Origin of the sequence: Geobacillus thermopakistaniensis, from assembly GCF_000498995.1 — a bacterium.
Classification (GTDB): Bacteria; Bacillota; Bacilli; order Bacillales; family Anoxybacillaceae; genus Geobacillus; species Geobacillus thermoleovorans.
Genome location: NZ_AYSF01000044.1, coordinates 12,746 through 59,367 on the forward strand (window position 1 = coordinate 12,746; position 46,622 = coordinate 59,367).

Below are 46,622 nucleotides of genomic sequence, written 5' to 3' on the forward strand. Positions count from 1 at the left end.
GTAGTCCAAAGCGGCGAGGGCCTCTTGATACGAGGCCCCTTGATAAGCCTCTGGTGGATTCGTCTCCTTCGAAAACGGCTCTCGGGAAAGGGAATAAAACGTTTTATACATCGTTTTCGCCTCCCTCTACCGGAACCGTCGCAAACGGTGACCGATGGCGTTTCACATAGGCATTGTCCTCGAAGCGAACAAGGACCGCTTCGGCGACCCGTTGACCGTCTTCGTACACATACACGCCTTGTTCATCATAACGGAGTTCGATCGATTGTCCGATGAACCGGGGCGGAACTTCATACAGCTGCTTGTTCAACGTGACCGTACCATCGGCCTTCACTTTACGGTATTCGCGTTTCAAAAAGATCGAGTCGAGCCAATCCGAATCGTCGACGAACGACACCAAATGGACTTGCGATTGAAACACTTCATGTGGCGTCTTCCCGTTCAACGAGGCATGCGGTTTTCGATGGTAATCTTCCTCCAACCACTTCCAAAATCGCTCGTTTAGCTCTTCGAGCGACTTCGGTGAATTCATNTCGACGAACGACACCAAATGGACTTGCGATTGAAACACTTCATGTGGCGTCTTCCCGTTCAACGAGGCATGCGGTTTTCGATGGTAATCTTCCTCCAACCACTTCCAAAATCGCTCGTTTAGCTCTTCGAGCGACTTCGGTGAATTCATTTCGAGCAACGGGTAAAACCGCGTCTGTACGGTGCGGAAAAATCGTTCGATTTTCCCTTTGCTTTGCGGATCGTACGGCTGGGTATGGATCAAGGTGATCCCTAACTCCGCGCAGGCGTACTGCAAGGGTTCCGCCCGATAAATCTTGCCGTTATCCGAGTAAATTCGCTTCGGCTTTCCGTATCGAAGCAGCGCTTCCTTGGTTACGATCCGCAACCCGTCAAATTTCTCGGAAGAGAAAAACTGAGCGTACGGCACGACCCGCGAGCAGTCATCGATATAGGCAATCAAAAACGTTTTTTGCGTTTTGCCATTCACGCGAATCAACGGGCCATGGGACAAATCACCTTGCCAGAGCTCATTGACCTGATCGTACGCGAATCGTTTTCGTTCAGGAATCGGTAAAATTTCTTTCCCCACGAGGTTGTATTTTTTTAAAAGTCGGTATATAGTGAAATAAGAGATGGATTGGATTTCCCCCTGCTCGATAAGGTGTTGGTAAAACACCGTCACGGGCATGTGGGGGTGTTTTTTTCTCAGGGCTAAAATGTGATCCTCTTCTTCAGGTGACAGCCTCCGGGAATGGCCACGGTCCGACCGTCGTTTCGGCTTCAGCGCCTCAAAGCCCCCTTTTTTGTACTGCGTGCACCAGTCGAGGATCGTTTTGGCGGCGATGCGTTTCTCTCCATGGTGGGGAACTTGATGGATCCGTTCCGCTACTTCCTTCAAGTACGTTTTTGGATCGACTTGTCCATTCACCAATGGAGCGATCAATCCATACCGAAATAAAGCGATCTCCTGTCTCATCGACTCATTCATTTCGATCTCCTCCTTCGTTCATCCCATTCTAGGACCTTATCGGTCCATCCTGTCTCTATCCTATCGGATCATTCCCCCGACCGTCGAGAGGAAAGGTTTGTGGAATCTATAAATGATTCCATATAAGGGGATATAAGTAAAATCAGGAACTGAATGTACGTGCAAAAAGATGCGTCGATCGGTGCTCCCATATCTCTTGGATGACGAAAAAGAGGCCGATCTCCTCCATCGTCTGGATCCACCATAGGGCTCGTTCTCTCGCTTGGGCGATGGCAGGACCAATTTTTCTCCAGCGCTCCGCAAAAAACCAATGAAGGTGGTTCAAATTTCGGAATAAACGTCGGACATAAAATAAAACCCCTTCATCCGTAGGAAGGAGTGGAGCCTCCTCCATCCCCCGTTTCGGAGTCAGGCCCAACCGTTCTTTCACCACTCTCCATATGGTGGGCAACGTATACTGAAAATAAGGGAGAAGAAATGAAGGCAACACGGCCACCGTCCTCCTGCACTCCGGGCAGCGATACCGAGCGATCCAAATGCGATAAGACTGATGCGACGTCACGGCATTTCGTTCGTAGTACCCATGGCGATAAAGAGGGCGTTTTGCCTGGCAATGAGGGCACCGCTTAAGAAGGGGAAAGTCGTTTTGTTTTCCCCGCTGGGCATATGTCTGGACATCGACCTGAAAGTCATGAAACCGAATCACGTCCTCGTCCCCCCTCTGGAAATCACCCATGTCCCATTCCGAAATAATTCACAAAAAATTTAGCACATTCTTTCGGAAAGGGGGAGAGGGATATTCCGAAGGAATGTGCAAAAAAGAGTCTTTTTTGTGCGGAAATAAAGTGATAATTTACANCTCGTCCCCCCTCTGGAAATCACCCATGTCCCATTCCGAAATAATTCACAAAAAATTTAGCACATTCTTTCGGAAAGGGGGAGAGGGATATTCCGAAGGAATGTGCAAAAAAGAGTCTTTTTTGTGCGGAAATAAAGTGATAATTTACATTGGACAAGTAATGTTAATTGGTACTGTTGCTGTTGTCGGGGCCTATGGAGCGTGGTATTTAGGAAAGAAAGTAAAAAGTTTGACTAGTAAAGGTTCTTTACCTCTAACAGGTCCTAGAAAAGGAAGTTTAACTTTAAGGGATGAGAAAGGAAAGGTTATACAACGAAGATATTATGATAGTGCAGGAAGAGCGAAAAAAGACATGGACTATAGCGATCACGGAAATCCAAAACATCATCCTTGGGGACCACATCGACATAAATGGAAATGGGATGAAAAAAAACTAAAAGAGGGAAAGCAGAACCAATGAATAAAGGTAGAAGAAAGTAGGAAGATAAAATATGAGTTTAGAAAAATTAATAGAGCTTATAGAGATTGGACATGATATAGAATTTATCTATAAAGGTGAACGTTATTCCATAACGAATACTCAAGCAGGCATTTGCCTTACAAAGTACTATAATTCAAATCATCAAGAATATACCAATGCAAATGATTTTATCAATAATGCGTTGATCGGTAAAGAAAAATTAAAAGACATTGTATCTCAAATTCAAATTACCGGTATTTTTTAACATATTCCCGAAAGAAAACTCCGCCGAAAAAATCCCTTCATGGGCGGCGACATGGGCAAGCTGCAGGCCGCCGATGACATCGCCGATCGCGTAAATGTGCGATTCTTTCGTTTGGCCGAACTCGTTCGTTTGAATATACCCCTTCTCCACGACAATCTCGGTGTTTTCCAAGCCGATCCCCTCAATGTTCGCCTGCCGCCCGACGGAAACAAGCATCTTGTCGGCCGTAAACGTTTTCCGCTCGCCTTGATGCTCCGCTTGGATCGTGACGCCGTTTCCTTTCTCGAGCGTTTCCGGCAGCACTTTCGCTCCCGTGACGATGTTGACACCGCGGCGGCGGAGCAGTTTTTCCATTTCTTTTGACACGTCTTCATCTTCTGTCGGCAAAATGCGATCGGCATATTCCAGCACCGTCACGTCAACGCCGAAATCATTAAGCATGGACGCCCATTCCATGCCGATCACACCGCCGCCGACGATCAAGATGGACGAGGGGAGCGTCTCCATTTGCAACGCCTCATCGGACGTCATCACGAATTCGCCGTCCGGCTCGAGCCCCGGCAGCGTGCGCGGGCGCGAACCGGTGGCGATGACGACGAATTTCGGGACGAGCATTTCGTTTTCGCTGCCGTCGTTCATTTCGACCGACACCGTCCCCGGCAGCGGGGAAAAGATCGACGGGCCGAGCAGGCGGCCGGTGCCGGCGTACACATCGATTTTCCCTTTTTTCATCAAATGCTGCACGCCTTTGTGGAGCTGCTCAACAATCGCCGCTTTGCGCGCCTGCACTTTGGCAAAATCAAGGCGCACGCCGTCGGCGATGACGCCAAACGCCTCGCCGTTTTTCGTTTGTGCGTACACTTCGGCACTGCGAAGCAGCGCTTTGGACGGAATGCAGCCAGCGTGCAGGCACGTGCCGCCGAGCTTCCCTTTTTCCACAACGGCCGTTTTCAACCCGAGCTGCGAGGCGCGAATGGCGGCCACATAGCCACCCGTTCCTCCGCCGAGAATGACGACATCGTATTCTTTTGCCATCTTGCCTTCTCCTTTCTGTCCGTTGCCGCATCAGCGCCGGGCTGGAACCGGCGAAACGGCCTTGCCTGGATACACTTTTTCCTCTTCTTCGCCGCGCAGGACGCGAAGCGCGCCTTCAGCGAGCGCCTGCAGTTCGTTTTCGCCCGGATGGACGATGACATCGGCGATCCATTGCACGCGGCGAGTGATCTGTTCGACAAACGATTTGCCATACGCCAGTCCGCCGGTCAAAATGATGGCGTCGACTTTGCCGGAAAGCACGGCGCTTGCCGCACCGATTTCTTTCGCCACTTGGTACGCCATCGCCTCATACACGAGCTTGGCCTTTTCATCGCCGGCTTCGATCATTTTCTCGACTTTCACCGCATCATTCGTGCCAAGATAACCGACAAGGCCGCCGCCGCCGACGAGCATGTTCATGATCTCTTCGCGGTAATATTCACCAGAGAAGCATAAAGCAACCAAATCGCCCGCTGGCACCGTCCCGGCGCGCTCCGGGCTGAACGGGCCTTCGCCGTCAAGGCCGTTGTTGACATCGACGACCCTTCCTTGCTTGTGGGCGCCGACCGTGATGCCGCCGCCCATATGGGCGACGATCAAGTTCAGTTCGTCATACCGTTTCCCAAGCTGCTTGGCGACGCGGCGCGCGACCGCCTTTTGGTTTAAAGCATGGAAAATGCTGCGCCGCTCAATGAGCGGAAATCCGCTGATCCGGGCAATTGGATCGAGTTCGTCGACAACGACCGGATCGACGATAAACGCCGGGATGTTTAAGGCCGAGGCGATCTCATGCGCCAAAATGCCGCCGAGGTTGGACGCGTGCTGGCCGGAATATCCGCGCCGCAAATCTTCAAGCATCGCCTCATTGACGCGATACGTTCCGCCTTCGATCGGACGGAGAAGCCCTCCGCGGCCGCAGACGGCGCTCAACTTCGATAAATTGATTCCTTCTTCATCCAGTGCTTGCAAAATCGTTTGCTTGCGGAACTCATACTGGTCCGCGATCGTTTTATATTGCCGAAGCACGTCCGCCTCATGGCGGATCGTTTTTTCGAGCAATGGCCGTTCGTTTTCAAAGACGCCGATCTTCGTTGAAGTCGAGCCTGGATTGATCGTTAAAATGCGAAACTTCTGCTCTTCCATCGTTGCTGTCCCTCCATCATCCGCCGGCGGGGCGGAAGGCCGCCCCTCGCCACTATTAGCGGGCGCGGCGGCGGCTTAAAATATGATGGCCGTTTTGCAAAAATTGGCTGCGCGCTTTGCGCATCGTTTCAATTCGTTCTTCGGCCATCCGGTCAGCGGCCACATACGTTGGAATGTTGTCACGCTTGGCGATGGCAAACACTTTTTCGATGTTGTCATAAATTTGCTCGATTTTTTTCATCGCCCGTTCACGGTTGTAGCCGTACAGCTCATCGGCGACGTTGATGACGCCGCCGGCGTTGATCACATAATCTGGTGCATAGACGATGCCCATTTCATGGATCATGTCGCCATGGCGCGGCTCTTTCAGCTGGTTGTTCGCCGAGCCGGCGATCACTTTCGCTTTCAGCTGCGGAATCGTTTGGTCGTTGATGATGCCGCCGAGCGCGCATGGAGCAAAAATGTCGCACTCCACGCCGTAAATGTCGTTCGGGTCGACCGCTTTCGCCCCAAATTCCTCGACCGCGCGCGCCACCGCTTCCTTGTTGATGTCGGTAACGATGAGTTTCGCTCCTTCTTCGTGCAAATGGCGGCATAAATGGTAGGCGACATTGCCAACCCCTTGGACGGCGACAACTTTTCCTTCAAGCGAATCGCTGCCAAACGCTTCCTTCGCCGCCGCTTTCATCCCGCGATATACGCCGTAAGCCGTGGCCGGCGACGGGTTGCCGGATGAGCCGAATTCCGGCGAAATCCCGGTGACATAGTCCGTTTCCTGATAGATGATGTCCATATCGGCAACGGTCGTGCCGACGTCTTCCGCCGTGATGTAGCGGCCGTTCAGCCCTTGAATGAACCGGCCGAACGCGCGGAACATCGCCTCGTTTTTATCTTTGCGCGGATCGCCGATGATGACCGTCTTGCCCCCGCCTAAATTAAGGCCGGCGGCCGCGTTTTTGTACGTCATGCCGCGGGCGAGGCGCAGGGCGTCTTCAAGCGCCTCTTCTTCCGAATTGTACATCCACATGCGCGTCCCGCCGAGCGCCGGGCCGAGCGTCGTGTCATGAATGACAATGATCGCCTTCAATCCGGATTCTTTGTCTTGGCAAAACAACACTTGCTCATAATCATATTTTTCCATATATTGAAACAGTTCCATCACTGATGGCCTCCTTCATCTATTTCATTTTGCTGCCGAACAAATAGCAAGCGCCAACGAATACAGTTTGCTTTCCGCCGAGTCGGCGCGCGACGTCAACACGATCGGCGCCTTCGCCCCAGCGATGACTGCGCCGACGCGTGCGTTCGCAAAATAGACGAGCGACTTATACAGCATGTTGCCGGATTCAATGTCCGGCACAAGCAAAATATCAGCCTGTCCAGCCACTTCGCTTTCAATCCGCTTATGCTTCGCCGCCGCCAGCGACACCGCGTTGTCCAACGCAAGCGGTCCGTCAACGAGGCAATGTTCGATTTGCCCCCGCTTTTGCATCATTGCGAGCGCCGCTGCATCAAGTGTTGCCGGCATGGCCGGATTGACCGTCTCCACCGCCGCCAGCGCCGCGACTTTCGGGCGCTCGATGCCGATGGAGCGCGCGATGCTGACGGCGTTGTTGACAATTTGCACCTTTTGCTCCAAATCCGGAGCGATGTTCATCGCCGCGTCGGTGACGATGACAAATCGTTCAAACTCCGGCACCTCAAAAACAGCGACATGGGACAACACCTTCCCAGCGCGCAACCCATACTCCTTGTTCAAGACCGCTTTCAGCAGCGTTGCCGTCGGCACATGCCCTTTCATCAACGCATCCGCCTCGTTCAAATGGACGGCGCGCACGGCAAGCTCTGCGGCTTGCCCGATCGAATTCGCATGAACGACATCGACGTCGGAAAAGCGGGCGCATCCTTTTTCCTTCAACAGCCGTCCGAGCCGCTCCCGATCGCCATAAAGCACAAAGCGTCCGAGACGGTGTTCGAGCGCCATCGCCACCGCTTCAATCACTTCTTCATCTTCCGCCGCCGCCACGGCCACCGTCCGGTCCTGGCATTGTCTTGCTTCTTGCACTAACGATTCAAGCTTCATCATCTGCACCAACCTTTTCTGCAAATCGTGCGGCACAGTCTTTTTATGCAAAAACTGTGCCAACCAAAAATGACTGAAAGCGCTTTAAAACACACTACCTTCGCAAACAGATATGTGCAATATTCTTCACTCCGCGCAAATTATTGCATGATATTTTTGTCAAGCCCGTATTTCTCCAGCTTGTAATATAAATTGCGCACCGAAATGCCAAGCGCCCGGGCCGCCGCTGTTTTATTGCCGCGATGGCGGCGAAGCGCCTGCTCAATCAAGCTCGCTTCGTATCGGCTCACCATTTCCTCAAGCGGCCGAATCTCCTCTTCCGTTTCCACTCGATGAGCCGGCACTGACGAAGGCGAAGCGAGCGGCGGCAAATGCGTCGCATCGATCATCACTTCATGAAATTTCATGAAAATCATCGCCCGCCCGAGCACATTTTCGAGCTCGCGGACATTTCCCGGCCAATCATAGGCAAGAAGCTTCGCCATCGCTTCATCCGTGACACCTTCGACGTTGCGCCCGTAATCTTGGTTCAGTTTCTGGATCAAACGCCGGCAAAGAGCTGGAATGTCTTCCTTGCGGGCACGCAGCGGCGGAATATAAATCGGCATCCGATTGAGCCGATAGTATAAGTCTTCGCGAAAGGCGCCTTCGGCAATCGCTTTTTCAAGGTTGACGTTCGTGGCGGCGATGACGCGGACGTTGATCGGGATCGGCTTCGTCCCGCCGACGCGGACGATCTCCCGCTCCTGCAAGACGCGGAGCAGCTTCGCCTGCGTGCTGGCCGACAGTTCGCCGATTTCGTCAAGGAAAATGCTTCCGTTGTTTGCTTCTTCAAACAGCCCTCGCTTGCCTCCGCGCCGCGCGCCGGAAAACGCTCCTTCCTCATAGCCAAACAGTTCGCTTTCCAATAATGTTTCCGGAATGGCCGCGCAGTTGACGCGGATAAACTTGTTATACTTTCGGTCGCTCGCGTTGTGAATGGCGTGGGCGAACAGCTCCTTGCCCGTCCCTGATTCCCCCCGCAGCAAAATCGTCGCCGGTGTTTTCGCCGCCAGCTTCGCCTGCTCGATGGCAACCTTCATCTCTTCCGACTCGCCGACGATGTCGGCAAACGAATATTTCGCCTCGAGCGTGCGGATGATTTGCCGCGCCCGATTGAGTTCAGCCGTCAGCCGCTGAATTTCTGACACATCATGAATGACGCCGACGCTCCCTTTCAATACGCCATCAACAATAATCGGCGCAACATTGACGATGACATCCCGGTTTTTCGGGCCGACTTTCATGCGCGCTCCGCGCACCGGGCGGCGCGTTTTCAATACTTGCATATGCATGCTTTCCCCTTCGGCGATGTCGGCGGTCGCCGGTTTGCCGATGACGTCTTCCTCTGTCAAACCGGTGAGCCGTGTATACGCCGGGTTGATCAAAATACCGTTCCCATTTTCATCGACGACGGAAATCGCCTCTTCCGACGANGTGCCACGCTCCAAAATACAGCCGAAAATATGCATGCTTTCCCCTTCGGCGATGTCGGCGGTCGCCGGTTTGCCGATGACGTCTTCCTCTGTCAAACCGGTGAGCCGTGTATACGCCGGGTTGATCAAAATACCGTTCCCATTTTCATCGACGACGGAAATCGCCTCTTCCGACGAATAGATGATCGCTTCGAGCATCATGCGGACTTCTTTTAAGTCGGTGATTTCTTCCGCCAAAGCGACAAGCTCGGTGATGTCCTTGAATACCGCGAGCGCCCCAAACAGTTTGCCATTGTCATCGATGATCGGGATGCGGGTGGTGATCAATTTTTTTCCATTGGCCAGCTCCACTTCTTGATGAAACTCCGTCTGCCTCGTTTCGAGCACGCGCGGCAAGCCGCTTGACGGCAGAACGGTCAAAATATGCTTGCCGATCACTTTGTCTTTATCGACTTCAAGCAGCTCCGCCGCGCTTTGATTCATATCGGTAATGTAACCATATTCATCAACGACAATCATGCCATCGTGGGACGAATGAAAGATGAGCGCGCGCCGAGCCGCTTCGCTTTTCAATTTGGCGATGAGCGCTCCTTTTTCTTCAACGAGCTCGGCCATCATCTGCGCGACTGCACTTGGGACAATATTGGCTCCCTCTGGCGCCAATCGACGGATTTCCTCAAGGACATCCGCCCTGCCCGTCGTTTCAATGATCAAATCAAGCGGCTCGGCCATCCATGGACGCCAGTCGCTCGCAGCAGCGATGCCCCATTTTTGCGCCAGTTGCACCCCCGGAGCTTGTTCATCGACGTCAACAACCGCCACAACGTCAAATCCCGACGCCCCGTGAAGCAGCTTCAAAAGCGACATTCCGCGCGAGTCAGCCCCAATGATCATCACTTTTTTCATGTCCATTCACCACACTTTATAGTATGCCAATTTTTGCAGACACTTTTATCATACTTGATTTGCTCTTTCCTTGACAAACGCCCAATAACCGCTATGATAGTCGATAAGGCTACTCTTTTCGGAAAGGAACGCGATCGCGATGGGGCGAATGATTGCGCTGTTGATTTTAGTCATTCCCGGGCTTGGAGCGGCGCTTGGCATCAAATGGATGCGCGATGCGTTGTTTGGCATCAACGGGCCGCTGTTTTCTGCCTTATGGCTGCAATTTCTCGCCGGGCTCGCGCTGTTTGCCGCTGGGCTGGCGTTTCTCGGCGGTTTTTTGCTGCACCGCGACCGGAAACGCAACAAAGTGCAGGCGCGTTTTCAACGAAAACGAAAAACGCCTTGACCCGGAACGTTGATGCCTATTACACTGGGAAAACATCCATTTCAAGGCAAACAAAAAATGCCTTAACGTCTCTCGTTAAGGCGTTTTCTCTTTCCATTGCTTCGCTTGGCGCGGGTAGTCGGTGAAGACGGCGTCAACGCCATAAGCAAACATCGTTTTCATCACATTTCGCTTATTTACCGTAAACGGGCGGACCGCCACCCCGCGCCGCCGCGCTTCGGCGGCAAATTCCGCCGTCACCGTCCGATAGTGCGGATGCACCCCGTCGGCGTTCATGGCACGCACATACGTCCATGGGGCATACAGCGGCTCAATGTACAAGAGCGCCGTCTCGATTTCCGGTGCAAGCGTTCGGCAAAGGCGCATGCTATGATGATTGAACGATGACAAAATCGTCCGCTTCTCAAGCCCATAGCGGCGCACGAGGGAGATCGTTTTTTGCTCAAGCGTTTCGTAGGCGATGAGGCTATTTTTCAGCTCGATGTTGACCGCCATCCGTGTTGATGACAGCCAAGCAAGCACTTCCTCAAGATGCGGAATCGGACAATGGCCGTGTTTGCCGTCCCACATGGCCGCCGCGTTCAATCGGCGCAGTTCGCGGTACGTGATGTCTTTCACCCAGCCGCTGCCGTCCGTCGTCCGGTCGACCGTTTCGTCATGAATGACGACCACTTCGCCGTCTTTTGTGAGCTGCACATCCAATTCAATGCCGTCCGCTCCCGCTTTTTCCGCCTCGATAAACGCCGCCATCGTATTTTCCGGGTGCGTCCCCGCCGCCCCGCGGTGGGCAAAAATCAATGTCATTCTGCCTTCTTCCTTTCGCATTTATTCGCCGTTCAGCCAACGAGCTGGCCGAAACCGGCGGTCGTTCGTTATACTAAAAATAATACTATGAACAAACGAGGTGGAGATGATGCAGCCGTTGAAAATTTCGCTGGAAACAGCGCAAAAGCTGGCCAAAGCGCTCGGCGTGCCGATCGAGCAGATCATGCATATGCCGCCGCACATTTTGGTGAACAAGCTGCTGGAATTGGAGAAAAAAGAAAAAGAAAACGACCCATCTTAACCGTCTGGCCCTTGGCGGTAAAGCCGCCTCTGTGCACCACACCGGCGCAAGCCACGTTCCCCCTTTTTTCGTTCCAGCAAGCCGCCAAACGGCAAAAAAGACGCCCCCGATTGCGGAGCGTCTTGCCGCTTTGGCTATCATTCGTTTTCCGTTACGATGCTTTATGCTCAAGCCGGAGCTTATCGGCCACCATGGCGATGAATTCCGAGTTTGTCGGCTTTGCCTTCGAGACGCTCACCGTATAGCCGAACAGCGAGGAAATCGATTCGAGGTTGCCGCGGCTCCAAGCGACTTCGATCGCATGGCGAATGGCGCGCTCGACGCGGCTGGCCGTCGTGTTGTATTTTTTCGCGATGTCCGGATAGAGCACTTTCGTGATGGAGCCGAGCAGTTCGATGTCGTGGTACACCATCGCGATCGCTTCGCGCAAGTACAGATAGCCTTTAATATGCGCCGGGACGCCGATTTCATGGATGATGCTCGTAATGCTCGCATCCAAATTTTTCGGTTTGTTGTCGCGCGCCTGGTAGGCAGAGCCGGTTTTTCTGACCATCGGCGCCGTTTTGCCATGAATCTGCCGAATGTGATGGACCAAATTCTCCATGTCGAACGGTTTTAAAATGAAGTAGGAAGCGCCGAGTTCCACTGCCTTTTTCGTGACATCCTCCTGGCCGAACGCCGTCAGCATAATGACGCTCGGCTGATGCTCACAACCTGCGCGGACTTTCTCAAGCACAGCCAACCCATCCAAGTGCGGCATAATGATGTCCAGAAGCAAAATATCCGGCCGCTTTTCCTCGAGCATATGAAGGCAATCTTGGCCGTTATACGCCGTGCCAATCACTTCCATGTCCGGCTGACTCGAGATATATTCGTCAAGCAATGTCACCAATTCGCGGTTATCATCGGCAATGCACACCTTAATGCTCAAAACGATCGTCCTCCCCCACTTTTTCTTGCTATGTAACATTCCATTAACGTACATTCGACAACAGCGGCAAAAAATCCTTTTATTTTTCAAAAAATAAAAATTATAACAAAAAACGAGCTCATTAGACAATATTCGTTTTCACCAGCGATGCGTTTGTCGAAAAATCTTTACACATTTCATTTTAACGGATGTTTCACCAAATATCTATGCCAAACCGGCAAAATTTTTGCCGCCTTTTTTGAAAAATTTTTAGTGGCAGCCTAACCAATATGGCGGAATCAATGAAGCCGCTCACAGCATTTCGAAACATTGACCTTGGGATGATCAGGAAGAGATGAATGGTGACCAAATCATCACTCGTCATTTCACCAAATATACGCAAGAATCGAATGTTGGCTGCCGGGAAAAAGCGAGCCGACTTTGTCAGCTCGCTTTCTTTTGTTTGCCGTATAGATCGATGCCTGCCTCTTGCAGCATCCACTCAATGTGGACGCCATAGCCGGATGTCGGATCGTTCACGAAAACGTGCGTCACTGCGCCGACAAGTTTTCCATCCTGAATGATCGGACTGCCGCTCATCCCTTGGACGATGCCCCCTGTTTTCTTTAACAAGCGCGGGTCCGTGACGCGAATCACGAGGCCTTTGGTCGCCGGAAATTTCTGCGGAATGGTGCTGACAATTTCCACGTCAAACTGCTCGACTTTGTCGTTTTCCACCACTGTCAATATTTTTGCCGGTCCTTCTTTCACTTGGTTCGCCAAGGCAACCGGGATCGGTTTTGTGAACGGACCGTTCGGCAGTGGTTTGATCAGCTTGCCGAAAATGCCAAACGGGCTGTTGGTGGTGATCGTGCCGATCACTTCTTCGCCGTCGGAAAAGCGGGCTAATTTTTCACCTGGATTGCCGCTCGTCCCTTTTTCGATCGATGTGACGGTCGAGCGCATAATTTGCCCGTTTTGCACGACAATCGGCTTTTTCGTATCCATGTCAGAGATGACATGGCCAAGTGCGCCATATGTTTTTGATTTGGGGTCGTAAAATGTCATCGTCCCGATGCCGGCGGCCGAATCGCGAATGTACAGGCCGATGCGGTACACATCGTCATGCTTGTCTCTCAGCGGAACGAGCTTCACCGTCATGGAGTGCTGATCGCGCAGAATTTTTAGATGAAGCGGTTTTCCCGTTTTGCCGGCCTCCTCGATGAAAGGGGAAAGGTCGCTCATGTTTTCGATTTTTTGGCCGTTAATGCCGATAATGATGTCGCCGACTTGAATGCCGGCTGCCTCTCCCGGCGATTTTTTCCCGTTTTCGGTTTCGACAAGGTGGTAACCGACGACAAGAACGCCGACGGTATTGAGCTTGACGCCGATCGATTGTCCGCCGGGAATGACTTTGAGCGTCGGCAGCACGTTGACATCCACTTGCTTGATCGGCATTCCGGCAACCTGCAACATCATCGTTTCATGTCCGCGGCGTTTCGCCTTTACAGACAGAGAACCGTTTTTTCGCTCAATATTGAGCGTTTCGGGAGCGTTTCGGTCATTGACGGCCGCTTGCACGGGAAGGGAAGCGGCAGGAAATTCAACCGCATCGCCTTCAAACAGGACAAGCTGCTTCGGAATTTGCCAATATTCCTTCATCGGTTTGGAAAAGGCGATGGCCGTCAATATACCAAGGAGAAGCACTCCTGCGATTTTTCGCGCCGTTTCTTTATTCAATGTCGTCCACTCTCCTCGCTCCCGCCTACACCATGCAAAAACGGTTACAGTTTTAATTTTGCCTGAACCGGGGAAAATATAATCGCCCTGCCGATAAAAAAGCTGCCCGGAATTGGATGGACTTGCATCCGGACAGCCGCGCGGCTTTTTTGCTTATCTTTATGAAACACCGTAGTTCTCTTAAGGAAAGCGGGCGCCAAGGCAGAACAGGCAGGCGGAATCGGCCCGCTTTGAGAGGGATGCTCCTCCCCTCGACGAACAGGGGAAACAGGAATCAATGTTTCATTTTCGCCGCCAGTTCCAACAGCTCTTTGGCATGCCGTTTCGTCAATTCCGTCATCTCGACGCCGGAAATCATCCGCCCGATTTCTTTCACTTTCTCCTCCTCATTGAGCTTCCTCACGACTGTTTTCGTCCGTTCCCCATCCGTCTCTTTGGCGATCAACAAGTGCGTGTCCGCCATCGCAGCGACTTGCGGCAGATGGGAAATGCAAAGCACTTGCGACTGGCTGGCGATGCGGTAAATTTTTTCCGCCATTGCCTGGGCGACGCGTCCGCTGACACCGGTGTCGACCTCATCAAAAACAATCGACGTCACTCCTTGATGTTTGGAAAAAATCGTTTTCAACGCCAGCATAATGCGCGACAGCTCGCCGCCGGAAGCGACTTTGACGAGCGGTTTTAACGGCTCGCCGACGTTCGTCGAAATGTAAAACTCGACGACATCGATGCCGTCTTCTTGGAACCTAACCGGCACGCCGTCGACCAAGGGGGCGTCAAGCGATCCTTCGCGCTTGGCAAATACGATGTCAAATTTCGTTTTGTCCATGTACAAGTCTTTCAGTTCTTGATGAATGCGCTCAATCAGGCGCCGGGCATATGTTTGCCGAACAGCGGTGACGTTTTTCGCCTCCGTGAGCAACTCGTCCGTCACCAGAGCGAGCTGCTGCTTAAGCTCATGCACATGCGTTTCGCGATTTTCGATTGTCTCGATTTCCTCGGCGATCATCTCGGCATAGTGCAAAATATCGGCGATTGTCGCCCCGTATTTTCGTTTGAGCTGCCCGATTTCCGCGAGACGGCTTTCAATGGCATCGAGCCGCTCTGGGTCGTATTCCATCTCCTCAATTTGATCGCGCAGCTTGTACATGACTTCCTCGAGCAAATAGTAGCAGTTCGCCGTCGTTTCATGCGCATCTTTGAGCGCTGCATCCATGCCTGCGACGTCATCGAGATGGCGCATCGCCTCCCCGATGGAATCAAGCCCGCGTCCCTCTCCGGAGAGGGCCTCATAGCTTTTCTGCAGCGCGGTATAAATTTTTTGAAAATTGACGATGCGAACTTTTTCCTCCATCAGCCGCTCGTCCTCGCCCGGCTCAAGCGCCGCCTGCTCGATTTCACGCAGCTGAAACGTCAGCAAATCAAGCCGGTGCGCCATTTGCTGTTCATTTTCGCTCAGCTTTTTCAATTTGTTTCCGAGCTCCTCATACCGCTCGTAGACGGCGCGGTAGCGAGCAAGCGCCTCTGCCGCCTCTAGGCCGCCGAACTCGTCTAAAAGCGGCAGATGGCGGGACGGATCCATCAGTTCTTGATGTTCATGCTGGCCGTGAATATCAACAAGCGTCGCCCCGATGTCGCGCAGCACCGCCGTCGTGACGAGCTTGCCGTTAATGCGGCAGACGCTTTTGCCGTTGGCGAAAATATCGCGGCGCAACACGATCATGCCGTCGCTGGCGTCGATGCCAACGTCTGCGCATTTTTGCCAGCACGGATGGCGGTCATCATCAAGCAAAAACAGCCCTTCGATTTCCGCCTTTTCCGCTCCAAAGCGGACAAATTCAGCGGAGCCGCGTCCGCCGATCAACAAATGAATCGCGTCGATGATGATCGATTTGCCGGCTCCCGTTTCGCCGGTTAACACCGTCAGCCCTTTGTCAAACGACAACGAGAGCGACTCGATAATGGCGAAATTTTTAATCGACAGCTCGGCGAGCATTTCACCACTCCTTGCCTGTCCGATTAATTCCACTTTTGATTATAGCACGTATGTTCGGATTTGCAAACGAGGACCGCCCTGTCGTTCCGTCCTTGAACGTGGAACGGGAGCTGGGCCGGTCCTCGCCTAGAGCATGGACAACAGCTGGTCGGACACTTTTTCCGCATCTTTCGGAGTACGGCAGATGATCAGGCACGTATCGTCGCCGCAAATCGTACCGACGATTTCGTTCCAATCCAAATTGTCGAGCAAGACGCCGACGGCATGGGCGTTGCCCGGCAGCGTCCGCAACACAAGCAAGTTGCCCGTTCCGTCAAGCTTCACAAACACATCAACAAGCGCCCGCTTCAGCTTTTGCAGCGGATTGAAGCGCTGGTCGGACGGAAGGCTGTACTTGTAGCGGCCGTTGGCCATCGGCACTTTGACGAGCTGCATTTCTTTAATGTCGCGCGAGACGGTCGCTTGGGTGACGTTAAAGCCAGCTTCTCTCAGCCGGTCGACAAGCTCGTCTTGCGTTTCAATGTCATGGTTCATAATGATTTCGCGAATTTTAATATGCCTTTGCCCTTTGTTCACATTGCGCCACCTCCCCGCTTTTCAAAGTGCAGAGCAGATTGTCCGTCCCGCCGACGCTATTTGCCGCTTGGCTCCACGCTCCCCGCCCGCAATCGGGCATGCGCCTCGCTCACCACGTCGGCGACGGATGCTGGCAGTCGGTTTTCTCCCTCCCGGTTTCCTCCAGGATAGGCAGCATGAAGCAAAAATTCAATATTGCCGTCGCCGCCGGTAATCGGTGAATACGTTAAATGAAGAACATCGAACCCTTCCGCACAGGCGAATTGAATGATCGATTCGAGCACTTCCTCGTGAATGTTCGGGTCGCGAACAATCCCCTTTTTGCCGACCTTTTCCCTGCCGGCTTCAAACTGCGGCTTGACGAGCGCAATCACATCGCCGCCCGGCACCATGACCGTCTTGACGACCGGCAAAATGAGCCGCAGCGAAATAAACGAGACATCGATGACAGCTACTTCCGGCAGCCCTTTCGTAAACTGATCCGGCGTCACGTAGCGGAAGTTCGTCCGCTCCATTACAACGACGCGCTCGTCTTGACGCAGCTTCCAGGCAAGCTGGTTGTAGCCGACATCGACGGCATACGTCAGCTTCGCCCCATGCTGCAAGGCGCAGTCAGTGAAACCGCCGGTCGACGCGCCGATGTCAAGAACAATTTTATTTTCCACGCGAATATGAAACTCGCGCAACGCTTTTTCCAGTTTCAACCCACCGCGGCTGACGTACGGAAGCGGGTTGCCTTTCACCTCAAGCGGAATGTCAACCGGCACTTTTTCCCCGGGCTTATCGAGTCGAACGTCGTTTGAATAGACAAGCCCGGCCATGATCGCTCGCTTCGCCTTTTCCCGCGTTTCCGCCAGCCCTCGTTCGACAAGCAGCACATCGAGCCGTTCTTTTTTTCCTTTCATGTCTCAAGCCCTTTTCTGTTTTCTTGGCACCATCGTTTTGATGCGGTCGATGATATGGGTCGACGTCAGCCCGATTTCATTGAGCAGCTCGCTGACGCTTCCATGTTCGATAAAGCGGTCCGGGATGCCCATCCGTTCGATGACCGCTCCGTGATAACCATGATCATGAGCAAACTCCAACACAGCACTGCCAAAGCCGCCTTGCAGCACCGCCTCTTCGACCGTTAAGATCGGCAGGCGGCTCTCAAGCAGTTCGTGAAGCATCACCACGTCCATCGGCTTCAAAAAGCGAGCGTTGACGACTTTCACCGATATGCCGTCTTTCGCCAGCTCGTCGGCCGCCTTAAGCGCCATCGAAATCGTCGTGCCAAACGTCAAAATCGCCGCATCGCAGCCGTCGCGCAACACTTCCCACGTGCCGATTGGGATTTCTTTCAGCTCCTCATCAAGCGGTACGCCAAGCCCGTTGCCGCGCGGGAAACGCATGGCGATTGGCCCGTCGTCGTAGCGGATGGCGGTGTACACCATGTGCTGTCCTTCGTTTTCGTCTTTTGGCATCATCAACACCAAATTCGGCACATGGCGCAAAAAGGCGATGTCAAACACCCCTTGGTGCGTTTCGCCGTCCGCCCCGACCAACCCAGCACGGTCAATGGCGAAAAAGACATTTAAGTTTTGCCGGCATACATCATGGACGACTTGGTCATAGGCGCGTTGCAAAAATGTCGAATAAATGGCCAAAAACGGTTTCATCCCTTGCGTCGCCAATCCAGCCGCGAGCGTTGTCGCGTGCTGCTCGGCGATGCCAACATCAAACATCCGATCTGGGAACTCGCTTGCGAACCCTTCCAGCTTCGAGCCGACCGGCATCGCCGGCGTAATCGCGACGATGCGCGGGTCGGTGCGGGCGAGCCGGCGCACGGTTTCGCTGACAAGCGCGCTCCATGACGGACCGGCCTCTTTCGTTTTGACAAAAGCGCCGGTTTCGATTTTGTACGGCCCTGTGCCGTGCCATGTGCCGACTTTGTCGTTTTCCGCCGGACTGTATCCTTTCCCTTTCTTCGTGATGACATGCACAAGCACGGGGCCTTTCATCTTCTTCGCATAGCGCAAGTTCTCAAGCAAATCCTCAAAATCGTGGCCGTCGACCGGGCCTAAATACGTAAACCCGAGCTCTTCGAAAAACACGCCGGAGACAAGCAAATATTTCAAGCTGTCTTTCAGCCGCTCGGCGGTCGCCGCCAGCTTGCCGCCGACCGCTGGGATGCGCTTGAGCAGCAGCTCCAGTTCATCTTTCACCCACTGGTATTTGCCGGCGGTGCGCAACCGACCGAGGATGTTGTGCAACGCGCCGACGTTCGGAGCGATCGACATTTCATTGTCGTTTAAGATGACAATCATATCCGTTTTCTCATGCCCGATATGGTTGAGCGCCTCAAGCGCCATGCCGCCGGTGAGCGCCCCGTCGCCGATGATCGGCACGATGTATTCATCCGTCCCTTTCAAATCACGGGCGATCGCCATTCCCATCGCCGCCGACAGCGACGTCGAGCTATGGCCCGTTTCCCACACGTCATGCTCGCTTTCGCTCCGTTTCGGGAACCCGGACAGCCCCTTGTATTGGCGGAGCGTGTCGAACGCGGCGGCGCGTCCGGTCAAAATTTTATGCACGTATGACTGGTGTCCGACATCCCAAATGAGCTTGTCTTTTGGGCTGTCGAATTCGCGGTGGAGGGCGATCGTCAGCTCGACGACCCCTAAGTTCGGGCCGATATGTCCGCCCGTTTTCGACAACTTCTCAATTAAAAACCGCCGAATCTCGGCGCTTAACCGTTTCAGCTCAGGAATGGACATGTTTTTGACAACGCGCGGATGGTCAATTTTTGTCAAGTCCAACAAAGATCACTCGCTTTCATTCTGTCGTTCTCCGAGCCGTTTCTCCTCGTACAGGTAGTATTATTATACATGATCCGGCGCGAAAAATCGACTTTTCCCGCCAACGCAGCCCGTCATCACTAGGACGCGTTTTGTGGTGTATCTATAGAACTTGCGGCGGCCGCCCGGCGGAAAACAACCAAAAAAACAAGGCCGCCTCCGCCCCGAAGGAAAGCGAACAACGGGAACAAGAGGCCGCCGCCCCGCATCAGTGGTCGCGGACCGCGACAAGCTCGCAAATGTAGACCAGCACCGCGTCATCGATTTTGGCTTGTTGCAAATGGCGCTTCGCGGCGTCGATGTGAAACGCCAGTTTCTCTTTGGCACCGCCTAGCGAAAGAAGCGCCGGATATGTCGCCTTCTTGTTGTCGCGGTCGCTGCCGACTCGCTTGCCGATTTTTTCTTCCATTCCTTCAATGTCCAAAATATCGTCGCGAATTTGAAAGGCGAGGCCTAAATGTGCGGCGAACTCGTTGAGTTCGCGCGTCTGCCGACCATCGGCGCCGCCAAGCAGGGCGCCGGCGTGCACGCTGTATTGCAGCATTTTCCCCGTCTTATGGCGGTGGATGTATTCCAGTTCCGCAAGCGCCAGCGTTTTTCCTTCCGCCTCCATATCAGCCGCCTGTCCAGCGACCATGCCTTCCGGGCCGGCCGCCTTCGCGAGCTGCTCGATGAGCTGCAGCCGGACGGAAGGCGGAACGCGGTCGTCATCAACCTCGGCGATCAATTGAAACGCATACGTAAGCAAGGCGTCCCCGGCCAAAATGGCCATCGCCTCGCCGAACACTTTATGGTTCGTCGGTTTGCCGCGCCGCAAATCATCGTTGTCCATGCTTGGCAAATCATCATGAATGAGCGAGTACGTATGGATCATTTCAATGGCGCAAGCGACTGGCAGACCGATCGCCGGGTCTTTGCCAAGCGCTTGGATGGTCGCCAGCAACAAAAGCGGGCGGATTCGTTTGCCGCCGGCCTCAAGCGAGTAGGCCATCGCCTTTTTCAGCGTCTCCGGCCCACGAAGCCGCGCCATATAGGAGGAAAGCGCCGCCTCGACGGCCCGTTTTTGTTCGTTGAGAAACTGTTCAACCGAAAGCTGCGCCACCCGTCACTCCTCCTCCGGCGAAAAAGGGACAAGCTCGCCGTCTTCACGCAGCATGTACTCCAACTGTTTCTCCACATGCTGCAATTTATCATGGCAAAGCTTGGACAGTTTCATGCCTTCTTGAAAAAAGGCGATCGCCTCCTCAAGCGGCACGTTCCCTTCCTCGAGCTTTTCGACGATTTCCTCCAGTTTTTTCATCGCTTCTTCAAACGTCATCTCTTTTTCTTCGCTCATACGTGTTTTTCCTCCACTCCCGTCACTTGACAATCGACTCGTCCGTCTTGAACTTGAATGGAAAGATGCTCGCCGATTCGAAGCTGGTTCGTTCGTTTCACGAGCTCGCCCTGCTCATTGTACACCAAGCTGTAGCCGCGCTCCATGATGCGAAGCGGACTGAGCGCCTCAAGCCGGGCGAGGTTGGAGCGAAAGCGGAACCGATGGCGCTCCACCGCGGTGCGCATCGCTTTTTCCAGCGCATTGGCGGCCGCCTTTTGCCGTTCTTTCATCCGCTCAAGCTCTGCAGCTGGATGGTGCCGCCATAGTCTCATGTCAAGCTCATGCAACCGCTGACGATGTTTGTCGACGAGCCGTTCGCGTTGGCGGCTAAGCCGCTCAAGCAACGCATCAAGCTGCTGTTCTTTTTGTTCATAGAGCCGCTTGGGATAGCGGAATGCGTAGGATCCTTGCAGCCGGCGAAGCTGCTCTTTATCAGCGGCAAGCTGCTCTTTCATGGCGCGGATGAGCCGCCATTTCCGCTCGGCGAGCCGCTCAGCGAGCTCCCCAACATGCGGCGCCGCCATCTCAGCTGCTGCCGTCGGCGTCGGCGCCCGCAAATCGGCGACAAAGTCGGCGATCGTAAAATCTGTTTCATGGCCGACAGCGGAAATAATCGGTATTTTTGAGGCGAAGATGGCGCGAGCGACGATTTCTTCATTGAACGCCCACAATTCTTCGATCGAGCCGCCGCCGCGGCCGACAATCAGCACATCAACCCCGCCGAACGAATTCGCCCGCTCGATGGCGCGCACGATGGAGGGCGCCGCCCCGTCCCCTTGAACGAGCGCTGGAAACAAAATGACTTTAGCGAGCGGATAGCGGCGGCGAATCGTCGTCATAATATCGCGCACCGCCGCTCCAGTCGGCGATGTAACGACGCCGATGCAGCGAGGGAAGGCTGGAAGCGGCTTTTTATGGACCGGCGAAAACAACCCTTCCGCCTCGAGCCGCTGCTTCAGCTGTTCGTAGGCTAGATAGAGGCTTCCGACACCTTCCGGCTGCATTTCTTTGACATAAAGCTGATAGTTGCCGTTCGGTTCATAGACGGAAATTTCCCCGCGCGCGAGCACGTTCATCCCATCTTCAGGGCGGAACGGCAAATGCTGGTTGTAGCCGGCGAACATGACGGCGGCAATGCGTCCTTGGCTGTCTTTCAACGTAAAATACATATGGCCGCGCGAATGCTGCTTAAAATTCGAAATCTCGCCCTTCACCCATAGATCGCGCAAATGCGGGTCGACATCGAACTTGCGTTTGATGTACTTCGTCAACGCCCCGACCGTCACATATTTCACTTCCACTGATCCTGCCCTCACTTTGCGGCCAGCTGCCGTGCCGCTTCAATCGTGTTGTGCAAGAGCATTGTAATCGTCATCGGCCCGACTCCACCCGGCACCGGCGTAATATAGCCAGCCACTTCTTTCACAGCGTCAAAATCGACATCGCCGCACAATTTGCCGTTCTCAAGCCGGTTGACGCCGACGTCGATGACGACCGCCCCGGGCTTGATGTGTTCCGGGCCGATGAGGCGCGCCTTGCCGACAGCGACGATCAAAATGTCCGCCTGCCGAGTGATGGCGGCCAAATCCGGCGTTTTCGAGTGAGTGTAGGTGACGGTGGCATGTTCGCGCAAAAACAGCTGGCCAACCGGTTTGCCGACGATGTTGCTTCGGCCGACGACGACGACGTGCTTGCCGGCGATGTCAATGCCGGCCGATTGCACCATCACTAAAATGCCATGCGGAGTGCAAGGGAGAAACGCCCGTTGGCCGATCATCATTTTTCCGACATTGATCGGGTGAAACCCATCGACATCTTTTTCCGGTGCGATCGTTTCAATGACCGACCATTCGCAAATGTGATCCGGCAGCGGCAGCTGCACTAAAATGCCGTGCACCGCCGGATCGACGTTTAACTCGCGGATTTTCGCAAGCAGCGTCTCTTCGTCGATCGCCGCCGGAAACGTGTAAAGGAACGAGCGAATGCCGACCTCGGCGCACGCTTTTTGTTTTCCTTTTACATACGAATGCGATGCCGGATCGTCGCCGACTAGAATGACGGCCAGCCCCGGCTCAACGCCGTCCGCTTTCAACTGTGCGGCTTCATCCGCCAATGCGGTGCGAATCGTCCTCGCCATCTCCGTTCCGCTAATGATTTGTGCTGTCATCGTGTTTCGTTCCCCTCTCCTCGTTCATCGTTCGATATCTGCCCGCGATGCAGCCGGTTTTATTTTTGCAGCGCCGCCTTCACTTTCGAAAGCACGCCGTTGACAAAACTTCCGGATTTCCAATCGCCGAATTTTTTCGCCAGCTCGACCGCCTCATCGAGGCTGACGCTTACCGGCACATCATCGGCGTATTTCATCTCGTACGTCGCCATGCGCAAAATGGCGCGGTCAACGTTGGCGACGCGTTCAAGCGTCCATTTTTCCAAATTGGCGCGCAACAGCTCGTCAATCTCCTCCTGGTGCTCGACGACGCCAAAGACGAGCTGGCGCAAAAACGGGTCGATGTCGCCGCCGCCCGTGACATTGTGGAGCGCCTCGTCTGGTGGAATGCGTCCGACATCGATTTGAAACAGCGCCTGCAACGCCTTTTCCCGTGCTTCATGCCGCTTCATGGCGGTCCCCCTTTCCAAAAAAACGAACATTCACAATGAAATCATATCATATTTTTCGGAAAAAGCCAGCCTTTTCCCACAAATCATTCGCGCTGCCGTTGGTTGCGCCACAACGGCCTCGTTCATTACAATAACAAACTTTGGCCAAAAAAACAAAAAGGCAGCCGCCGAAAAAGCAACTGCCTTGCGAGATCACTGTTCGACCACGCCTTGTTCCTGCTTGCCGCCCTCAAACTGGATGCCGACGATATGAACGTTCACTTCGCTCGCCTCGAGGCCGGTCATGTTCCAAAGCGCCTGGCGCACATTTTCCTGCACCTTTTTCGCCACGTTCGGAATCGATGCGCCAAACTGGACGAGGCAATAAAGATCGATGACGACGCCGTCGTCGCGCAAATCAACCTTGACGCCTTTGCCATGGTGTTTCTTTCCAAACCGCTCGGCGACGCCGGCGGCAAAATTGCCGCGCATTTGCGCGATGCCGTCGACTTCTGACGCCGCGATGCCAGCGATCACCTCAATCACTTCCGGTGCAATTTCCACCTTGCCGAGCGCCGGGTACACTTGCTCTGTTTCAAAGACATGCTCAGACATAAGGCACCTCCTATTCCGCCTTCATAATATCATATAACTCCAAAAACTTCGTATTAAACTCACCGCTTTGAAAATTCTCATGCTCCATTAATTTTATGTGGAACGGAATCGTTGTATGAATGCCTTCGATGATAAACTCCGAAAGCGCCCGTCTCATGCGGGCGATCGCTTCCGCACGCGTCGGCGCATGAACGATCAATTTGGCGATCATCGAATCATAATACGGCGGGATCGTATAGCCTGGATAGACGGCGGAATCGACGCGCACGCCCGGGCCGCCCGGCGGCAGGTACATGGCGATTTTCCCCGGCGACGGCATAAAGTTTTTCGCTGGATTTTCGGCGTTGATCCGGCACTCGATCGCCCAGCCGTTAAACGTGACGTCCTCTTGGGTGATCGACAGCTTTTCACCGGCGGCGATGCGGATTTGCTCCTTGACCAAATCGACACCGGTGATCAGTTCAGTGACCGGATGCTCGACTTGAATGCGCGTATTCATCTCCATGAAGTAAAATTGTTTGTTCCGGTGGTCATAAATAAATTCAACCGTACCGGCGCCGGTGTAGTTGACCGCTTTCGCCGCCTTGACCGCCGCCTCGCCCATCTTCCGGCGCATCTCGTCGTCAAGCGCCGGCGACGGCGCTTCCTCGACCAGTTTTTGCAACCGGCGCTGGATCGAGCAGTCGCGCTCACCGAGATGAATCGTATTGCCGTACGAATCAGCGAGCACTTGAATTTCGACATGGCGGAAATCTTCGATATATTTTTCAATATAGACGCCTGGGTTGCCAAACGCCGTCGCCGCTTCCTGCTGGGTGATGTTGATGCCTTTGACGAGCTCGCCTTCGTCGCGGGCGACGCGGATTCCTTTCCCGCCGCCGCCGGCCGTCGCTTTAATGATGACCGGATAGCCGATCTCTTCGGCAATCGCCCGCGCCTCATCAAGGCTTTCGATAACCCCGCGCGACCCAGGCACGATCGGCACCCCCGCCTCGCGCATCGTCTCGCGAGCGATGTCTTTAATGCCCATTTTTGCAATCGCTTCCGGACTTGGGCCGATAAATGTCACGTTGCATTCACGGCACAGCTCGGCGAACGCTTCATTTTCCGCCAAAAACCCGTAACCGGGGTGGATGGCGTCACAGCCAGTCAGCGTGGCGACGCTCATAATGTTTGTGAAATTTAAATAGCTGTCTTTCGAAGCGGTCGGCCCGATGCAGTACGCCTCATCAGCCAGCTGCACGTGCAAGGCGTCGCGGTCGGCTTGCGAAAAGACAGCGACCGTCTCAATCCCAAGCTCGCGGCAGGCGCGGATGATGCGGACGGCGATTTCCCCGCGGTTCGCCACCAACACTTTTTTGATCATCGTCCGTTCTCTCCCTTATTCAGGCTTGACTAAAAACAACGGCTGGCCATATTCGACGAGCTGGCCGTTTTGCACCAACACCTCGACAATTTCGCCATCGACTTCCGCTTCAATTTCATTAAACAGCTTCATCGCCTCGATGATGCAGACAACCGTGTCTTTTTTCACCTTGTCGCCCGGCTTCACATACGGCGGCTTGTCCGGCGCCGGCGCTGCGTAGAACGTGCCGACCATCGGCGAAGTAATTTGATGCAAGTTGCCTTCCACAGCCGGCTTTTCTTCTTTGACCACCGGCGTTTCCGCTTTCGGTGCCGGCGCTTCTGAGGCCGCTGCTTGAACGGGAGCAGCTGCCGAAGCCGGTTCGACCGCTGCCGGAGCGGCAGGCGCCGGCGGCGCGACCGCCGTCTGTGCGGCCGCAGCCGACGCAACGGCGACAGCAGCCGTTCCTTTTTTCATATGTACTTTTGTTTCGCCTTGTTCGTATACGAATTCGTCAATTGAGGACTGGTCGACCAAGCGGATCAATTCACGGATTTCTTGAATTTTCATCGATCTCACACCTTTCTCCAAGTATCGTGCAGCCCGTTCCTTTCTGGCGGTGCCTAAACGTGTCCATAACGATTATACACACAACAGTAGGACAAACAAAAGACTTTTCCGCAAAAAAAGAAGCTGCCCTAAAGAGCAGCGCGTTCATCCAGCCGGCTGAAACTCAACCGTCACGTATTCAGCATCGGGTATTTCTTTTTTCACCATATGAATGACTTCATTCGCCGATTTAGCTGAGCTTTGTTTCGCTTTGATCGTCACGCGCACTTGGTTGTCATCGGCGCGCACGAGCACGTCTTCATAACCGCCTTTCGATTTGATGAGCGTCTCCAACGTTGCTTCTTTTTCGGACAATGCTTGCAATTTTTCAATTTTGTCGAGCGCTTCACTTTTTTCTTCCGCCGTCGCGTTCGCTGAAGCGACAATGGCGTTCAGCTCATCGCGCAGCCGGCTCCGTTCATCCTCAATTTTCATGCGCAGCGCTGTAAACAAGTCGTCGCCCGTTTCGCCAGACGCGGACGGCTTTTTCGCCTCTTCGACAGCGACGCTCGGCTGATCGGTTGTTTTTTCCGTTTTCTTATTGGCGGTAAATGCCGGACTGTCGTTCATATTTTTTGGAGCTGTCACGTAATAGACCGACAGCACAACGACCAAGCTCAACATCGTCAACAGCCATACGGTTTGTTTTTTCAACATGCCGATCTCCTCCCCTTACCCGGTCATTTTTTCGGCAAGACAGCGACGCGGTAGCTCGGAACGTTTAACACGCGCGTCACCGCCTCGACGATCCATTTTTTGATTTGCAAATTATCCGCCCCTTTGGCGACAACGAGAACGCCGCGGATGTCCGGCTTTTTCGTGGCGACGACAAGCGGCGTTTCTTCTTCGCCGTTATGAATAATGATGACTTCTTCATTGGTCGACTCGTTTTCGATCGTCCGCTTCCCGCCTTCCTTGTCGCTCTCTTCCGTTGTCTGCTGCTGAGTCGAACGCTTTTTCTCATACAGTTTCAACTCCGTGGAATCGAGATTGACGACGACCGTGACATCATCCACCCCTTCGATCGCCTCAAGAGCGGCTTTCAGTTCTTTTTCGTACCGCTCCTCATAGGCGGCGATCACTTTCTCTTTCGTCTCCTTGCTTGCCAGGAATGCCGGCTCGGCTGGAGCGGACGGCTGCCCGGCGGAAGGCTTCGCTTCGGCTTCCTCTCCACTGTTTGCCCAATGGCTTGCCGCCATCAAGGCGACACCAGCCAACAGCAGGACGACGACGTACGAAAACGGCCATTTTTTCTGTGCTCCTTCCCCGTCTTTCGGCGCTGAAGAAAAGAGCCGTTTGATGAGCGGCAACATCCCCCCTCTATTCCCTCCCCCTAAATTGCACGTCAATTTTATCTTCATCGATTTCCCATCGGCCGGCGAGAAAAGCGCGCACCTCCTCTGCCAGCGAAGCATCGCCCTCCGGCAAAGCCGGCGGCTTCGTCGTATCGATGACAACCGGTTCCACCGAACCGGCTGACTTCTGTTTCGAAAGGACGACCTCAATCGTCTTGATGTCATCCGGCATGCGCCAGTCGTCGCCTGGCTTGGCGTAAACGTTGACATCCGCTTTCAGCCCATACTTTTCCATCAACTCCTCATTGACATCGTTTTCGAGCTGGACAGCCATTTGTTTTAAAATATATGCGCGTTGCGAGGCTTGTATTTCTTTTTTCTGCTGTTCGATTTGATTTTTTATTGCCTCCTCCCCCGCACGGCCGTTGGAAAAATGGACGAGCGCCGACGCGATGAGCTGCTCGGGATCAACGGAAGCGAGCCGGAGCACCGGAGCGAGCATCACGAGAACGAGCATAAGCCCGACAGCCATTTTCACGTATTTTTGCATCGTCCCCGACGGCAGCAAAAAATCGATGATGACAGCAAACAACAAAAACAAAATGATGTTTGTCACCCACTCAATGACTAGCTGCATAGCGCTCCCCCTAGCGGACCATCATCGTAATGTTCCCGGCCATCACCATGACGGTGAGGCTTAAGAAAAACATGAGCGACACAATGAGCAGCGCCGCCAGCACGTAAGCGATGCTTTTGCCGATGATGTTGAGGCAGGACAATACCGGTCCGCCGCCAAGCGGCTGCAGAAGAGCAGCCGATAGTTTGTAGACGATGACGATGGCGAAAATTTTCACCGCTGGAAAGATGGCGATCATGAGCAAAATCGCCGCCCCGACCAACCCGACCGTATTTTTCAACAGCATGGAAGCGGCGACGACCGTATCGGCGGCATCAGTGAACAGCTTGCCGACGACCGGGATGAAATTGCCGGTGACAAATTTCGCCGCCCGGAGCGCCACGCCGTCAGCCACGGCCGCTGTCGCTCCTCGCACGGACATGACGCCAAGGAACACGGTCAAAATGAGGCCGAGCAAACCGAGGGCGGCTTTGTTGAGCAAATCGGCGAGCTGAGTCGCCTTGTAACGGTCGCTGAGCGTGCTGACGACAGAAAGCAGCGCAGCCAGAAGCAAAAGCGGCAAGGTGACGTATTCAACGACCGTGCCGGTGGTGTTCATCACAAACAAAATGATCGGGTGGAAAAACGCCGCCGACGCGACCCCGCCGGAAGTGGCGAGCAGGGCGAGCAGCAGCGGAACGAGGGCGATGATGAAATGGCTCATCGTCCGCACCGCCTCAAGCGCATAATCCGCCGCGAGGCGAAAGCTGTTTAAGGCGATCAACAAGAGCACCATATAGACGACCGCCTGGGCGATTTTGCTTACTTCCTGCTGGGCGAATGCATTTTGCAGCGATTGCAGCACCGTGCTGAAGACAGCAAGCAAAATGAGCGTGCCGAGCAGTTTGCCGTTCACCTGCAGTTCATAAAACAAATAGCGGGCGAGCGCCTTCAGCCATTCGGACGGCGACCATTGCTTGTCGCCGCTTAAAAAATCGGTGAGCGGCCCTTTCTCGCTTTCCGGCAAAAACCCTCCATACTCGCTGACGATCGTTTCCCAATAGCGGCGGATATCGCTCACATCGAGCTGAGCAAGCTGCTCGCTGACCGACGGTCCATCGCTTGCGGCTTGTACGACCAACGGACAAAAAAAGAGAGAAAGCAGCCCAACAATAAGGAACGCTGTTCGCTTCAATCCGTTCCCCCCTTTAGCGCGCCGACGGGATGAGGCCGATGACCGCTTCGATGATCGCGGTTAAAATCGGAACAGCCAGCGCCAAAATGACGATTTTGCCGCCGAGCTCAATTTTGGCGGCGATCGCCCCTTGGCCGGCGTCTTTGGAAATTTGCGCGGCGAACTCGGCAATGTAGGCAATGCCGATGATTTTCAGCATCGTCTCTAAATACACCATCTGAATATGGGCGCCTTCGGCCATTTTTCGCAACATCGCCAAAATGCTGCTGATTTGATCGACCAACAACAGAAAAATGGTGCAGCCGACAAACACGGTCAACAAAAAGGCCAGATTCGACTTTTGCTCTTGCAGCAACACGACCAAAAACGTCGCGATCAACCCGAGGCCGACGATTTGCAAAATGTCAATGGCCGATCCCTCCTACCCGCGGAACAAAAAGACATCCTTGATTTTTTGGAACAAGTCGCTGACGATGGAAGCGACCATAAACAAAATATAAATAAAGCCGAGCAGCGTCACCCATTGGGCGTATTCTTTCCTCCCCATCTGATCGAGCACCGTATGCAAAAACGCGATGACGATGCCGACGCCGGCGATTTTCAAAATGAGATCGACATCGATGCCCATGATTCTGCCTCCTGTCTACATGAGTAAAATGACGAGCAGCAGGCCGGCCAACACGCCTAAACTTTTCGCCATCTTGGCGTAGCGCGCCTGGTTGTCTAGCGCTTCCGCTTCCTCCCGCTCAAGATGGGCGAGCGCCAGCGCGATTTGCCTTTGCTGGGTGAGCCGGTCGTATTGGCCAAGCGTGGCGCCAAATTGTTTCATCACTTCAAATTCTCCTTGCTTTAGAGCGGTTTTTCCCCATACGGCTCGCAAGCTTTTTTCCCATGCCTCGGCGGCGCTCGTTTCTTCTGTGCATAACGCGGCGGCAAACCGCTCGAACAATTCGGACAACGGGGCGGCCGTTTGCCGGGCGAGATGCATAGCGGCGTCGGCAAGCGGCGTATGGCCATACATCACTTCCGCCTCAAGCGCCCTCAGCGCCGCTTTCAGCTGGCGGAGCTGGCGCGGCCGCTCGTGCAACACGCGGGCGGCGGCAAACCCAAGCCATGTTGAGGCGGCGAGAATCAACAGAGCGCCAAACCATTTCATCGATGGACCACCGCCCTTTCATACAGCACCGTTCCGCCAGCGTCGAGAATGCGTCGGATTGAGCCGGGATGGGGAATGTTCGTCAGCTCAATAAACCGTTCAAACACCTTTTGTTCCATCACCGGTCCGAGCGTCGGACGCTGCCAGACGTCTTGGATGTTGCGGCCGTGCACAGTCGTCCATACAGAGACGCCAGCATTGGCCGCTTCAAGCACTGCCTCGCTGTCCTCCTCGCGCCCGATTTCGTCGACAATCATGACATCAGGGCTCATCGAGCGGATCATCATCATCATCCCTTCCGCTTTCGGGCAGGCGTCCAACACGTCAAGGCGCGGGCCGAACGAAAACTGAGGAATCCCTTTCACACAGCCAGCGATTTCCGATCGTTCGTCAACGATCGCCACCTTTTGCGCCGGAATGCGCCTCGTCCCGCTGCTAATCAAGCGCGCTGCATCGCGCAGGAGCGTCGTTTTTCCCGTCTGCGGCGAGCCGATGATCATCGTATGACGCCAGCGGCCGTCGTACACATACGGAATCAGCGGCTCGGCGATGCCGATCTGTTCCTTGGCGATGCGAATGTTAAACGAGGAAACATCGCGGATCGCTTTCACCTTGCCCCCTTCAGTAATGACTTTGCCGGCCAGCCCAACGCGATGCCCCCCCTCAATCGTCATAAATCCGCGCTTCAGCTCTTCTTCGACGGCATAGATCGAATAATGACTCAATTTGTTGAGCAAATGCACGCCGTCTTCTTTCGTCACTTCATACGGCAGCAATCGGGCCGTTCCGTTGACGATCACCTCAAGCGGCCGGGAGACGCGGATGCGGATTTCTTCAATTCCGCGGCGGCATGAAGGAAGATGGTGCTGCAACGCGGCGGCGACCGTTTTCGGCAAAATTCCCCACACCGCTTCCATGGCCCTCCCCCTTTTCTTGTGGACTAGTTCATATGTATGGGCGGAATGCGCCGTTTATGCCTTACTTGTAAATTGCGAACAAAATGAGCGCGATCCCGAGCGCCACAAGCCCAAGCCGTGAAAACGAGAGCTCGTCCGCAAGCGAAAGCAGTCCAATCGCCATGGTCACCATCATGACGGTTGGACCGACGACAGCAAGCGCGGCATTAACGGCAAGCGCTTTTTTCACGTCATTGAACATAAGCATCAACAGCGCCGCGCTCAGTTCAATGAACGCGGACACCATCCGCATGCCAGCCATGGCCATAACGGACGGGTCGATCGATCGCAGCCAATGTTTCATGTTCCCCTCCTGTTTTGCCAAATGGGATCGATTAGTACAAACGTATGCGAAAACAAGCCGTTTCAGAAGAAGTTTTTACTGAGGAAAACGATGGGGGAGAGCGAAACGGCGCCCATTTTGCGCATAAAAAACACCGCCCCGGAAGGTGTCCGAGACGGTGCCTGTCGGGCTTGCGCTTACGCCCGCGAAACGTACGTGCCGTCGGCCGTATTAATGATGAGCGTGTCGCCTTCGTTGACGAAAAACGGCACTTGAACGACAAGGCCGGTTTCGAGCTTCGCCGGCTTCGAACCGCCAGAAGCGGTGTCACCTTTAATGCCCGGCTCTGTTTCGACGACTTTCAGCTCGACGGTGTTCGGCAGCTCGACGCCGATCGTTTCGCCTTGGTACATCATAATAAATACTTCCATATTCTCTTTCAAGAACTTCAATTCATGCTCGATTTGTTTCGCCGGCAGCTCGATTTGTTCGTACGTTTCCATATCCATAAAAACGTGTTGGTCGCCGTTGGCGTACAAATATTGCATTTTGCGTGTGTCGATTTGCGCCCGGTTCACTTTTTCGCCGGCGCGGAACGTCCGCTCCTGAATGGCGCCGGTGCGCAAATTGCGCAGCTTCGAACGGACGAACGCCGCCCCCTTGCCCGGCTTGACGTGCTGGAATTCAAGGACGCGCCAAATCTCGCCGTCCACCTCAATCGTAAGTCCTGTGCGAAAATCGTTGACTGAAATCATTAGCCGAAATCCTCCTCACGCAATCCATTATAAAATGATCAGTTCTTTTGGCGAATGGGTGAGAGCTTCGTTCCCGTCAGCAGTAATGACCGTATCGTCCTCGATGCGCACCCCGCCAAGCCCCGGGATGTAAATGCCCGGCTCGACGGTGACAACCATGCCTGGCTCAAGCACGACATCCGAACGGAACGAAAGCGTCGGCCCTTCGTGAATTTCCAATCCAATCCCATGGCCGGTCGAATGGCCGAAATAGTCGCCATACCCTTTTTCGCGGATGTAATCGCGCGTGAGCGCATCAGCCTCTTTGCCGGTCATGCCTGCCTTGAGCCCGTTCATGCCGCGTTGCTGCGCTTCAAGAACGATGTCATAGATCGTCCGCAGCTCCGCGCTAATGTCGCCGACGGCGACCGTTCTCGTAATGTCGGAACAATACCCTTTATAGTAAGCCCCGAAATCAAGCGTGACGAGCTCGCCGCGCTCGATCGTTTTCTCTGACGCCACCCCGTGCGGCAGCGCCGAACGGTAGCCGGAGGCAACGATCGTATCAAAGGAGGACGAAGACGCCCCTTGTTTGCGCATAAAAAATTCCAGCTCATTCGCCACTTCGATTTCTTTAACGCCTGGACGGATGAACGACAAAATGTGCGAAAACGCCGCATCAGCGATTTCTGCTGCTTCCTTTAATATCTTAATCTCTGCCTCTGACTTAATCAAGCGCAATTTTTCTACGAGCCAAGACGTTGGCACGAGTTCAGCGCGGATGGCTTCTTCATACGACTTGTATGCGGCATAGGTGACATGTTCTTGCTCAAAGCCAAGCCTCTTGATGCCAAGCCGCTTCACCTGATTGGCAATTTCTTCGATGATCGGCCCGCTGTGCTGGACGACTTCAAACCCTTGGGCTTGCCTCGATGCTTGTTCGACGTAGCGGAAGTCCGTAACCAACACCGCCCCTTGACGGCTGACAAGTGCAGCGCCGGCCGTGCCAGTAAACCCGGTCAAATAGCGGCGGTTGTAGCCGTTTGTTACTAACAGCCCGTCGATATGCTGCTCGTCAAGGAGCTCCCGAAGCTTTTCCAGCTTTTCCAGCTTTTCCATGTTTCCGTCTCCTCTTCCCTTAGAGTGTGCTCGTCTCCTCCGCTGCCTGCGTCGAGAGCGGAGAAAATCTTCGCGGTCAGGATGACGCGAAAGACCTCGTAGGCGCGCCAGTTTCACGAGCGCCCGCAGCAGCCATGGACTGATGCTGAAACATGCAAAACCTTCTTTATTTTACCATAAAGATGGTCGTTTCCGCTAGACATCCGCGCGGCGCTTGATGCAGCACTTACTTCAGCGGATGAGAGTGAAAAGAAGCTTCGTCAGTTTCCTTCATTTGCCGCCTCTTTTCCGACATTTAACGCCGTTCGATTCATTTCTTGCGTTTCAAAAGAAATCGAATACCCGACAAATACGCCATATAAAATGTATAAGCAAAGCGTCGTAATAATCGTATTCGTTTCTAAATCTGCAACTGGTTGGACGTTTGGAAACAGTGGATTAAACAAATAAAAGACAATCATCCAAAGCACCACGCCATATACCATTCCCGCCCACATACCGGCGATCTTGCGCAGGAACGCGTAGTACAAAAGCGCCGCCGCAATGGAAATGATGCCGATCAGCACGATGGCCGCATAATTGCCGGCTTTCCCATATTTCCAGTCCCCGGCAACCCACGGGATGAGAATCATATTCGGACTGATTTCACTGAAATGGAAAAAATAAGCCAAATAGCCGATCAAACTCCAAAACACCCCGCCGACAAACCCGATGATGATCGTTTTTTGTATGAGCGTCATCGGCCGCTCCGTCTCCTCCTGCTCAAGCTTCCTTTTTTGTTCCGCCATCATCGTACACCTCCTTGTCTGTTAGTATGACCGACGGCCGACCATCCCATGAATCAAACGAAAAAATGACCGCCCTTGTGTAAATCATGGATTTTTTGGAAATCATAATAGTAGCATCAACCTAGAGGTTTCCGGATGTTTCTTGTAGAATAAAATAATAAACATAAAAAATAGGTTGGTGTTGGCCTGATGAAATCATCAATGGAGAAACCGTTATACGGCGGCCAAGCGGTCGTTGAAGGGGTGATGTTTGCCGGCAAGACGCACTCCGTCACCGCTATTCGCCGCCATGACGGGACGATTGACTATTTTACGCTGCCTCGCCGCAGCCATCCGACGCTGGCTGCCCTGAAAAAAATCCCGTTTGTCCGCGGCATTGTCGCCATTATTGAGGCGAGCGCAAACGGGGCCAAGCATTTGCAATTTGCCAGCGAACAATATGAGGCGTCCTCGGACGAAAAACAGGCCGCCGAAGAAAGACGCTCCAAATTCGGGCTGATTCTCGGCGCCGCCGTCATCGGCGTGCTATCGTTTTTATTCGCCAAAACCATTTTTACGCTCGTTCCGGCGCTCGCCGCCGACGCCTTTAAACCGCTCGTACCGGGGAAAATGGGGCAAATTTTGCTTGAAGGAGCCTTTAAGCTTGCTCTTTTGCTCGGCTACATTTACTTTATTTCGTTGACGCCGCTTGTTAGGCGCGTGTTCCAATACCACGGGGCGGAACATAAAGTCATCAACGCCTTTGAATCAGGGTGGCCGCTCACTGTTGAGCACGTCCAGCGCGCCTCGCGCCTTCACTACCGATGCGGCAGCAGCTTCATTTTATTTACTGTCATGATCAGCTTGTTCCTTTATTTGTTCGTGCCGACGGATCCGCTTTGGCTGCGAATCGCAAACAGGCTCGCTTTAATTCCTGTCGTGCTNCCAATACCACGGGGCGGAACATAAAGTCATCAACGCCTTTGAATCAGGGTGGCCGCTCACTGTTGAGCACGTCCAGCGCGCCTCGCGCCTTCACTACCGATGCGGCAGCAGCTTCATTTTATTTACTGTCATGATCAGCTTGTTCCTTTATTTGTTCGTGCCGACGGATCCGCTTTGGCTGCGAATCGCAAACAGGCTCGCTTTAATTCCTGTCGTGCTTGGCGTTTCGTTTGAGGTCTTGCAGTTTACAAATAAATTGAGGGATATTCCGCTGCTAAGCTGGCTTGGCTATCCCGGGCTATGGCTGCAGCGGTTGACGACAAAAGAACCGGACGATGACCAAGTGGAAGTGGCCATCGCCTCGTTTCAGCGGCTTCTTGATTTGGAAGCGGAAGCCGAAAGGAAACAAGCGGTGCAGTAATCGATCAAAGGGGGTGGACTCATTGCGGCGCCGGGCCATTCATCCGCTTGTCGGGCTTATGATTTTGCTTGGAACGCTTGGCATTGTCTATACCCTTTTTGCCCATCCGACGGTGCTGTTCCGCCAGCTGTTGTTTGTTGCGCTGTTTTTGGCCGCCATTTATCTCTTCTACCGGTTCGTATACCAACGCCGCACCGATCAAGATCGGTTATCGTATTTAAAGGCGGTGCGGCAGTCGAAAAAGCTCCATCCCCGCTCCGGGCGCAAACAAGCAAAGCCGGCGAAACTGAAGCGGCCGCTGAAAAAACGGACGGCCATTCCGCACTTGACCGTGATCGAGGGCAAAAAAGGCAAAAAAAAGAATCGAGCTTCGTTTTAGCTTGATTCTTTTTTGTTTGCCTCTGCCGTTCAGCTAAAAAATCGGCGGCAGAGGTGTGACCTATTGTCGCTTTCCCGTCTAGTACGCCCATTGGCGCAAAAACTGCCGCGCCCGCTCGCGCCCATAGTCAATGAGACGCCGGCGCGCTTCCAGGTCGATGGAAAACTCGGTCGCAAGAACGTTTTCCACCGGCAAAAAGATGATGTTTTTTTCATGGCGGCGCGAAATATAGCGGGCGTCATGCGCCTCTTTCATCGCCGCAAACAACGCTTCGTACAAATCAAGCGCGTTGGCAATGCGCCGTTTCGGCCGCTGGCCGGGCTTGGCGCTCAATTGAACGCCGAGCACCGGCCGTTTTTTCGTTTCTTTTTCTTCATCAAAGAGAAACAGCGGAAAGTTGCTGAGCACCCCGCCGTCAACGATGAGGGAGGTGCCGTCCCGTCCGTGAAGGCGGACCGGCTCAAAGAAATAAGGAATGCTGATGCTCATCCGCACTGCCTTGGCGATGGAAAACGACCCAGGGTCAATGCCGTATATGGCTAAATCGTCCGGCAGCACGACGATGCGTCCGTTCGTCACATCGGAAGCGACGATATACAAACTGCCGGCCGGCACATCTTGAAACGTCCGCACGCCGCGGGCGGCGAGCGCCGCCTCGAGCCACCGCTCAAACGCCTTTCCTTGATACAGCCCAAGATGCCAATACAGGCGCACCCATTTCCAAAGCGAAAACGGAATCCATAGCGGCCGTTCATCCAAAAACTGCTCCAACTCCAACTCCTCAAGCAGTCGGGCGATGTCGCGGGCGCTGTAGCCTGCCGATAGCAGCGCCGAAAGCAACGCTCCCGCACTCGTGCCAGCAAGCCGCTTCCAGCGCAGACCTTTTTCCTCAATCGCTTCATACGCTCCAAGCAACGCAAACCCTTTCACCCCGCCGCCGGAAAAGACAAGATCAATGTCCACCGCCGCCTCCCCCTTTTTGCCGTTTATACATATGTAAGAAAAAAGGAGGACATTTAGTACGGCAAACAAAAAAGAGCAAGCATCGGCTTACTCTCCTTGTTCATTGCGCTTTTGGACATCGCGCAGCGCTTCAAGGCGGCGTTCGTCCTCTTGAAAATACTGCACCAAATCGCCGATCCGGTCGATGGCGTTCCAGCTCAAATGGTGTTCAATCCCTTCCACGTCGCGGTAAATGTTTTCTTCGCTGACACCGATCAAACGGAGAAACTGCTCAAGCAGCTCATGGCGGTAGACGAGCCGCTGGCCGATTTTTCTTCCTTTTGGCGTCAAGACGAGTCCGCGGTATTTCTCATACACTAAATACTCATCTTTATCGAGCTTTTGCACCATTTTCGTCACCGAGGAGGGATGGACGGACAACGCTTCAGCGATGTCAGAGACGCGGGCATAGCCCTTTTCTTCAATCAAAATGTAAATTTGCTCAATATAATCTTCCATGCTTGGTGTCGGCAACGTTTGTCCCCTCCCATTACATTTGTCTGCCGCAGACAAGTGCAGCGGCCGTCAGCATCTCTCATGAACATTGCCGCTTTGCCCGCTTCGGCTAGACGCTGCCGGGCCAGTCGGCCGCCCAGGCAAACAAAAAATAGCAATCAATCCCATTATACCATGAAGGGAACATTACGTAAAATACTGCACTTGGGCCGATGGAAAAAAGCGAGCAATACCTTTCCGAGCGGATGCGGCAACGCCTCCGGTTCGAAATACACAAGTTTGGGCATAAACGGTTTCATTCATTTCCCTCCATGTTCTCCGTATTTGATGTTAGTATGATTCAAGGATGGAGGGAAATCGCGTGCTTCTTTTGCTTGGCATCATTTTTCATGGAAGGCTCATTACCCCCAATTTGATATGTTCATCTCCCAGCGAAACCAACGACCATGCCCATCGGTTTCAGCCACGATTTGCCGATATTCTCGGCCGTCAATCATGCCATCCAGATGCAATTTCCGATCCCACATGTTGTTATACACATGGAACAAATCCCGTTGGCGGCCGATTTCGCGAAGCTGCTCAAGATTTGCCATGACAGCTCATGAACGCAATGATACAATAAAACTAAACTGAAAGGAGGGATGCAGAATGTCTCACGAGCTTGTCGAATTGCTTCGCTCGGTGCTGAAAGAGGAGTTGCAGCCGATTCATGAACGCCTCGACCGCCTAGAAGCCGGACAGCAACGCCTCGAAGAACGACAACAACGCCTCGAAGAACGACAACAACGCCTCGAAGAACGACAACAGCGCCTCGAAGAACAGCAACAACGCCTCGAGGAAAAGTTGGACCATTTCATTATCGAGACGCGCAGCCATTTCAAAAAAATCGAGGACGAGCTGGCCGACCATCGGCGCATGTTCGAGATATTGTCACATGATTGGCGCAACGCGAACATTGCGATTGAATATTTAAACCATAAGATCGGCCAGCACGATCTGGAAATTTATCAGCTAAAAAAGCGGCTCGAACTCCAAGAAACAAAGTAAAAGCGCATGCCCGATGACCGGCGCATACGCTCGAACCGCTTATCCCCGCTTGCGAATGCGGAAATTGTCTTCTAACAGCACCCAGTTTTCCGGATACGGATACCCGAGCACCCAGTAGCTGATTCCGCGCAATCCGTATTCTTTCACCAATTCAAATTTCGCCAACGCGCTGCGGGCGTCTTCAAACCATACTTCGTGCTGGCGGCCTTGCTCGTCCGTGTACCGGTAAAACGGCGAGGCGGCCGCCGCATCGTATTGGATGGACGCCCCGTAGCGAATGGCGCGCTCCACGGCTTCTTTCGGGCTGAACGTTTCCGCCTCTTGCCCTTGCACGTGCGGCAGCACCCAGTCGCGGGCATAAATTTGAAACCCCATCATGATTTTGCTACGCGGAATGGCGGTCACCGCATAATCGAGCACGCGCCGAATTTGATTCACCGGCGAAATGGCTTGCGGCGGCCCAAATCGGTAGCCCCACTCATAGGTCATAAGGACAACAAAATCAGCGATGCGTCCGTGGGCTGGGTAGTCGTGCGCTTCGTACAGCAGCCCTTTTTGTTCAGCGCTTATTTTGGGCGCCAGCGACGTCGATAAAACATACCCTTCGGCGTGAAGCCGGTTGGCCGCCCGCTGCAAAAACTCGTTATACCGCTTGCGGTCGGACGGATAGACATTTTCAAAATCGACATTCAACGCGCGGTACCCTTTTGCTCGCATCACTTGAATGACGTTGTCAAGCAATCGCGTTTGCAGCGCAACGTCGGCCAGAATCGTCTGCGCCAGCCTCGAGCCCGGGTCTTGGTACGTAAAGTTCGTGATCGTCATCATCGGCACGACACGGGCGGCATAAGCCGCCTGAATGAATGCTGTATCATTGATCGGATTGAGCCCGCCATCGGCGCGGATCGTGTAGGCGAATGGCGCGGCATAGGTCAAATGGCGGCCGACTTCGCGCACTTGCTCCGCTCCTTTCTCCCCTTGGTCCACCGTAAATGCGTTCACCTCGATGAGCGGCTTCGCCGGCGGGATGATGAGCCGCTGTCCGGGGACGATCCGGTTCGGATCGGTAATATCGTTTACTTCGATCAGCTGCTGAACCGTCACTCCGTAGAACGAAGCGATTTGCGCCAGCGTCTCCCCGCTTCGCACCGTATGGATGCGCGCTGGGATGAACAACGTTGTCCCTGGATAAAGGAGCGACGGATTCGTGATCCGGTTCGCCTGTATAATCGCTTCGACCGCCACTCCATACTGGCGCGCAATTTGCCATAACGTTTCCCCTGTGCGGACCGTATGGTAACGATATGGAACCGGGATGACGAGCGCTTGGCCAACGGCTAGCCGGTTCGGGTCGCTCAGTTCATTGGCGGCGACAATCCGCTCGAGTGGAACGCCGTAACGCTGAGCCAACTGCCAAAGCGTCTCCCCGCGCTTTACGACATGAACAATCATGACGCTCCCCCTTTCGTTCCCTCCTTTTACCACTATATTTTGGCTTTTGCCTTTTATGTAAAAAAAACGCCGGTTCCTCTACGGAAACCAGCGTTTCATCCATTCAAACCCATCCGTATCGCCATTACAGGCCGCACTTCAGCTGCGCGCCGCAGCTTGTGCACGTGTTGCAGCCGCCGATCTCTTCGATCGTCCCTTCGCGGCAAATCGGGCAAATATTGCCGATTTCGGAACCGATTGTCACATCGGTGGCGCGCACATCTTGAATCGTATCAACGAGCACGACGGGGCGTTTCGTCTCTTTTTCCTCGAGCTCCTCTGGAAGCAGTTCAAGTTGCTCTTCAATCTGATTCTCCTCAGCCTTTAACGTCAACACTTGTGCATCGCGGCTGCCGTCGACATAGACGGTTCCGCCTTTCGCACCGCAACGCCATAAACGCTCGTACACTTTTTGCACTTGCTCGACGGTGTAGCCCTTCGGCGCGTTGACCGTTTTCGACAAGCTCGAGTCGACCCAACGTTGAATGATGCACTGCACATCGGCGTGCGCTTCCGGCGGCAAGTCCATCGCCGTCACAAACCAAGGCGGCAAGTGGTTCGGGTCGGCTTCCGGGTGTTTGTCCAAATATTCTTGGACGATGTCCGCTTTCACTTCGATAAATTTGCCCAAGCGCCCGCTCCGGTAGTACGAGAACGAGAAGTACGGCTCAAGCCCGGTTGAGACGCCGACCATCGTTCCCGTCGATCCTGTCGGCGCCACCGTCAGCAAGTGCGAGTTGCGGATGCCGTATTTCAAAATATCTTGACGAATATCTTCCGGCATCCGTTTCATGTAGCCGGTGTTGATGAACGCTTCACGCAGCTTGCGCGTCTCTTCCTCCGTTTCGCCGACAAGAAACGGGAAGCTGCCTTTTTCTTTCGCCAGCTCGATCGATGCCCGGTATGCGGTCGTGGCGATCGTGCGGAACAGCTCATCGACAAGCTGGTTTCCTTCCTCAGAGCCGTACGCTTTTTCGCAGTAAATGAGCAAGTCTGCAAGCCCCATGACGCCAAGGCCGATGCGGCGCTCGCCGAGCGCTTGTTTTTTGTTTTCCTCAAGGAAGTACGGCGTGGCGTCAATGACGTTGTCTTGCATCCGCACCCCGATTTCGACCGTGCGTTTCAGTTTTTCGTAGTCAATGACCTTCCGTTCTTTGTCCACCATGTTCGCCAAGTTAATGGCGGCCAGATTGCACACCGAATACGGTGCCAACGGTTGTTCCCCGCACGGGTTGGTCGCAACGACTTTTTGCCCGTACGCGCGGGCGTTCGTCATTTCGTTGGCGTTGTCGATGAAGAAAATGCCCGGCTCGGCTGAATACGTCGCGCAAATGTTGATCAGCTTCCACAGTTCGCGGGCGCGGATTTTCCGGTAGACGCGGACGCGATAGCCCATTTTCTCCCATTCGCGTACATCGCCGACTTCATGCCATTTTTCGTTGTAAATGCGCATTTCCTCTTCGGAATAGGTTTCCACGTCCGGGAAGCGGAGCGCGTATTCTTCGTCCTTTTCGACCGCTTCCATGAACTCTTTCGTCAGGCAGACGGAAATGTTCGCACCGGTCAAAAAGTCTGGGTTGTGCACCGTATATGTACCGCCGGTGCGCAGTTTTTCTTCGGCGTCTTTGATGATTTCTTCAGTGAAACCGCCGTAGTCAGGCGCGTTCTTGTATCGGACGATCGCTTCATACATCGCCCGCTCCCGCTCGGTGAGCGGCGTAAATTTCAGTTTGTCGCGCGCTGCTTTTTTGATGCCTTCGTCTTCCATATTTTCGAGCAGGTAGCGCAAAATGCGCGGGTTTTGCATTTTCGAGACGATGAATTCGATAATGTCCGGGTGCCAGTCAGCAAGCATAATCATTTGGGCGCCGCGGCGGGAGCCACCTTGCTCGACAAGGTGGGTCAGCTTCGCAATATCGTCAAGCCACGAGACCGACCCGGACGATTTGCCGTTCACCCCGCGCGCAAGCGTATGGCGCGGCCGCAATGTCGAGCCGTTCGTCCCAACGCCGCCGCCGCGGCTCATGATTTCCATCACCTGCTTCCGATGTTCGGAAATTCCTTCGCGCGAGTCTTTCACAAACGGCATCACATAGCAGTTGAAATACGTCACTTCCTTGCCCGAACCCGCCCCGTACAACACGCGGCCGGCCGGAACAAAATTCAAGCTTGCGAGCTCTTGATAAAACTTTTCGAACCACTCTTTCCGCTTTTCTTCTGTCTTTTCCACCGCCGCCAGCCCAGTCGCATTGCGCTTGGCGATTTGCTCATAGAAAATTTCGAGCGGCTTATCAATAATGTCGAGCGACCGAACCACAATGCCGGTCTCCGCCTCTTCCCCTTCGAGCACGTGCCGGTATTCGTCTTCAATCAACACGCGCGCCTTTTTCGCCTCCCAATCGATGTCGACGATAAACCCGAGCCCTCGTGCCGGGAATTTCGGATCCTCCTTGATCGTCAACACGACGAAATCGCCCGGTGTGAGCGTCAGCTTCTCCGTATCTTTGAATGAATACCGGTCAAGCATGACCAAACGGGATACGCCTTTATGGGTGATGTGCATATCCGGCGTAATCGGATGCACTTGCGGAAATAGGCGGATATCCTCGTTCAGCTTGTCAATATTGATCTTCATTTTTTCGGATGACGCCACCGTCATTCTCCTATCTCTCCTCTTTTATATAATCTCTCATGTTTTTGGCAAAGTTGTCCTGTCTTCTCTACCTTACCATATCAAACAGAAAAAAACAATATATAGTATGATTTTTTATGAAAATCATACTATATATTGTTAAAGAGAACAAATGATTTCATTTTGTCAAGCAAAAAAAAAACAAAACACGGCGAAAAGCGGAGAAAAACGGGGGAGTGCCGCTGTTTTTGCCGGAAAACGAACGATTTACCGCGTCGCTGCTCAGCGCTTGAAGTTCCATTCGTCGCTTTCGTATTTCGCCCGCGCCAGCTCTTCAACGTACGCCCGCTCTTCGGCGGTGAGCGTGTACGGTTCCAATACGATGTTCAATCCCTTTTCAAATCCTTTGTAAAACGCCTCTTTCGCTTCCTCGATCGTCACCGTGCGGCTCGTCAACTCATTGATCGCGACTGCCTTCTTTTTAAAATCGCGCTGCAGACGCTCTTTCACCCGCTCGTTTGGATATTTAAACAAGCTGAACAGCAGCTCTTCGTCCAGATCAAGCAAAATCGATCCGTGCTGCAAAATGACGCCTTTTTGCCGCGTTTGCGCGCTGCCGGCGATTTTCCGCCCCTCAACGACAAGCTCGTACCATGACGGCGCGTCAAAACAAACGGCCGAGCGCGGGCTGCGCAAATCTGCCTTCTCTTCTTCCGTTTTCGGCACGGCAAAATACGCATCCAACCCAAGATAGCGAAATCCCTCTAAAATTCCTTGCGAAATGACGCGGTATGCTTCCGTCACCGTCTTCGGCATCGCCGGGTGCGACTCGGAGACGATCACGCTGTATGTCAATTCTTTATCGTGCAGGACGCCGCGCCCGCCGGTCGGCCGACGGACAAAGCCGAGGCCGTGCCGTTTGACCGCCTCTAAATCAATTTCTTTCTCCACTTTTTGAAAATAACCAATCGACAACGTCGGCGGATTCCAGCCATAAAAGCGGATCGTCGGCGGAATTTTGCCTTCGCTGTGCCAATCGAGAAGCGCCTCATCGAGCGCCATATTGAACGCCGGCGGGCAATAGCCGGAATCGATAAAGCGCCATACTTCTTTTGCCATCGTTCCACCTTCTCTATTGTTCCATACTCTAAACGCTGCGGCGGCTTGTCGACCACCGCCAAGGGGCGGGACGCTTTTGGCCGCCTTTATTAGTTTAGCAAACAACGCCGGTGAAGGAAAGAAAAATGGCATCGCGAAAACCTCTTTGCTTCCCGGCGGCGACTTTATATAATAGGAAATAGCAGACGAAGCGAAAGGAGGCATGACGGGTGGAAGCATTGCTCATTATTCTCGGCGCAATCATCGTGTATTCCGTCATTACGTACTTCTGGCAGAAGAGAATTGTCAAAGCATTGACAGAGGAAGAGTTCCGCGCCGGTTATCGAAAAGCGCAACTCGTCGACGTCCGCGAACCGGATGAGTTTGCGGCTGGACATATTTTAGGGGCTCGCAACATCCCGCTCACGCAGCTTCGCATGCGCATGAAAGAATTGCGCAAAGACCAGCCGATCTATTTGTACTGCCAAAACGGACTGCGCAGCGGGCGAGCCGCGCAAATGCTCTACCGAAAAGGATACCGCGACTTGTACCATTTAAAAGGCGGATTTAAAACATGGACCGAAAAAGTGGCCGAAAANGCATGAAAGAATTGCGCAAAGACCAGCCGATCTATTTGTACTGCCAAAACGGACTGCGCAGCGGGCGAGCCGCGCAAATGCTCTACCGAAAAGGATACCGCGACTTGTACCATTTAAAAGGCGGATTTAAAACATGGACCGGGAAAGTGAAGAAAAAAGCGTAGCCCGTTAACCAAAAAGGCGCTCTGCCCAAACAGGCAGGCGCCTCTTTTCGCATGCGCTAGACCGCCGCAAATTCCGGCGGCAGGACGACCGCCTCAAGCACCGAAGCAGCCGCGCCGATGGCGCAGCTTTTCTCTTTCAGCTTGGAGGAGATGATGGACGGCTCGCTTTCTTTTTTGACGAGAATCCGCTTTCTCACTTCTTGGCGCGCCGGACCGATCACATACTCGCCCGCTTGGGCAATCGGACCGCCGATGATGACTGCTTCTGGATTGTACGCATAAATCACCTGCAACAATCCAACGCCGAGATAGCGCCCCGTTTCCTCCAAAATGCGCGCCAGCTGTTCATCGCTTTCTGCTGCCAACGCCATCGCAGCGATGGAAAAGCGTTCATCGAGCCATTCGGAACGCCCTTCTTCAGCCAAACGGCGCTCAATGTATTTTTCCGACGCATACATTTCCCAGCAGCCGATGTTGCCGCAGCTGCAGCGAATGCCGTTGACATCGATCGTATGATGGCCGATTTCACCAGCTAGGCCGCTGACACCCCGATAGAGCTGATGGTGAAGAACGACGCCGGCGCCAATGCCGATTCCGGCGCTGATGTAAACAAAGTGGGCGAACTCGTTGCCGGCGCCGAACCACTTTTCTCCAAGCGCCGCCAGTTTCGCCTCATTCTCGACAATGACAGGACGCTCAGGCCACCGTTGCCGCAAAACAGCCGCCAAGGCGACATCGTCCCAGCGCAAGTTCGGAGCAAACACAACGGTCCCGCTTTCGGTATGGACGACGCCCGGCACGCCGATGCCGATTCCCATCACACCGTACGGTGTCGCCGGCGCCCGGCGGATGGCCGCCTCGATGAGCTCCATCATTTCGCCGATGATCGCCTCCTGCCCTTCAGACGGGCGGAACGAACGCCGTTGCTCCCAAAGAATGTCCGCGTTTAAATTGGTCAACACGGCATACAAATAGTTCACCCCCAGCTCAACGCCGATAAGCGAGCCGGCGTCGGCGTTGAAGCGAAGCATGAGCGGCCGGCGCCCGCCGGTTGACTCGCCGATTCCGCTTTCATGGACGAAATGCTCGGCGATCAGTTCGTCAACAAGCGCGGAGACAGTGGCCTTGTTCAATCCGGTTGTCTTGGCGATATCGGCGCGCGAAATCGGATGCTGGTCGCGAATCAATTTTAAGACGAGCTGTTTATTCATTTTTTTTACAAGAGAAATGTTTCCTGTCCGCACGTCTCTGTCATCCTTTTCATTTGATTGATCGAATGTGTCTTGCGAAAGGGCAGGGGCGCCTCGCTATTATGGCGGTTGCTGCATCCGTCGATTCCTGCCGTGCAGGCTTCTTGGCCATCCGCTTTTTCACTCAAGCCGTCGGGCGCCCGTGCACCGACTGTTAAGGCTAACTTCTCCATATGGACACATGCTTTTTCTTTCTTGATCTTAGTTTATATAATAAACTAATTCGACGTTTTTGTCAATGGCTCATCCGGCGTACAAAGAAACGGCCCGCTCCGTTAGGGAGCGAGCGCTCATCAATGCTCAAACGTCAGTTATTGCTATGTTTCGGTTTTTGGTAGCGCAAAATCGGCTTGCGCGCCGCGGTCGTTTCATCAAGTCGCTTCACAACGGTCGTATGCGGCGCTTCTTGAACGATTTCCGGATTTTCCTCCGCCTCTTTGGCAATTTGGATCATGGCGTCAATAAACGCGTCAAGCGTCTCTTTCGACTCCGTCTCCGTCGGCTCAATCATCATGCACTCTTCGACGATGAGCGGGAAGTAAATCGTCGGCGGATGGAAGCCGAAATCAAGCAGCCGCTTGGCAATATCGAGCGTTCTGACGCCGAGTTTCTTTTGCCGGCGTCCCGACAGGACGAACTCGTGCTTGCAATGGCGGTCGTACGGCAAATCGTAATAGTCGGCAAGCCTCCGCATCATATAGTTGGCGTTTAACACGGCGTACTCGCTCACCGCTTTTAAGCCGTCCGGCCCCATCGAGCGGATGTACGTGTACGCCCGGACGTTGATGCCGAAATTGCCGTAAAACGGCTTGACGCGGCCGATCGACTGCGGGCGGTCGTCATCGAGATAATAGCCGTTTTCTCCTTTTTCGATGACCGGCTTCGGCAAAAACGGAACGAGGTCGGCTTTCACCCCGACCGGGCCTGAGCCTGGGCCTCCGCCGCCGTGCGGGCCGGTGAACGTTTTATGCAAGTTCAAATGAACGACGTCAAAGCCCATGTCCCCCGGGCGCGCCTTGCCAAGAATCGCGTTTAAATTCGCCCCGTCATAATACAGCTTGCCGCCGGCTGCGTGGACGATTTCAGCCACTTCGACGATCTGCTCTTCAAACAGCCCGAGCGTATTCGGATTCGTGAGCATAAGCGCCGCTGTATCCGGACCGACGACGCGCTTTAAGTCCTCTAAATCAACAAGTCCATCTTTTCGGCTTTGTTTTTGACCCAAAACG

At 53.8% G+C, this 46,622-nt stretch carries 48 protein-coding genes and 7 pseudogenes; 10 read left to right on the forward strand and 45 right to left on the reverse strand.

Annotation, left to right across the window (positions count from 1 at the left end):
* The 3 genes and pseudogenes from T260_RS1000000140235 to T260_RS1000000140245 all read right to left on the reverse strand — a co-directional run.
* Nucleotides 1–111 (reverse strand): annotated as a pseudogene (locus tag T260_RS1000000140235) (AAA family ATPase); the annotation flags it as partial.
* Nucleotides 104–1,501, reverse strand: a complete 1,398-nt coding sequence (locus tag T260_RS130700) for an IS481 family transposase (RefSeq protein WP_023633903.1) — start codon at nt 1,499–1,501, stop codon at nt 104–106. The pseudogene T260_RS1000000140235 and the gene T260_RS130700, both read right to left, overlap by 8 nt.
* A 142-nt stretch (nt 1,502–1,643) precedes the next feature.
* Nucleotides 1,644–2,207, reverse strand: a complete 564-nt coding sequence (locus tag T260_RS1000000140245; protein WP_011229674.1) for a DUF6431 domain-containing protein — start codon at nt 2,205–2,207, stop codon at nt 1,644–1,646.
* Between the two features lie 253 nt (nt 2,208–2,460).
* On the opposite strand from T260_RS1000000140245, the gene T260_RS1000000139505 reads away from it, so the two are divergent.
* Together T260_RS1000000139505 and T260_RS1000000139510 are read left to right on the forward strand one after the other, a co-directional pair.
* The gene (locus tag T260_RS1000000139505; protein WP_128738862.1) at nt 2,461–2,820 is read left to right on the forward strand and encodes a hypothetical protein; all 360 of its coding nucleotides are present in this window, start codon (nt 2,461–2,463) and stop codon (nt 2,818–2,820) included.
* A 31-nt stretch (nt 2,821–2,851) separates the two neighbouring features.
* Nucleotides 2,852–3,085 carry a hypothetical protein gene (locus T260_RS1000000139510; protein WP_014195996.1) on the forward strand — a complete coding sequence of 78 codons (234 nt, stop codon included), beginning with the start codon at nt 2,852–2,854 and terminating at the stop codon, nt 3,083–3,085.
* A 6-nt stretch (nt 3,086–3,091) separates the two neighbouring features.
* Here T260_RS1000000139510 and T260_RS130690 read toward each other — a convergent pair.
* The 6 genes and pseudogenes from T260_RS130690 to T260_RS1000000140965 all read right to left on the reverse strand — a co-directional run.
* Nucleotides 3,092–4,120: pseudogene (locus T260_RS130690) on the reverse strand (FAD-dependent oxidoreductase); the annotation flags it as partial.
* 30 nt (nt 4,121–4,150) lie between these two features.
* On the reverse strand, nt 4,151–5,263 hold the full coding sequence (gene buk / locus T260_RS130685) for a butyrate kinase (RefSeq protein ID WP_011231862.1): 1,113 nt from the start codon (nt 5,261–5,263) through the stop codon (nt 4,151–4,153).
* A 55-nt stretch (nt 5,264–5,318) separates the two neighbouring features.
* On the reverse strand, nt 5,319–6,422 hold the full coding sequence (locus T260_RS130680) for a leucine dehydrogenase (protein ID WP_011231863.1): 1,104 nt from the start codon (nt 6,420–6,422) through the stop codon (nt 5,319–5,321).
* Between the two features lie 24 nt (nt 6,423–6,446).
* Entirely contained in the window at nt 6,447–7,346 is a 900-nt protein-coding gene (yqiS, locus tag T260_RS130675) for a phosphate butyryltransferase (protein ID WP_011231864.1), read from the reverse strand.
* Nucleotides 7,347–7,486: 140 nt separating this feature from the next.
* Nucleotides 7,487–8,821: pseudogene (locus T260_RS1000000140960) on the reverse strand (sigma-54 interaction domain-containing protein); the annotation flags it as partial.
* 12 nt (nt 8,822–8,833) lie between these two features.
* Nucleotides 8,834–9,727 (reverse strand): annotated as a pseudogene (locus T260_RS1000000140965) (PAS domain S-box protein); the annotation flags it as partial.
* Between the two features lie 139 nt (nt 9,728–9,866).
* Between T260_RS1000000140965 and T260_RS130665 the strand changes: the two are divergent.
* The gene (locus T260_RS130665; protein WP_011231866.1) at nt 9,867–10,115 is read left to right on the forward strand and encodes a DUF2627 domain-containing protein; all 249 of its coding nucleotides are present in this window, start codon (nt 9,867–9,869) and stop codon (nt 10,113–10,115) included.
* Between the two features lie 75 nt (nt 10,116–10,190).
* Here the strand turns inward: T260_RS130665 and T260_RS130660 are convergent, their stop codons facing one another.
* Nucleotides 10,191–10,919, reverse strand: coding sequence for a glycerophosphodiester phosphodiesterase (locus T260_RS130660; RefSeq protein ID WP_011231867.1), 729 nt, complete (start codon nt 10,917–10,919; stop codon nt 10,191–10,193).
* A gap of 109 nt (nt 10,920–11,028) precedes the next feature.
* Here T260_RS130660 and T260_RS1000000138745 point away from each other — a divergent pair, with 109 nt between their 5' ends.
* Nucleotides 11,029–11,181: a YycC family protein gene (locus T260_RS1000000138745; RefSeq protein ID WP_011231868.1), complete on the forward strand. Its 153-nt coding sequence runs from the start codon at nt 11,029–11,031 to the stop codon at nt 11,179–11,181.
* A gap of 151 nt (nt 11,182–11,332) precedes the next feature.
* Here T260_RS1000000138745 and spo0A read toward each other — a convergent pair whose 3' ends face one another.
* The 26 genes from spo0A to T260_RS130530 all read right to left on the reverse strand — a co-directional run bounded on the left by spo0A (nt 11,333) and on the right by T260_RS130530 (nt 33,933).
* Entirely contained in the window at nt 11,333–12,151 is an 819-nt protein-coding gene (gene spo0A, locus T260_RS130655) for a sporulation transcription factor Spo0A (protein WP_025038882.1), read from the reverse strand.
* Nucleotides 12,152–12,535: 384 nt separating this feature from the next.
* Nucleotides 12,536–13,831 carry a SpoIVB peptidase gene (spoIVB, locus tag T260_RS130650; protein ID WP_011231870.1) on the reverse strand — a complete coding sequence of 432 codons (1,296 nt, stop codon included), beginning with the start codon at nt 13,829–13,831 and terminating at the stop codon, nt 12,536–12,538.
* A gap of 274 nt (nt 13,832–14,105) precedes the next feature.
* On the reverse strand, nt 14,106–15,827 hold the full coding sequence (recN, locus tag T260_RS130645) for a DNA repair protein RecN (RefSeq protein WP_020278546.1): 1,722 nt from the start codon (nt 15,825–15,827) through the stop codon (nt 14,106–14,108).
* A 126-nt stretch (nt 15,828–15,953) separates the two neighbouring features.
* On the reverse strand, nt 15,954–16,403 hold the full coding sequence (gene ahrC / locus T260_RS130640; protein WP_011231872.1) for a transcriptional regulator AhrC/ArgR: 450 nt from the start codon (nt 16,401–16,403) through the stop codon (nt 15,954–15,956).
* 56 nt (nt 16,404–16,459) lie between these two features.
* Nucleotides 16,460–17,308 carry a TlyA family RNA methyltransferase gene (locus tag T260_RS130635; protein WP_020278545.1) on the reverse strand — a complete coding sequence of 283 codons (849 nt, stop codon included), beginning with the start codon at nt 17,306–17,308 and terminating at the stop codon, nt 16,460–16,462.
* Nucleotides 17,309–17,311: 3 nt separating this feature from the next.
* A complete protein-coding gene (gene dxs, locus T260_RS130630; protein ID WP_025038883.1) occupies nt 17,312–19,204 on the reverse strand; it encodes a 1-deoxy-D-xylulose-5-phosphate synthase in 1,893 nt (630 codons plus the stop codon).
* Between the two features lie 247 nt (nt 19,205–19,451).
* Nucleotides 19,452–20,345 carry a polyprenyl synthetase family protein gene (locus T260_RS130625; RefSeq protein ID WP_011231875.1) on the reverse strand — a complete coding sequence of 298 codons (894 nt, stop codon included), beginning with the start codon at nt 20,343–20,345 and terminating at the stop codon, nt 19,452–19,454.
* 3 nt (nt 20,346–20,348) lie between these two features.
* Nucleotides 20,349–20,579 carry an exodeoxyribonuclease VII small subunit gene (locus tag T260_RS130620; RefSeq protein WP_012820585.1) on the reverse strand — a complete coding sequence of 77 codons (231 nt, stop codon included), beginning with the start codon at nt 20,577–20,579 and terminating at the stop codon, nt 20,349–20,351.
* The gene (gene xseA / locus T260_RS130615; protein WP_011231877.1) at nt 20,576–21,922 is read right to left on the reverse strand and encodes an exodeoxyribonuclease VII large subunit; all 1,347 of its coding nucleotides are present in this window, start codon (nt 21,920–21,922) and stop codon (nt 20,576–20,578) included. Before xseA ends, T260_RS130620 begins: the two co-directional genes overlap by 4 nt.
* Nucleotides 21,923–21,933: 11 nt before the next feature.
* Nucleotides 21,934–22,788 carry a bifunctional methylenetetrahydrofolate dehydrogenase/methenyltetrahydrofolate cyclohydrolase FolD gene (gene folD, locus T260_RS130610; protein ID WP_011231878.1) on the reverse strand — a complete coding sequence of 285 codons (855 nt, stop codon included), beginning with the start codon at nt 22,786–22,788 and terminating at the stop codon, nt 21,934–21,936.
* Nucleotides 22,789–22,847: 59 nt separating this feature from the next.
* Nucleotides 22,848–23,240, reverse strand: coding sequence for a transcription antitermination factor NusB (gene nusB, locus T260_RS130605; RefSeq protein ID WP_011231879.1), 393 nt, complete (start codon nt 23,238–23,240; stop codon nt 22,848–22,850).
* 192 nt (nt 23,241–23,432) lie between these two features.
* Nucleotides 23,433–23,834 carry an Asp23/Gls24 family envelope stress response protein gene (locus tag T260_RS130600; RefSeq protein WP_011231880.1) on the reverse strand — a complete coding sequence of 134 codons (402 nt, stop codon included), beginning with the start codon at nt 23,832–23,834 and terminating at the stop codon, nt 23,433–23,435.
* A 10-nt stretch (nt 23,835–23,844) separates the two neighbouring features.
* The gene (accC, locus tag T260_RS130595) at nt 23,845–25,200 is read right to left on the reverse strand and encodes an acetyl-CoA carboxylase biotin carboxylase subunit (protein ID WP_023633908.1); all 1,356 of its coding nucleotides are present in this window, start codon (nt 25,198–25,200) and stop codon (nt 23,845–23,847) included.
* Between the two features lie 15 nt (nt 25,201–25,215).
* Nucleotides 25,216–25,749: an acetyl-CoA carboxylase biotin carboxyl carrier protein gene (gene accB / locus T260_RS130590; RefSeq protein ID WP_011231882.1), complete on the reverse strand. Its 534-nt coding sequence runs from the start codon at nt 25,747–25,749 to the stop codon at nt 25,216–25,218.
* Between the two features lie 144 nt (nt 25,750–25,893).
* Nucleotides 25,894–26,445, reverse strand: a complete 552-nt coding sequence (locus T260_RS130585; protein ID WP_011231883.1) for a SpoIIIAH-like family protein — start codon at nt 26,443–26,445, stop codon at nt 25,894–25,896.
* A 23-nt stretch (nt 26,446–26,468) separates the two neighbouring features.
* The gene (gene spoIIIAG / locus T260_RS130580; RefSeq protein ID WP_011231884.1) at nt 26,469–27,101 is read right to left on the reverse strand and encodes a stage III sporulation protein AG; all 633 of its coding nucleotides are present in this window, start codon (nt 27,099–27,101) and stop codon (nt 26,469–26,471) included.
* A 7-nt stretch (nt 27,102–27,108) separates the two neighbouring features.
* Entirely contained in the window at nt 27,109–27,720 is a 612-nt protein-coding gene (gene spoIIIAF, locus T260_RS130575) for a stage III sporulation protein AF (RefSeq protein ID WP_011231885.1), read from the reverse strand.
* A gap of 10 nt (nt 27,721–27,730) precedes the next feature.
* Entirely contained in the window at nt 27,731–28,894 is a 1,164-nt protein-coding gene (gene spoIIIAE / locus T260_RS130570) for a stage III sporulation protein AE (protein ID WP_020756964.1), read from the reverse strand.
* 13 nt (nt 28,895–28,907) lie between these two features.
* Nucleotides 28,908–29,294 carry a stage III sporulation protein AD gene (spoIIIAD, locus tag T260_RS130565; RefSeq protein WP_012820577.1) on the reverse strand — a complete coding sequence of 129 codons (387 nt, stop codon included), beginning with the start codon at nt 29,292–29,294 and terminating at the stop codon, nt 28,908–28,910.
* Nucleotides 29,295–29,315: 21 nt separating this feature from the next.
* The gene (gene spoIIIAC, locus T260_RS130560) at nt 29,316–29,522 is read right to left on the reverse strand and encodes a stage III sporulation protein AC (RefSeq protein ID WP_011231888.1); all 207 of its coding nucleotides are present in this window, start codon (nt 29,520–29,522) and stop codon (nt 29,316–29,318) included.
* A gap of 15 nt (nt 29,523–29,537) precedes the next feature.
* Nucleotides 29,538–30,050: a stage III sporulation protein SpoIIIAB gene (gene spoIIIAB / locus T260_RS130555; RefSeq protein WP_011231889.1), complete on the reverse strand. Its 513-nt coding sequence runs from the start codon at nt 30,048–30,050 to the stop codon at nt 29,538–29,540.
* Nucleotides 30,047–30,967 carry a stage III sporulation protein AA gene (spoIIIAA, locus tag T260_RS130550; protein ID WP_020278538.1) on the reverse strand — a complete coding sequence of 307 codons (921 nt, stop codon included), beginning with the start codon at nt 30,965–30,967 and terminating at the stop codon, nt 30,047–30,049. Before spoIIIAA ends, spoIIIAB begins: the two co-directional genes overlap by 4 nt.
* Nucleotides 30,968–31,028: 61 nt before the next feature.
* Entirely contained in the window at nt 31,029–31,310 is a 282-nt protein-coding gene (locus tag T260_RS130545; protein ID WP_023633909.1) for a YqhV family protein, read from the reverse strand.
* 176 nt (nt 31,311–31,486) lie between these two features.
* The gene (gene efp, locus T260_RS130540; protein WP_011231892.1) at nt 31,487–32,044 is read right to left on the reverse strand and encodes an elongation factor P; all 558 of its coding nucleotides are present in this window, start codon (nt 32,042–32,044) and stop codon (nt 31,487–31,489) included.
* 27 nt (nt 32,045–32,071) lie between these two features.
* Nucleotides 32,072–33,133 (reverse strand): M24 family metallopeptidase, encoded by a 1,062-nt coding sequence (locus T260_RS130535; protein WP_031212657.1) that lies wholly within the window; start codon nt 33,131–33,133, stop codon nt 32,072–32,074.
* Between the two features lie 269 nt (nt 33,134–33,402).
* Nucleotides 33,403–33,933: a YqhR family membrane protein gene (locus tag T260_RS130530; protein WP_023633911.1), complete on the reverse strand. Its 531-nt coding sequence runs from the start codon at nt 33,931–33,933 to the stop codon at nt 33,403–33,405.
* Nucleotides 33,934–34,119: 186 nt separating this feature from the next.
* On the opposite strand from T260_RS130530, the pseudogene T260_RS0120140 reads away from it, so the two are divergent.
* The 3 genes and pseudogenes from T260_RS0120140 to T260_RS130525 form a co-directional block, all read left to right on the forward strand.
* Nucleotides 34,120–34,851: pseudogene (locus T260_RS0120140) on the forward strand (DUF1385 domain-containing protein); the annotation flags it as partial.
* A gap of 4 nt (nt 34,852–34,855) precedes the next feature.
* Nucleotides 34,856–35,275, forward strand: a pseudogene (locus T260_RS01000000137945) (DUF1385 domain-containing protein); the annotation flags it as partial.
* A gap of 22 nt (nt 35,276–35,297) precedes the next feature.
* A complete protein-coding gene (locus T260_RS130525) occupies nt 35,298–35,654 on the forward strand; it encodes an SA1362 family protein (RefSeq protein WP_021322363.1) in 357 nt (118 codons plus the stop codon).
* Between the two features lie 78 nt (nt 35,655–35,732).
* On the opposite strand, the gene T260_RS130520 is transcribed toward T260_RS130525, so the two are convergent.
* The 4 genes and pseudogenes from T260_RS130520 to T260_RS130510 form a co-directional block, all read right to left on the reverse strand.
* Complete coding sequence (locus tag T260_RS130520) at nt 35,733–36,617, reverse strand: patatin-like phospholipase family protein (RefSeq protein WP_023633912.1); 885 nt, start codon at nt 36,615–36,617, stop codon at nt 35,733–35,735.
* Nucleotides 36,618–36,704: 87 nt separating this feature from the next.
* Nucleotides 36,705–37,130: a transcriptional regulator MntR gene (gene mntR / locus T260_RS130515; RefSeq protein ID WP_011231898.1), complete on the reverse strand. Its 426-nt coding sequence runs from the start codon at nt 37,128–37,130 to the stop codon at nt 36,705–36,707.
* Nucleotides 37,131–37,291: 161 nt separating this feature from the next.
* A pseudogene (locus tag T260_RS1000000140775) lies at nt 37,292–37,411 on the reverse strand (spore photoproduct lyase); the annotation flags it as partial.
* Nucleotides 37,412–37,513: 102 nt separating this feature from the next.
* Entirely contained in the window at nt 37,514–37,705 is a 192-nt protein-coding gene (locus T260_RS130510; RefSeq protein ID WP_014196329.1) for a DUF2332 family protein, read from the reverse strand.
* 55 nt (nt 37,706–37,760) lie between these two features.
* On the opposite strand from T260_RS130510, the gene T260_RS130505 reads away from it, so the two are divergent.
* Nucleotides 37,761–38,159, forward strand: a complete 399-nt coding sequence (locus T260_RS130505) for a hypothetical protein (RefSeq protein WP_011231899.1) — start codon at nt 37,761–37,763, stop codon at nt 38,157–38,159.
* A gap of 39 nt (nt 38,160–38,198) precedes the next feature.
* On the opposite strand, the gene T260_RS130500 is transcribed toward T260_RS130505, so the two are convergent.
* From T260_RS130500 to lipM, 3 genes are all read right to left on the reverse strand, one after another.
* Entirely contained in the window at nt 38,199–39,611 is a 1,413-nt protein-coding gene (locus T260_RS130500; protein ID WP_023633914.1) for a glycoside hydrolase family 18 protein, read from the reverse strand.
* 124 nt (nt 39,612–39,735) lie between these two features.
* Complete coding sequence (locus T260_RS130495) at nt 39,736–42,309, reverse strand: vitamin B12-dependent ribonucleotide reductase (RefSeq protein WP_011231901.1); 2,574 nt, start codon at nt 42,307–42,309, stop codon at nt 39,736–39,738.
* Nucleotides 42,310–42,564: 255 nt separating this feature from the next.
* Nucleotides 42,565–43,401 (reverse strand): octanoyltransferase LipM, encoded by an 837-nt coding sequence (gene lipM, locus T260_RS0120150; protein ID WP_020278531.1) that lies wholly within the window; start codon nt 43,399–43,401, stop codon nt 42,565–42,567.
* A 209-nt stretch (nt 43,402–43,610) separates the two neighbouring features.
* Between lipM and T260_RS130490 the strand changes: the two genes are divergently transcribed.
* Both T260_RS130490 and T260_RS09225 read left to right on the forward strand, forming a co-directional pair.
* Nucleotides 43,611–43,985 carry a rhodanese-like domain-containing protein gene (locus T260_RS130490; RefSeq protein ID WP_023633917.1) on the forward strand — a complete coding sequence of 125 codons (375 nt, stop codon included), beginning with the start codon at nt 43,611–43,613 and terminating at the stop codon, nt 43,983–43,985.
* Nucleotides 43,982–44,143 (forward strand): rhodanese-like domain-containing protein, encoded by a 162-nt coding sequence (locus T260_RS09225; protein WP_236620427.1) that lies wholly within the window; start codon nt 43,982–43,984, stop codon nt 44,141–44,143. Before T260_RS130490 ends, T260_RS09225 begins: the two co-directional genes overlap by 4 nt.
* A 56-nt stretch (nt 44,144–44,199) precedes the next feature.
* Here the strand turns inward: T260_RS09225 and T260_RS130485 are convergent, their stop codons facing one another.
* Nucleotides 44,200–45,387 carry an ROK family transcriptional regulator gene (locus T260_RS130485; RefSeq protein WP_014196334.1) on the reverse strand — a complete coding sequence of 396 codons (1,188 nt, stop codon included), beginning with the start codon at nt 45,385–45,387 and terminating at the stop codon, nt 44,200–44,202.
* Between the two features lie 313 nt (nt 45,388–45,700).
* Nucleotides 45,701–46,622, reverse strand: a 922-nt coding sequence (gcvPB, locus tag T260_RS130480; protein ID WP_023633919.1) for an aminomethyl-transferring glycine dehydrogenase subunit GcvPB, incomplete at its 5' end; no start/stop codon positions are given.

Bases quoted from the DNA above. Each gene is read 5' to 3' on its own strand.
- folD (WP_011231878.1), bottom strand. From the start codon at position 22,788: ATGACAGCACAAATCATTAGCGGAACGGAGATGGCGAGGACGATTCGC.
- T260_RS130505 (WP_011231899.1), top strand. From the start codon at position 37,761: ATGTCTCACGAGCTTGTCGAATTGCTTCGCTCGGTGCTGAAAGAGGAG.
- T260_RS09225 (WP_236620427.1), top strand. From the start codon at position 43,982: ATGAAAGAATTGCGCAAAGACCAGCCGATCTATTTGTACTGCCAAAAC.
- spoIIIAC (WP_011231888.1), bottom strand. From the start codon at position 29,522: ATGGGCATCGATGTCGATCTCATTTTGAAAATCGCCGGCGTCGGCATC.
- spoIIIAF (WP_011231885.1), bottom strand. From the start codon at position 27,720: ATGCAGCTAGTCATTGAGTGGGTGACAAACATCATTTTGTTTTTGTTG.
- T260_RS130600 (WP_011231880.1), bottom strand. From the start codon at position 23,834: ATGTCTGAGCATGTCTTTGAAACAGAGCAAGTGTACCCGGCGCTCGGC.
- accB (WP_011231882.1), bottom strand. From the start codon at position 25,749: ATGAAAATTCAAGAAATCCGTGAATTGATCCGCTTGGTCGACCAGTCC.
- nusB (WP_011231879.1), bottom strand. From the start codon at position 23,240: ATGAAGCGGCATGAAGCACGGGAAAAGGCGTTGCAGGCGCTGTTTCAA.
- T260_RS130530 (WP_023633911.1), bottom strand. From the start codon at position 33,933: ATGATGGCGGAACAAAAAAGGAAGCTTGAGCAGGAGGAGACGGAGCGG.
- T260_RS130660 (WP_011231867.1), bottom strand. From the start codon at position 10,919: ATGACATTGATTTTTGCCCACCGCGGGGCGGCGGGGACGCACCCGGAA.
- accC (WP_023633908.1), bottom strand. From the start codon at position 25,200: ATGATCAAAAAAGTGTTGGTGGCGAACCGCGGGGAAATCGCCGTCCGC.
- spoIIIAA (WP_020278538.1), bottom strand. From the start codon at position 30,967: ATGGAAGCGGTGTGGGGAATTTTGCCGAAAACGGTCGCCGCCGCGTTG.
- T260_RS130585 (WP_011231883.1), bottom strand. From the start codon at position 26,445: ATGTTGAAAAAACAAACCGTATGGCTGTTGACGATGTTGAGCTTGGTC.
- spoIIIAG (WP_011231884.1), bottom strand. From the start codon at position 27,101: ATGTTGCCGCTCATCAAACGGCTCTTTTCTTCAGCGCCGAAAGACGGG.
- recN (WP_020278546.1), bottom strand. From the start codon at position 15,827: ATGCTCGCCGAGCTGTCGATTAAAAATTTCGCCATTATCGAGTCGCTC.
- T260_RS130665 (WP_011231866.1), top strand. From the start codon at position 9,867: ATGGGGCGAATGATTGCGCTGTTGATTTTAGTCATTCCCGGGCTTGGA.
- T260_RS130495 (WP_011231901.1), bottom strand. From the start codon at position 42,309: ATGACGGTGGCGTCATCCGAAAAAATGAAGATCAATATTGACAAGCTG.
- spo0A (WP_025038882.1), bottom strand. From the start codon at position 12,151: ATGTTACATAGCAAGAAAAAGTGGGGGAGGACGATCGTTTTGAGCATT.
- T260_RS130620 (WP_012820585.1), bottom strand. From the start codon at position 20,579: ATGAGCGAAGAAAAAGAGATGACGTTTGAAGAAGCGATGAAAAAACTG.
- T260_RS130500 (WP_023633914.1), bottom strand. From the start codon at position 39,611: ATGATTGTTCATGTCGTAAAGCGCGGGGAGACGCTTTGGCAGTTGGCT.
- lipM (WP_020278531.1), bottom strand. From the start codon at position 43,401: ATGGCAAAAGAAGTATGGCGCTTTATCGATTCCGGCTATTGCCCGCCG.
- T260_RS1000000138745 (WP_011231868.1), top strand. From the start codon at position 11,029: ATGCAGCCGTTGAAAATTTCGCTGGAAACAGCGCAAAAGCTGGCCAAA.
- efp (WP_011231892.1), bottom strand. From the start codon at position 32,044: ATGATTTCAGTCAACGATTTTCGCACAGGACTTACGATTGAGGTGGAC.
- T260_RS130635 (WP_020278545.1), bottom strand. From the start codon at position 17,308: ATGAAAGGAAAAAAAGAACGGCTCGATGTGCTGCTTGTCGAACGAGGG.
- T260_RS130545 (WP_023633909.1), bottom strand. From the start codon at position 31,310: ATGAAACATTGGCTGCGATCGATCGACCCGTCCGTTATGGCCATGGCT.
- T260_RS1000000139510 (WP_014195996.1), top strand. From the start codon at position 2,852: ATGAGTTTAGAAAAATTAATAGAGCTTATAGAGATTGGACATGATATA.
- yqiS (WP_011231864.1), bottom strand. From the start codon at position 7,346: ATGAAGCTTGAATCGTTAGTGCAAGAAGCAAGACAATGCCAGGACCGG.
- buk (WP_011231862.1), bottom strand. From the start codon at position 5,263: ATGGAAGAGCAGAAGTTTCGCATTTTAACGATCAATCCAGGCTCGACT.
- spoIIIAB (WP_011231889.1), bottom strand. From the start codon at position 30,050: ATGAAATGGTTTGGCGCTCTGTTGATTCTCGCCGCCTCAACATGGCTT.
- T260_RS1000000139505 (WP_128738862.1), top strand. From the start codon at position 2,461: ATGTGCAAAAAAGAGTCTTTTTTGTGCGGAAATAAAGTGATAATTTAC.
- T260_RS130680 (WP_011231863.1), bottom strand. From the start codon at position 6,422: ATGGAACTGTTTCAATATATGGAAAAATATGATTATGAGCAAGTGTTG.
- T260_RS130510 (WP_014196329.1), bottom strand. From the start codon at position 37,705: ATGGCAAATCTTGAGCAGCTTCGCGAAATCGGCCGCCAACGGGATTTG.